This window comes from Methylobacterium platani (genome assembly GCF_001653715.1).
In the GTDB taxonomy this organism is placed as follows: Bacteria; Pseudomonadota; Alphaproteobacteria; order Rhizobiales; family Beijerinckiaceae; genus Methylobacterium; species Methylobacterium platani.
On record NZ_LWHQ01000020.1, the window covers coordinates 1 to 55,782 of the forward strand.

General features: G+C 70.2%; 56 protein-coding genes, 1 tRNA gene and 1 rRNA gene. 39 read left to right on the forward strand and 19 right to left on the reverse strand.

Features of this window, described 5'->3' with window-relative positions:
* The first annotated feature begins 23 nt into the window (after nt 1–23).
* Nucleotides 24–139 (forward strand): 5S ribosomal RNA (gene rrf, locus A5481_RS11525).
* 50 nt (nt 140–189) lie between these two features.
* Nucleotides 190–266: transfer RNA gene (locus A5481_RS11530), tRNA-Met, on the forward strand.
* 46 nt (nt 267–312) lie between these two features.
* On the opposite strand, the gene A5481_RS11535 is transcribed toward A5481_RS11530, so the two are convergent.
* Nucleotides 313–1,023 (reverse strand): alanyl-tRNA editing protein, encoded by a 711-nt coding sequence (locus tag A5481_RS11535; protein ID WP_048432125.1) that lies wholly within the window; start codon nt 1,021–1,023, stop codon nt 313–315.
* Nucleotides 1,024–1,168: 145 nt separating this feature from the next.
* Between A5481_RS11535 and A5481_RS11540 the strand changes: the two genes are divergently transcribed.
* From A5481_RS11540 to A5481_RS11570, 7 genes are all read left to right on the forward strand, one after another.
* A complete protein-coding gene (locus tag A5481_RS11540; protein ID WP_048432124.1) occupies nt 1,169–1,648 on the forward strand; it encodes a response regulator in 480 nt (159 codons plus the stop codon).
* 159 nt (nt 1,649–1,807) lie between these two features.
* Nucleotides 1,808–2,800: an ABC transporter substrate-binding protein gene (locus A5481_RS11545; protein WP_048432123.1), complete on the forward strand. Its 993-nt coding sequence runs from the start codon at nt 1,808–1,810 to the stop codon at nt 2,798–2,800.
* A 49-nt stretch (nt 2,801–2,849) separates the two neighbouring features.
* The gene (locus tag A5481_RS11550) at nt 2,850–3,632 is read left to right on the forward strand and encodes an ABC transporter permease (protein WP_425339720.1); all 783 of its coding nucleotides are present in this window, start codon (nt 2,850–2,852) and stop codon (nt 3,630–3,632) included.
* 3 nt (nt 3,633–3,635) lie between these two features.
* On the forward strand, nt 3,636–4,484 hold the full coding sequence (locus tag A5481_RS11555; protein WP_048432121.1) for an ABC transporter ATP-binding protein: 849 nt from the start codon (nt 3,636–3,638) through the stop codon (nt 4,482–4,484).
* Between the two features lie 186 nt (nt 4,485–4,670).
* Nucleotides 4,671–5,780, forward strand: coding sequence for a Ppx/GppA phosphatase family protein (locus A5481_RS11560; protein ID WP_048432120.1), 1,110 nt, complete (start codon nt 4,671–4,673; stop codon nt 5,778–5,780).
* A gap of 83 nt (nt 5,781–5,863) precedes the next feature.
* Complete coding sequence (locus A5481_RS11565; RefSeq protein ID WP_048432119.1) at nt 5,864–6,649, forward strand: RlmE family RNA methyltransferase; 786 nt, start codon at nt 5,864–5,866, stop codon at nt 6,647–6,649.
* The gene (locus tag A5481_RS11570; protein WP_245238612.1) at nt 6,646–6,927 is read left to right on the forward strand and encodes a hypothetical protein; all 282 of its coding nucleotides are present in this window, start codon (nt 6,646–6,648) and stop codon (nt 6,925–6,927) included. The genes A5481_RS11565 and A5481_RS11570 overlap by 4 nt, the downstream gene beginning before the upstream one ends.
* Nucleotides 6,928–7,210: 283 nt before the next feature.
* Here the strand turns inward: A5481_RS11570 and A5481_RS32355 are convergent, their stop codons facing one another.
* Both A5481_RS32355 and recQ read right to left on the reverse strand, forming a co-directional pair.
* Entirely contained in the window at nt 7,211–7,975 is a 765-nt protein-coding gene (locus A5481_RS32355) for an RDD family protein (RefSeq protein WP_082172929.1), read from the reverse strand.
* Nucleotides 7,976–8,357: 382 nt separating this feature from the next.
* Nucleotides 8,358–10,199: a DNA helicase RecQ gene (gene recQ, locus A5481_RS11575; protein WP_048432117.1), complete on the reverse strand. Its 1,842-nt coding sequence runs from the start codon at nt 10,197–10,199 to the stop codon at nt 8,358–8,360.
* Nucleotides 10,200–10,295: 96 nt separating this feature from the next.
* Between recQ and A5481_RS11580 the strand changes: the two genes are divergently transcribed.
* A complete protein-coding gene (locus tag A5481_RS11580) occupies nt 10,296–10,538 on the forward strand; it encodes a type II toxin-antitoxin system VapB family antitoxin (RefSeq protein ID WP_048432116.1) in 243 nt (80 codons plus the stop codon).
* On the forward strand, nt 10,538–10,942 hold the full coding sequence (locus tag A5481_RS11585; RefSeq protein ID WP_048432115.1) for a type II toxin-antitoxin system VapC family toxin: 405 nt from the start codon (nt 10,538–10,540) through the stop codon (nt 10,940–10,942). The genes A5481_RS11580 and A5481_RS11585 overlap by 1 nt, the downstream gene beginning before the upstream one ends.
* On the opposite strand, the gene recF is transcribed toward A5481_RS11585, so the two are convergent.
* The 6 genes from recF to queE all read right to left on the reverse strand — a co-directional run bounded on the left by recF (nt 10,943) and on the right by queE (nt 17,950).
* Nucleotides 10,943–12,097, reverse strand: a complete 1,155-nt coding sequence (gene recF / locus A5481_RS11590; RefSeq protein ID WP_048432114.1) for a DNA replication/repair protein RecF — start codon at nt 12,095–12,097, stop codon at nt 10,943–10,945.
* Nucleotides 12,098–12,907: 810 nt separating this feature from the next.
* Complete coding sequence (dnaN, locus tag A5481_RS11595; RefSeq protein ID WP_048432113.1) at nt 12,908–14,029, reverse strand: DNA polymerase III subunit beta; 1,122 nt, start codon at nt 14,027–14,029, stop codon at nt 12,908–12,910.
* A 163-nt stretch (nt 14,030–14,192) separates the two neighbouring features.
* On the reverse strand, nt 14,193–15,695 hold the full coding sequence (gene dnaA, locus A5481_RS11600) for a chromosomal replication initiator protein DnaA (protein WP_048432112.1): 1,503 nt from the start codon (nt 15,693–15,695) through the stop codon (nt 14,193–14,195).
* Between the two features lie 501 nt (nt 15,696–16,196).
* Entirely contained in the window at nt 16,197–16,874 is a 678-nt protein-coding gene (locus tag A5481_RS11605) for a nucleotidyltransferase family protein (RefSeq protein ID WP_064503958.1), read from the reverse strand.
* A gap of 12 nt (nt 16,875–16,886) precedes the next feature.
* On the reverse strand, nt 16,887–17,243 hold the full coding sequence (queD, locus tag A5481_RS11610; RefSeq protein WP_048432111.1) for a 6-carboxytetrahydropterin synthase QueD: 357 nt from the start codon (nt 17,241–17,243) through the stop codon (nt 16,887–16,889).
* Nucleotides 17,244–17,317: 74 nt separating this feature from the next.
* Nucleotides 17,318–17,950 carry a 7-carboxy-7-deazaguanine synthase gene (gene queE / locus A5481_RS11615; RefSeq protein WP_048432110.1) on the reverse strand — a complete coding sequence of 211 codons (633 nt, stop codon included), beginning with the start codon at nt 17,948–17,950 and terminating at the stop codon, nt 17,318–17,320.
* Nucleotides 17,951–18,298: 348 nt separating this feature from the next.
* Between queE and A5481_RS11620 the strand changes: the two genes are divergently transcribed.
* The 4 genes from A5481_RS11620 (at nt 18,299) to A5481_RS11635 (ending at nt 22,846) form a co-directional block, all read left to right on the forward strand.
* A complete protein-coding gene (locus A5481_RS11620) occupies nt 18,299–19,852 on the forward strand; it encodes a serine hydrolase (protein WP_197514173.1) in 1,554 nt (517 codons plus the stop codon).
* Nucleotides 19,853–19,856: 4 nt separating this feature from the next.
* Nucleotides 19,857–20,627, forward strand: a complete 771-nt coding sequence (locus tag A5481_RS11625) for a hypothetical protein (protein ID WP_048432109.1) — start codon at nt 19,857–19,859, stop codon at nt 20,625–20,627.
* A gap of 51 nt (nt 20,628–20,678) precedes the next feature.
* On the forward strand, nt 20,679–21,788 hold the full coding sequence (locus tag A5481_RS11630) for a CobW family GTP-binding protein (RefSeq protein ID WP_048432108.1): 1,110 nt from the start codon (nt 20,679–20,681) through the stop codon (nt 21,786–21,788).
* A 98-nt stretch (nt 21,789–21,886) separates the two neighbouring features.
* The gene (locus tag A5481_RS11635; protein WP_048432129.1) at nt 21,887–22,846 is read left to right on the forward strand and encodes a GNAT family N-acetyltransferase; all 960 of its coding nucleotides are present in this window, start codon (nt 21,887–21,889) and stop codon (nt 22,844–22,846) included.
* Between the two features lie 9 nt (nt 22,847–22,855).
* On the opposite strand, the gene A5481_RS11640 is transcribed toward A5481_RS11635, so the two are convergent.
* The 5 genes from A5481_RS11640 to A5481_RS11660 form a co-directional block, all read right to left on the reverse strand.
* Nucleotides 22,856–23,185: an HPr family phosphocarrier protein gene (locus A5481_RS11640; protein WP_048432107.1), complete on the reverse strand. Its 330-nt coding sequence runs from the start codon at nt 23,183–23,185 to the stop codon at nt 22,856–22,858.
* A 176-nt stretch (nt 23,186–23,361) separates the two neighbouring features.
* Nucleotides 23,362–23,763, reverse strand: a complete 402-nt coding sequence (locus tag A5481_RS11645) for a PTS sugar transporter subunit IIA (protein WP_048432106.1) — start codon at nt 23,761–23,763, stop codon at nt 23,362–23,364.
* An 88-nt stretch (nt 23,764–23,851) separates the two neighbouring features.
* A complete protein-coding gene (locus A5481_RS11650; RefSeq protein WP_053082223.1) occupies nt 23,852–24,301 on the reverse strand; it encodes an HPr kinase/phosphorylase in 450 nt (149 codons plus the stop codon).
* A gap of 5 nt (nt 24,302–24,306) precedes the next feature.
* Nucleotides 24,307–26,016, reverse strand: coding sequence for a sensor histidine kinase (locus A5481_RS11655; RefSeq protein ID WP_245238613.1), 1,710 nt, complete (start codon nt 26,014–26,016; stop codon nt 24,307–24,309).
* 159 nt (nt 26,017–26,175) lie between these two features.
* Complete coding sequence (locus tag A5481_RS11660) at nt 26,176–26,892, reverse strand: response regulator transcription factor (protein WP_048432104.1); 717 nt, start codon at nt 26,890–26,892, stop codon at nt 26,176–26,178.
* A gap of 325 nt (nt 26,893–27,217) precedes the next feature.
* Between A5481_RS11660 and A5481_RS11665 the strand changes: the two genes are divergently transcribed.
* The 4 genes from A5481_RS11665 (at nt 27,218) to A5481_RS11680 (ending at nt 31,390) form a co-directional block, all read left to right on the forward strand.
* The gene (locus A5481_RS11665) at nt 27,218–27,985 is read left to right on the forward strand and encodes a HugZ family pyridoxamine 5'-phosphate oxidase (RefSeq protein ID WP_048432103.1); all 768 of its coding nucleotides are present in this window, start codon (nt 27,218–27,220) and stop codon (nt 27,983–27,985) included.
* 229 nt (nt 27,986–28,214) lie between these two features.
* Entirely contained in the window at nt 28,215–29,825 is a 1,611-nt protein-coding gene (locus A5481_RS11670; RefSeq protein ID WP_048432102.1) for a phosphoenolpyruvate carboxykinase, read from the forward strand.
* Between the two features lie 98 nt (nt 29,826–29,923).
* Nucleotides 29,924–31,012: an NAD(P)/FAD-dependent oxidoreductase gene (locus A5481_RS11675; protein WP_048432101.1), complete on the forward strand. Its 1,089-nt coding sequence runs from the start codon at nt 29,924–29,926 to the stop codon at nt 31,010–31,012.
* 126 nt (nt 31,013–31,138) lie between these two features.
* Entirely contained in the window at nt 31,139–31,390 is a 252-nt protein-coding gene (locus A5481_RS11680) for a hypothetical protein (RefSeq protein WP_048432100.1), read from the forward strand.
* Nucleotides 31,391–31,404: 14 nt separating this feature from the next.
* On the opposite strand, the gene A5481_RS11685 is transcribed toward A5481_RS11680, so the two are convergent.
* A complete protein-coding gene (locus tag A5481_RS11685; RefSeq protein WP_048432099.1) occupies nt 31,405–31,689 on the reverse strand; it encodes a hypothetical protein in 285 nt (94 codons plus the stop codon).
* 251 nt (nt 31,690–31,940) lie between these two features.
* Between A5481_RS11685 and lepA the strand changes: the two genes are divergently transcribed.
* Together lepA and A5481_RS11695 are read left to right on the forward strand one after the other, a co-directional pair.
* Complete coding sequence (gene lepA, locus A5481_RS11690) at nt 31,941–33,746, forward strand: translation elongation factor 4 (RefSeq protein ID WP_048432098.1); 1,806 nt, start codon at nt 31,941–31,943, stop codon at nt 33,744–33,746.
* Nucleotides 33,747–33,977: 231 nt separating this feature from the next.
* Nucleotides 33,978–35,456 (forward strand): TadE/TadG family type IV pilus assembly protein, encoded by a 1,479-nt coding sequence (locus A5481_RS11695; RefSeq protein ID WP_082172928.1) that lies wholly within the window; start codon nt 33,978–33,980, stop codon nt 35,454–35,456.
* A 212-nt stretch (nt 35,457–35,668) separates the two neighbouring features.
* Here A5481_RS11695 and A5481_RS11700 read toward each other — a convergent pair whose 3' ends face one another.
* Nucleotides 35,669–36,094 carry a hypothetical protein gene (locus tag A5481_RS11700; protein WP_053082224.1) on the reverse strand — a complete coding sequence of 142 codons (426 nt, stop codon included), beginning with the start codon at nt 36,092–36,094 and terminating at the stop codon, nt 35,669–35,671.
* A 359-nt stretch (nt 36,095–36,453) separates the two neighbouring features.
* Here A5481_RS11700 and A5481_RS11705 point away from each other — a divergent pair, with 359 nt between their 5' ends.
* The 11 genes from A5481_RS11705 to A5481_RS11755 all read left to right on the forward strand — a co-directional run bounded on the left by A5481_RS11705 (nt 36,454) and on the right by A5481_RS11755 (nt 45,852).
* The gene (locus A5481_RS11705) at nt 36,454–37,743 is read left to right on the forward strand and encodes a glutamate-5-semialdehyde dehydrogenase (protein ID WP_048432095.1); all 1,290 of its coding nucleotides are present in this window, start codon (nt 36,454–36,456) and stop codon (nt 37,741–37,743) included.
* Nucleotides 37,744–37,805: 62 nt separating this feature from the next.
* A complete protein-coding gene (locus tag A5481_RS11710) occupies nt 37,806–38,429 on the forward strand; it encodes a nicotinate-nucleotide adenylyltransferase (protein WP_048432094.1) in 624 nt (207 codons plus the stop codon).
* Nucleotides 38,430–38,722: 293 nt separating this feature from the next.
* Nucleotides 38,723–39,034, forward strand: a complete 312-nt coding sequence (rsfS, locus tag A5481_RS11715; protein WP_048432127.1) for a ribosome silencing factor — start codon at nt 38,723–38,725, stop codon at nt 39,032–39,034.
* A gap of 34 nt (nt 39,035–39,068) precedes the next feature.
* The gene (rlmH, locus tag A5481_RS11720; RefSeq protein ID WP_048432093.1) at nt 39,069–39,557 is read left to right on the forward strand and encodes a 23S rRNA (pseudouridine(1915)-N(3))-methyltransferase RlmH; all 489 of its coding nucleotides are present in this window, start codon (nt 39,069–39,071) and stop codon (nt 39,555–39,557) included.
* Nucleotides 39,554–40,885, forward strand: coding sequence for a murein hydrolase activator EnvC family protein (locus A5481_RS11725; protein WP_048432092.1), 1,332 nt, complete (start codon nt 39,554–39,556; stop codon nt 40,883–40,885). Before rlmH ends, A5481_RS11725 begins: the two co-directional genes overlap by 4 nt.
* Complete coding sequence (locus A5481_RS11730; protein ID WP_048432091.1) at nt 40,885–42,213, forward strand: S41 family peptidase; 1,329 nt, start codon at nt 40,885–40,887, stop codon at nt 42,211–42,213. The genes A5481_RS11725 and A5481_RS11730 overlap by 1 nt, the downstream gene beginning before the upstream one ends.
* Before the next feature lie 146 nt (nt 42,214–42,359).
* On the forward strand, nt 42,360–43,553 hold the full coding sequence (locus tag A5481_RS11735) for a divergent polysaccharide deacetylase family protein (RefSeq protein WP_048432090.1): 1,194 nt from the start codon (nt 42,360–42,362) through the stop codon (nt 43,551–43,553).
* Nucleotides 43,554–43,634: 81 nt separating this feature from the next.
* Nucleotides 43,635–44,168 (forward strand): RNA pyrophosphohydrolase, encoded by a 534-nt coding sequence (locus A5481_RS11740; RefSeq protein ID WP_048432089.1) that lies wholly within the window; start codon nt 43,635–43,637, stop codon nt 44,166–44,168.
* A gap of 34 nt (nt 44,169–44,202) precedes the next feature.
* On the forward strand, nt 44,203–44,901 hold the full coding sequence (locus A5481_RS11745; RefSeq protein WP_048432088.1) for a DUF2939 domain-containing protein: 699 nt from the start codon (nt 44,203–44,205) through the stop codon (nt 44,899–44,901).
* Between the two features lie 158 nt (nt 44,902–45,059).
* Nucleotides 45,060–45,494 carry an Hsp20 family protein gene (locus A5481_RS11750; RefSeq protein ID WP_048432087.1) on the forward strand — a complete coding sequence of 145 codons (435 nt, stop codon included), beginning with the start codon at nt 45,060–45,062 and terminating at the stop codon, nt 45,492–45,494.
* 91 nt (nt 45,495–45,585) lie between these two features.
* Nucleotides 45,586–45,852: a BQ00720 family protein gene (locus tag A5481_RS11755; RefSeq protein ID WP_048432086.1), complete on the forward strand. Its 267-nt coding sequence runs from the start codon at nt 45,586–45,588 to the stop codon at nt 45,850–45,852.
* A gap of 14 nt (nt 45,853–45,866) precedes the next feature.
* Here the strand turns inward: A5481_RS11755 and A5481_RS11760 are convergent, their stop codons facing one another.
* On the reverse strand, nt 45,867–46,628 hold the full coding sequence (locus A5481_RS11760) for an alpha/beta hydrolase (RefSeq protein ID WP_048432085.1): 762 nt from the start codon (nt 46,626–46,628) through the stop codon (nt 45,867–45,869).
* A gap of 226 nt (nt 46,629–46,854) precedes the next feature.
* Here A5481_RS11760 and A5481_RS11765 point away from each other — a divergent pair, with 226 nt between their 5' ends.
* The gene (locus A5481_RS11765; protein WP_082172927.1) at nt 46,855–48,087 is read left to right on the forward strand and encodes a glycosyltransferase family 4 protein; all 1,233 of its coding nucleotides are present in this window, start codon (nt 46,855–46,857) and stop codon (nt 48,085–48,087) included.
* Nucleotides 48,088–48,314: 227 nt separating this feature from the next.
* Nucleotides 48,315–48,836, forward strand: a complete 522-nt coding sequence (gene infC, locus A5481_RS11770) for a translation initiation factor IF-3 (RefSeq protein ID WP_063928361.1) — start codon at nt 48,315–48,317, stop codon at nt 48,834–48,836.
* A 127-nt stretch (nt 48,837–48,963) separates the two neighbouring features.
* On the opposite strand, the gene A5481_RS11775 is transcribed toward infC, so the two are convergent.
* Together A5481_RS11775 and A5481_RS11780 are read right to left on the reverse strand one after the other, a co-directional pair.
* Nucleotides 48,964–51,228 (reverse strand): amylo-alpha-1,6-glucosidase, encoded by a 2,265-nt coding sequence (locus tag A5481_RS11775; protein ID WP_082172926.1) that lies wholly within the window; start codon nt 51,226–51,228, stop codon nt 48,964–48,966.
* A gap of 329 nt (nt 51,229–51,557) precedes the next feature.
* On the reverse strand, nt 51,558–52,688 hold the full coding sequence (locus A5481_RS11780) for a glycosyltransferase family 4 protein (RefSeq protein WP_048432081.1): 1,131 nt from the start codon (nt 52,686–52,688) through the stop codon (nt 51,558–51,560).
* Nucleotides 52,689–53,037: 349 nt separating this feature from the next.
* Between A5481_RS11780 and rpmI the strand changes: the two genes are divergently transcribed.
* From rpmI to A5481_RS11805, 5 genes are all read left to right on the forward strand, one after another.
* A complete protein-coding gene (gene rpmI, locus A5481_RS11785; RefSeq protein ID WP_007561407.1) occupies nt 53,038–53,241 on the forward strand; it encodes a 50S ribosomal protein L35 in 204 nt (67 codons plus the stop codon).
* A 66-nt stretch (nt 53,242–53,307) separates the two neighbouring features.
* The gene (rplT, locus tag A5481_RS11790; protein WP_048428158.1) at nt 53,308–53,685 is read left to right on the forward strand and encodes a 50S ribosomal protein L20; all 378 of its coding nucleotides are present in this window, start codon (nt 53,308–53,310) and stop codon (nt 53,683–53,685) included.
* A 172-nt stretch (nt 53,686–53,857) separates the two neighbouring features.
* Nucleotides 53,858–54,940 carry a phenylalanine--tRNA ligase subunit alpha gene (gene pheS, locus A5481_RS11795; protein WP_048432080.1) on the forward strand — a complete coding sequence of 361 codons (1,083 nt, stop codon included), beginning with the start codon at nt 53,858–53,860 and terminating at the stop codon, nt 54,938–54,940.
* Between the two features lie 25 nt (nt 54,941–54,965).
* Complete coding sequence (locus A5481_RS11800) at nt 54,966–55,280, forward strand: hypothetical protein (RefSeq protein ID WP_048432079.1); 315 nt, start codon at nt 54,966–54,968, stop codon at nt 55,278–55,280.
* Nucleotides 55,281–55,288: 8 nt separating this feature from the next.
* Nucleotides 55,289–55,765 (forward strand): hypothetical protein, encoded by a 477-nt coding sequence (locus tag A5481_RS11805; RefSeq protein WP_048432078.1) that lies wholly within the window; start codon nt 55,289–55,291, stop codon nt 55,763–55,765.
* Nucleotides 55,766–55,782: the final 17 nt, after the last annotated feature.

Genomic DNA, 55,782 nt, shown 5'->3' on the forward strand with positions numbered 1-55,782 from the left:
CCGAACGCGACGGGCTGGGCCGGTCTGGTGGTCTGAGCGGGGTGATCAGAACCCGATCCCATCTCGAACTCGGCCGTTAACCGCCCCAGCGCCCATGGTACTGTGTCTCAAGACACGGGAGAGTCGGTCACCGCCAGACCTGCCAAGCACGTCACACATTCCCTCGACACGAAGCAGATCACACCCTGGCGCGGGGTGGAGCAGCCCGGTAGCTCGTCAGGCTCATAACCTGAAGGTCACAGGTTCAAATCCTGTCCCCGCAACCACATCCCGAAACGCCCCGCCGGCTTCCGCCGGCGGGGCGTTTCGCGTTCAGGCCAGCGACAACCGCACGCGCCGGTTCTGCTTGCCCTTCTTCTCGATCGCGGTGATCGTCGCGGCGCCGATCTCGCCCGTCCGGCGCACATGGGTGCCGCCGCAGGGCTGGAGGTCGAGACCGTCGATCGCCACCAGCCGCACCCGCCCGCTGCCCATCGGTGGCTTCACCGACATCGTCTTGACCAGGCCCGGATTGGCCTCGAGCTCCTCGTCGCTGATCCAGCGCTCCGAAACGGCGGCGTCCCGCTCGATCATCTCGCGCAGCTGCGCCGTGACGGTTTCCTTGTCGAGACCGGCATCCGGGATGTCGAAGTCGAGCCGGCCCTCGCCGTCGCCGATCGATCCGCCGGTCACCGGGTAGGGGAGGGCCACCGAGAGCAGGTGAAGGGCGGTGTGCACCCGCATCCGGGCATGGCGCAGCGGCCAATCGAGCACGAGGCGCACGCGCTCGCCCGGGGCCGGCCGCGCCGTGTCCGGTCCGATCCGGTGCAGCACGGTGCACTTGTCGGCGCCGTAGACGGTGTCGAGCACCGCGATCTCGGTTCCATCCTCCCGCACCAGGCGGCCGCGATCGCCGGGCTGGCCGCCGCCCTGCGCGTAGAACACGGTCCGGTCGAGGACGAGGCCGGTCTCGTCCGCCGCGACGATGCGGGCTTCGGTCTCGCGTAGGTAGGCGTCGCCGCGGAAGAGGAGTTCGGTGGGCATAGGGGGCTGGATTCCGGTTGCGGAGCGGCGAGAGTGGTCCGGCGCAAGGACGGCGTCGAGCGTCTTCGCCGTTAACCATGTCGGTTAGGAAAGCCGCAGGCTTGATCCGCCTAGCATCGCACGGCGTCCCGAGACCCAGCCCGCGATGATCGCCACCCCGACCTTCCCGGACCTCTCCGCCCTCGTGGTCGACGAGAGCCTCTATATCCGCCGCATCGTGCGCGACATGCTGATGCGCGTCGGCATCAAGCGCCTGCTCGAGGCGCCGGACGGTGCCGAGGCGCTGGGCGTGCTGGCCGAGAGCAAGCCCGATCTCGTCGTGCTCGACTGGGACCTGGCGATCCTGTCGGGCGAGGAGTTCATCCGCCTTGCCCGCACGCCGGCGACCTCGCCGGCCCCGACCGTGCCGATCATCCTGATGCTGGCCCAGCCGCGCCGGAACGTGGTCGACCGGGCGATCAATCTCGGCGTCAACGAGATCATCGCCAAGCCGTTCTCGCCCAAGACCCTGTGGTCGCGCCTCGACGAGGTCATCAACCGGCCGCGGCCGTTCTCGCAGGTCAAGAGCCTGCTCCGGCCGCAGCCGCGCCTCGCCGCGGCGGCTGCGGTCAAGGGCCTGCTCTGACGAGGAGCGAGGCCGGCACCGGATCCCGGATAGCATCCGCGAGTCTAAAGTCTCATCCCGTCGAGCGTATTCCGGCTTCCAGCAGGCTCGACCATTGTCCACACTCCCACGCCAAACCGAACCGGCGTCACGACCGGCCGGGTGGATAGGGAGTGAATCATGCTCAAGCGCCTCGCCGCCGTCGCCGCCACCCTGGCGGCCATCTCCGGCCCGGCCGCAGCCCAGGATGTCGTGCGTCTCGGCAACCTGAAATTCGCTCACTACGGCGCGATTTCCTACATGAAGGAGATCGCCGCGAAATATAATCTCAAGATCGACGAGAAGCAGTTCGCGAAGGGCGCCGACATCTACCCGGCGATGGCCGTCGACCAGATCGACATCGCGGCCTCCGGCGCCGACGGCGCGGTGGCGGCCCGCGGCAACGGCGTCAAGCTGCTGGTGGTGGCGGGCTTCGCCAATGGCGGCGTGCGCATCCTCGGCCGGCCCGACCTCGGCGCCAAGACGCTCGCCGACGTGAAGGGCAAGAAGGTCGCGGTGGTGCGCGGCGGCACCCAGGACCTGATGCTGCTGGCCGAGCTGGAGAAGAACGGCCTGACCTGGTCGGAGCGGCCGGGCAAGGACGTGCAGCTCGTCTACTTCAACAACTACGCCGACCTGAACCAGGCCCTGGCGCAGAAATACGTCGACGTGATCTGCCAGAGCGAGCCGCAATCGACGCAAGCGATCTCGAACGGCTGGGGCTACGAGATCGTCAAGCCCTACGACACCCCGGTCGGCGTGCCCTACCGCCCGCTCGTCATGACCGAGAAGATGTACACCGAGAAGCCCGAGGTCGCCGCCCGCGTCCTGAAGCTGTTCGTCGAGGCGACCAAGACCTTCATCGAGAAGCCGGATCTCGCCGAGAAGTACGTCCGCGAGCAGGTCTTCAAGGGTCAGCTCAGCAGCAAGGATTTCCGCGATTCGATGGAGAACGCGGACTATACCTACGACATGCCGGCCGGCCACATGCAGGTCACGGCCGACCTGATGCACAAGTACGGGCTCGGCAAGATGGTCAACCCGCCGAAGGGCGACGCCGAGTGGGTCAAGCTCGACCTGCTCGAGAAGGCGAAGGCCGAGCTCGGCGCCAAGACCACGTCGAAGACCAACTGAGCCGGTTCGGAGACGATCGGTGATCCGCCTCTCCGCCTTCCGCGGCGCGTTGCTGCCGGTCGGGCTGCTGATCCTCTGGGAGATCGCCAGCCGGGCCGGCCTGTTCTCCGCCGTGGTGCTGCCGCCCCCGAGCGCGGTAGCGTCGCGCTGGGTGTCCAGCCTCGTCCCGGCGCTCCCCTACGATCCCGACACGCAGAGCTACACCGCCTGGCTGTTCTCCGGCGAGCTGCCGCACGACGCGGTGGCGAGCCTGACCCGGGTGATCGCCGGCTTCGCGATCGGCGTCGGCCTCGCGCTGCCGGTCGGCCTGCTGATGGGCACGAGCGACCGGCTCTACGGCCTCGTCAATCCCCTGCTGCAGATCCTGCGGCCGATCCCGCCGATCGCCTATATCCCGCTCGCCATCGTGTGGTTCGGCCTCGGCGACCCGCCGGCCCTGTTCCTGATCGCGCTCGGCACCTTCTTCCCGGTCCTCGTCAACACGGTGGCGGGGGTGCGCCAGGTCGATTCGATCTATATCCGCGCCGCGCGCAACCTCGGAGCCAATTCCTGGACGATGTTCCGGCGGGTGATCCTGCCGGCGGCGAGCCCCTTCGTGCTCGCCGGCATGCGCATCGGCATCGGCACCGCCTTCATCGTGGTGATCGTCGCCGAGATGATCGCGGTCTCCGACGGGCTCGGCTACCGCATCCTTGAGGCGCGGGAATACATGTGGTCGGACAAGATCATCGGCGGCATGCTGACGATCGGCATCCTCGGCCTCGTCATCGACGGCGCGATGTCGCGCCTGAACGACCACCTGCTGCGCTGGCATCGCGGCCTGGAGCGCTGACCCATGACCGCGAGTGCAACGCTCCGCCGGACCGAGCCCGCCGGCACGGCCGCGCCGGGCGCCGCCGAGATCGTGATCGACGCCGCCTCGAAGGTGTTCGGCACCGGCGAGGGCGCCGTCGTCGCGCTCGACGGCGTGACCGCGACGATCCCGAGCGGGCAGTTCGTCTGCCTGCTCGGCCCCTCCGGCTGCGGCAAGTCCACCCTGCTCAACGCCATCGCGGGCTTCTCGCCCCTGACCTCCGGGACGATCCGGATGGCCGGGCGCCCGGTGGTCGATCCCGGGCCTGATCGGGGCATGGTGTTCCAGGAATACGCCCTGTTCCCGTGGATGACGGTCGAACAGAACATCCGCTTCGGGCTCGACATCAAGGGCACCGCCCGGGCCGAGGCCGACGCGATCGTCGCCCGCATCGCCGACAAGCTCGGCCTGTCGGACTTCCTCGGCCGCTTCCCGAAGGACTTGTCCGGCGGCATGCGCCAGCGGGTCGCCATCGCCCGCATCCTGGCCCTCGACCCGCCGGTGATGTTGATGGACGAGCCGTTCGGCGCCCTCGACGCACTGACCCGGCGCACCCTGCAGGACGAGCTGCTGCGGATCTGGGCCGAGTACCGCAAGACCATCGTGTTCGTGACCCACTCGATCGAGGAGGCGATCTACCTCGCCGACCGCATCGTCGTGCTTACCTACCGCCCCGGCCGGATGAAGCGGGACCTGATCGTGCCGCTTCCACGCCCGCGCGACACCGCCTCGGCCGAGTTCAACGCGCTGAAGCGCGAGCTCGCCGGGATGGTGATGGAGGAGCAGCAGCGCTTCACCCGGGCGGAGCTGACCGGTTCGTCGGTCGACTGACCGGCATCCCGTCGGAGATCGATCGACCGCAACCCGTTCGCCCGCTTCCCGATCTTCCGGTGAGAGCGAGCCCGGCGCGGCACGATCGCTGCTTTGCGTTCCGCCCGGACCCACGTAAGCTTCCCATCATGTGATGGACTTGTCGCCCCGCGAGGGTTGCGAACGGGAAGGATATCGGCATCGCCGATGAGGGATGAGACGGCCGTCTCCGTGCCGGCGCGCGCCGCGGAGTATGCCGAGACAGCGCGCGCGACAGCGCCTCCGCCGCACCCGGCGGGGGATGACGCTCCACGTCGCCCGGAGCGACGCGCCTACGCGGCGCTCGATCTCGGCACCAACAATTGCCGGCTCCTGATCGCCGAGCCGGCGCCCTACGGGTTCCGGGTGATCGATGCGTTCTCGCGCATCGTGCGCCTCGGCGAAGGCCTCGGGAGCACCGATCGCCTGAGCGACGACGCCATCGACCGCACGGTCGACGCGCTGGCGGTCTGCCTGGGGAAGATGCGGTCCCGCGGCGTGGTGCGGGCGAAGTCGATCGCCACCGCCGCCTGCCGGCTCGCGGTGAACGGCCCGGCCTTCGTCGAGCGCGTGCACCGCGAGGTCGGCCTCGATCTCGAGGTGGTGGACCGCCGCACCGAGGCCTATCTCGCCGTCACCGGCTGCGCGGCGCTGGCCGACCGGCACGCCGAATCGGTGGTGATCTTCGATATCGGCGGCGGCTCGACCGAGATCGTCTGGCTCGACGGCTCGGCCGCGCTCGCCCGCAGCGCCGATCCCACCTTGCGCATCCGCGCCTGGGATTCGCTCCCCGTCGGCGTCGTCACCCTGGCCGAGCGCTACGGCGGGGCCGACGTCACCCGCCCGGTCTTCGAGGGCATGGTCGAGGAGGTCGCCGACCGCCTGACCAAGTTCGCGCTGATCGCCGGGGCGGCGGCCCACGCGCCGAACTTCCACCTGCTCGGCACCTCCGGCACGGTGACGACGCTCGCCGCCACCCACTTGCGCTTGCCGCGCTACGACCGGCGACGGATCGACGGCTTGTGGATGCGCGACCGCGAGGTCACCGAGGCCATCGACGGCCTGCTCTCGACCCGCCTGTCGGACCGGGCGCAGAATCCGTGCATCGGCCGCGACCGGGCCGACCTGGTGCTCGCGGGGTGCGCCATCCTGGAGGCGATCCGCCGCGCCTTCCCGTCCGAGCGCCTGCGCATCGCCGATCGCGGCCTGCGCGAGGGTCTCCTGATGAACATGATGCGCGAGGACGGCGTCTGGCGCCGCGGCGTGCGGCCGGGCTGAGGCGGCGTTCCGGGCTTGCGCGCGCAAGCCCGGGGCGTCATTGACCTCGAACGGTTTTTTTCGATCATCGAAGGTCACGGCATATGAGCGATCGTCGCGGCGGCGGCCTCCGGGGCGACCTGAAGCAGCGGGTCAAGACCGGGCGCGGGCGCACGGTCTCCTCCAAGCTCTGGCTCGAGCGCCAGCTTAACGACCCCTACGTCGCCCGCGCCCGGCGCGAGGGCTACCGGTCGCGGGCGGCCTTCAAGCTCATGGAGATCGACGACCGCTTTCGGCTGCTGCGGCCGGGCCAGCGGGTGGTCGATCTCGGCGCCGCGCCCGGCGGCTGGTCGCAGGTGGCCGCCGCCAAGGTCGGCAGCCATCCCGGCGCCCCGGCGCCGCGGGGCCGGGTGGTCGGCATCGACCTTCTCGAGATCGAGCCGATGCCGGGCGTCGATTTCGTCACCCTCGACTTCCTCGATCCGACCGCCCCCGGGCTGCTGACCGAGATGCTGGGGGGCCCCGCCGATGTCGTGATGTCCGACATGGCCGCCAACGCGACGGGCCACAAGAAGACCGATCACCTGCGCATCATGGGGCTCGCCGAGACGGCTTTGGCCTTCGCCCGCGAGATCCTGGCACCGGGCGGCACCTACCTCGCCAAGGTGCTGCAGGGCGGCACCGAGGGCGGCCTGCTCACCGACCTGAAGCGCGATTTCGCGAGCGTGCGCCACGTCAAGCCGGCGGCGAGCCGGGCGGATTCGAGCGAGCTCTACGTGCTGGCGACCGGGTATCGCGGCGCCGAGGCGACCGACGGGCCGTATCGCGAGAGCGATGACGGCCGGGAGGACGGCGATCAGGCAGACGAGGCGACCGGCTGGCGGCCGTGACCCCGGCGGCGGCGATTGATCGTGCCCGGGCGCTCCTCCTGGCGGAGGGTTTTTCGGAGATCGGGCGGGGGATGCGGGGTGAGAGTTTTTATTTCGGCCTGCCCGGTGCCGAGGGGCAGTTGCGGGTGGCGAACCACGCCCGCACGCCGAAGCAGCGGCTGAAACATCCGGAGGTGGTAGCGAGCCTCGTCGTCACCGGGCCTTTGTCGGAGGCGGCGTTGCGGGAGCGCTTGAGCGCGACCTTGAGTGATTTTCGAGCGCGGCGGGGCAGCCGATGATGACAATCAGGCTACCTTGACGTCTATGAGGCGAATGGCTTGCTCTCTCCCGTCAAGGAGGAGACCTGTGATTTTACTCCGATCATCTCGGTTCCGTGAGCGGTAGCTTTTCCTGGTATCCTCATCTCGCGTTTCACGCCCGGAGGTGCGGAAAACAGGTGTTTGTAGACATCCAAGGTGGCTGGCTGTGCAAGCGGGCTGGATCCTGACGGGTGCTTCATGGGAAGGTTTTCCACCCGGTGCGGACCGCTCAGAAAACGAGAGCTTCGCACACCACCGTAACCTATCGAGTGTCGCTTCGGATCGGACGCTGTTGTGCTGCTCGCCGTACTACCGTCCCTGCGGCAATATCGTAAAAAGCATCTCTCCGTCGGATGATAGCAAGGGACGCCCAAATTGCAGCCATCCAAGCGAATGTGATGCTGCCGATCATGATCGGGATGAATGGCCCGCCGAAGAGAGCAAAGCTCGGATAGAGTCCAGCGTAAAAATCCAGCAACCAGATCGGTATACCCGGCAGGACGAACACCAGGTAGCGCAGAGATAGAACTGCGCGAGGCGGCGAAATATCTTCACCATCGACAGCCACCAAGAGGCGCATTCCACACAAGCGTCGCCCTGGACTGCCCCGTTGCCCGTCCGACCAACACCGAAATAGAACGAATAGCGGACCAAGTAACAGATTGAGAGATAGACCACGAATTGGTACACCCTGATCGTTCGCAAGAACAGTAATAGATACTGTTTTGGTCGTATTACCGTCGCGTGTAAATCGCCCTACCGTGATCGTATGGGCGGTATCGAAGCCCAGAATACTCCAGCGGCAATCCGTTGCAAAGTTGGCTTCGAAGTCGATGGGCATTGCAATGCCGGGCGGTGGCGCTGTCAGCTTTCGACAGAACACGCGCTCGATGCCCGATGAGGCTTGAACGCGCGCGTTCGAAAGCGGAAAAGCTATGATCGCAACGCACTGCAGAGCGAGGCAGACGATCAAACCGTCGATGACGAAGGCGACTGCACGTCGCCAAAAGCCCGTACGTTCCGGCATGGTTCTCGTTTGATAGGCACATCGTTACGTCAATCTAGCATAACTCTCGAACTGCGTCGCTTTCAATTACTCTGGTTTTGAACCCCGGCTACGCGAACATGCGCGTGTCTGGCGGCCTGTCGAGGCTCGGGGAAGGGTGTGGTTCGACGGGAGTGGCAGCTGACGCAGTTCGTCGTCATGCGATCTCAACCGTCTGCTTTCCACCCCGTGCGGTCATTCCGCCCATCACGCGCGATGGACGGAAAACATGTATTTGCAGACGAGAGACGCCGCCGATCACGAAGCGTATCGACCTCCCCCGCAGAGGAAATGTGACGAACCCTGTCGGATCGACAGGGTGTGAGGAAACGCGGGGTGAGGGGTCTTCCGTGGGAAGCCCCGCTCACCCCGCCCGCTTCGCATCCGCCAGGAACTCCGCCACCGCCTCCACGAAGGGCTGCCCGTAGGCATCGCGCTTGCGCTCGCCGACGCCGTGGATCGAGCGCAGGGCCCAGAGGTCGACGGGCTTCGAGCGGGCCATCTCGATCAGGGTGCGGTCGGGGAAGATCATGTAGGCGGCTACGCCCTCCTGGCGGGCGAGCGTGGCGCGCAGGCCCCGCAGGTGCTGGAACAGCGCCTCGTCGGTCTCGGAGAGGCCGAGCGTGTCGTCGTCCTGGGTCGCCCGGCGGCGCTCCTTCGGGGCCTTCGGTTCGGGGTCGGGGCGGAGTTGCACCGGCTCGCGGCCGAACAGGATCGCCTCGCCCTTGTCGGTCAGCGAGAGGCCGCCGTAGCCGTCGCCGTTCTCCGCTACCGCGCCTGCGGCGAAGAGCTGGCGCAGGATCGCCCGCCACGCCGCCACCGGCTTGTCGGAGCCGACGCCGAAGGTCTTGATCTGGGAATGGCCGTTGCGGCGGATCTGCTCGCTCTCCTTGCCGTGGACGAGGTCGCAGATATAGGCCGCCCCGAAGCGCTGGCCGGTGCGCACCACCGCCGAGAGCACCTTCTGGGCCGGCACCGTGCCGTCGATGAGCGAGACGCCGCCGCGGCACAGGTCGCAGCGGCCGCACGGCTGGCTCTGCTCGCCGAAATAGCCGAGCAGCGACTGGCGCCGGCAGGTCGCGCCCTCGCAGAGCCCGATCATCGCCTCGAGCTTGCGGCGCTCGACCCGGCGGCGGTCGTCCGGCACCTCCTTCTCGTCGATCTGGCGCCGGCGGAGCGCCATGTCGTCGAGGCCGTAGAGGGTGAGGGTGTCGGCCGGCAGCCCGTCGCGGCCGGCGCGGCCGATCTCCTGGTAGTAGCTCTCGATCGTCGAGGGCATGTCGGCGTGGCAGACGTAGCGCACGTCCGGCTTGTTGATGCCCATGCCGAAGGCGATGGTCGCCACGACCACGACGCCGTCCTCCTGCAGGAAGGTGTCCTGGTTGCGCATCCGCACGGTCTGCTCCAGGCCGGCATGGTAGGCGAGCGCGTTGAAGCCGTCCTGCTGCAGGATCTCGGCGATCTGCTCGGTGCGCTTGCGCGACGAGCAGTAGATGATGCCGCTCTCGGCCTTGCGCGGGCGCAGGAAGCGGGAGAGCTGGCGCGTCGGGTGCTCCTTCGGCGCGAAGGTCAGGCGGATGTTCGGCCGGTCGAAGGAGTGGACGAACAGCTCGGGCTTGCGGCCGCGGGGAAACAGCCGCTCGGAGATGTCGGCGCGGGTCGCGGCATCCGCCGTGGCGGTGAGCGCCACGGTCTGCACGTCGCCGAGCGCCTCGCGGGCGCGGGCGAGGTCGCGGTATTCCGGCCGGAAGTCGTGGCCCCATTGCGAGACGCAATGCGCCTCGTCGACCGCGAGCCGGCGCACTCCGGCGCCCTGGAGCGCCTCGATCAGCCCGTCCATCAGGAGCCGCTCGGGCGAGACGAACAGCAGGCGCAGAGTGCCCTGGCGGATGCCGCGCCAGGTCTCGCGGGAGCTCGATTCCGACACGGTCGAGTTGAGGGTGCCGGCGGCGATGCCGAACGCCTCCATCTGCTTCACCTGGTCGTGCATCAGCGCGATCAGGGGCGAGACGACGACCGTCAACGATTGCTCCACCAGGGCGGGGAGCTGGTAGGTCATCGACTTGCCCGAGCCCGTCGGCATCACCGCGAAGACGTCGCGCCCGTCGAGCACGGCGCCGATCACCTCGGCCTGGCCGGGACGGAAATCCTCGTAGCCGAAGGTCTTGCGAAGGGCGGCGCGGGCCTCGTCGAGGCGGTCTGTCATCGGGGTTCTGCGGGCTGGTTGCGGGCGGCAAGTGGGACGGCTTGCGGGTGCTTCGGATCGACGGTAGCACTTCCTCCGCCGACGCGGGACGCCACCATGATGCTCGACATTCGCGATGAGGACGTGGACCGCCTCGCCGAGACGCTGGCATCGATGGCGGGACTCAGCAAGACCGAAGCGGTTCGTATGGCGTTGGCCAACGAACTGCAACGGCGCGAACAGTCGCTGGCCGAGTTCTGGGCCCGCATCAAGCCGATCCAGGACGCCATCGCGGCCACTCCGTCCACCGGGCTGAAGGCCGACAAGGCCTTCTACGACGAGCTGAACGGCCAGCCCTGATGTTCGTCGATGCCTCGGCGCTCGTCGCCATCCTGGCGCAGGAGCCGGGCTACACCCAGATCGGGGAGCGCCTGCATGCCGTTCCCAGCCGGTCGACGAGCGGCCTCGCCGTCTTCGAAGCGGTGATGGCGATCGCGCGCTTGAAGAGGCTGACGATCGAGGCGGCGGAAGCCCATGTGCGGGACTTCCTACACGCGGCGGCCATCACGGTCGTGCCGATCACCGATGCGGAGGCACGGGAGGCGCTTGCGGCTTTCGCGCGCTTCGGCAAAGGCCAGGGACACCCGGCCCAACTCAACATGGGCGATTGCTTCGCTTATGCCTGCGCTCGGACGCGCAAGGCGGATCTGCTCTTCGTCGGCAACGACTTCAGCAGGACCGACATCGTCTCAGCGAATCCCTGATCACGTCGCCGCGACGCTGATCGCGCCCTCCGCCACCTGCACCACGTCCGCCCGCCCGCCCAGCTCCCCGAACAGCACCGGATCGGCCCCGGTCATCCAGACCTGGCCGGGCAGGGCTTCGAGCGCGTCGAACAGGCCGGCGCGGCGGCGGGGATCGAGATGGGCGGCGACCTCGTCGAGGAGCACCAGGGGAGCAAGGCCGCTCATCCCGGTGACGAGGCGGGCATGGGCCAGCACGAGGCCGATCAGCAGGGCCTTCTGCTCGCCGGTCGAGGCGGTGGCGGCGGGCACGTCCTTGGGGCCGTGGCGCACCACGAGGTCGGAGGCCTGCGGCCCGGCGAGCGTCCGGCCGGCGGCGCGGTCGCGAAACCGGTTCTGGCGCAAGGTCGCGCGGTAGCGGTCCTCGGCATCGACCGCCGGCCAGACCGCCACGAGGTCGTCGATGTCGCCCTCGAGCCGTACCCCGGCCCAGGGAAAGGGGGAGGCCTCGTCGCGGGTCGAGAGGATCAGGCTGTCGAGGCGCTCCACCGTCTCGCGCCGCGCCAAAGCCACCGCGACGGCGAGCTCCGCCACCTCGCGCTCGACGGCATCGAGCCACGGTCCGTCGTCGGGCCGCTCCTCCAGGAGGCGGTTGCGCGAGCGCAGGGCCCGCTCCATGGCGTTGACCCGGGCGCCGTGGCCGGCATCGACGGCGAGCACCAGCCGGTCCAGGAAGCGGCGCCGGTCGCCGGCGGGCCCGCGGAACAGCGCGTCGAGATCGGGGGTGAGCCAGACCACCCGCAGCTGCTCGGCGAAGGCGGTGGGCGAGGGGGCCGTCGCCCCGTCGATGCGGCAGAGCCGGCCGCCGCGCTCGTCGCGGCCCCGCGGCGGCTCCCAGGCGGTGCCGATGCGGTGGTCGCCGTTCGGCCCCTCCAGGGTCAGGGAGACGGCGAAGCCGCCGGCCCCGCCCTCGCGCGCCATCCCGGAAAAGTCCGCCCGGCGCAGGCCCCGTCCGGGGGCGAACAGCGACAGGGCCTCCAGGATGTTGGTCTTGCCGGCCCCGTTCTCCCCCACCAGCGCGACGAAATGGCGCCCGACCGCGAGGTCGAGATCGGCGTGGTTGCGGAAGTCGCGGGCGATCAGACGGGTGACGCGCAAGGGATCGGGCTCGGTCATCCCCGGGCCATATCACAGGTCGTCGGGAGGGCCGGCGATGTCGCGGGTGTTACGCACCGCGATGCGGCGTCTCGTAGCGGGCGCTGAGGTGGGCGAAGCCGGCTAAATACAGATGCATTAGGGCCGCCCTCGATATATTATAACTACTGCTTCTTTGATTGGAGGTATCATCGCCGATGCGTGCTTGGTAATAAATTATAAAATAAATAAATTTAATTAGATTGGAAGATATTCAGTAATAAAAATAACTATTTTCCAGCGCCCGTAAATCCGTCTACAATCCAGCCAAGGGATCTGAATAGAAAATATGCACACACAGAAGTGATGAGAGATATTATACAAATGGTGAGGTCGCGAGCGGGAGCGAAAGGGTCATAATCGACTGGCGTGAGGCGTACCTTTTTATCGCCTAATGTGCGTCGACTTGGATCGCTCTCGACTGAAATTTCTTTACTATCAAGATTTGTTTTTGGGTTATAGCTAATATTTGATACTAAAAATCCAAATAATCGATAGATCTCGCCTTCGCCGTTGCTGCACCTCGCTGCATTCGGAGGAACATTATCAAAGATATTTTCGCACTTCGGAATTGGGCGCAACTCCCATAGGCCCGACGCCATACCCACACATAGCAGGGGCGCACCTACTACGATCCCGATTCGATGCAGTCCTGTAGCGGCACGGCTATGAGGATCAAACCTTAGGCCTCAATACTTGCCAGAATCTATTTAACCAGAATTTGCAACTAAAATTTTTCCTAATATAAAATGGATTGCGCGCGACTCTCGCCGCGCGCAATCCCGCCCTCACTCACACCCGCATCGGCATCAGCACGTAGAGCGCGGGCGCCCCCTCGCGGTCCTGGATCACCGTCGGCGAGCCCGGATCGGCGAGGCGGAAGAGCGCGGTGTCGCCGTCGAGCTGCGCCGTGATGTCGAGGAGGTAGCGGGCGTTGAAGCCGATATCGAGCGGGCCGGATTCGTAATCGACGTCCAGCTCCTCGGTCGCCGAGCCCGAATCCGGGTTGTTGACCGAGAGCGACAGGCGCCCGTCGGTCATCGCGAGCTTCACCGCGCGGCCGCGCTCGGACGAGATGGTCGAGACGCGGTCGACCGCCTTGGCGAACTGGTCGCGCTCGACCGTCAGGCGCTTGTCGTTGCCGGTCGGGATAACGCGGGCATAGTCCGGGAAGGTCCCGTCGATCAGCTTCGAGATCAGGGTGACGCCGGACGAGAAGCTGAACCGCACCTTGGCGGACGAGATCTCGACCCCGACGGTCTCGCCGCCGTCCTCGACGAGCTTCTGGATCTCGGCCACGGCCTTGCGCGGCACGATGATGCCCGGCATGCCGCCACTGCCCTCCGGCGCCTCCATCTGGACGCGGGCGAGGCGGTGGCCGTCGGTGGCGACCGCCCGCAGCTTGAGCGAGCCCTCCGCGTCGATGGTGTGGAAGAAGATGCCGTTGAGGTAGTAGCGCGTCTCCTCGGTCGAGATCGCGAACTGGGTCTTGTCGATCAGGCGCTTGAGGTCGGCGGCCGGCAGCTCGAAGCGGTGCGGCAGCTCGCCGGCGGCGAGATCGGGGAAGTCCGCTTCCGGGAGGGCCCCGAGGGTGAAGCGCGAGCGGCCCGAGCGGATCAGCATCTGGCCGGTCTCGCCGCTGGTCTCGAGCGAGACCTGGGCGCCGTCGGGCAATTTCCGGACGATGTCGTAGATGACGTGGGCCGGCACCGTGATGGCGCCGCCGTCGACGACGTCGGCGGGAATCGTCTCGGTCACCTCGATGTCGAGGTCGGTGGCCTTCAGCTGGAGGCCGTCCGGCCCGGAGCGCAGCAGCACGTTCGACAGGATCGGGATCGTGTTGCGCCGCTCCACGACGCGGTGCACGTGGCCGAGCGACCGAAGAAGGGCCGCGCGCTCGACGGTGACTTTCATCAGGGTGATCCGTGTCTCGAACGACCGACCGTTCAAGGCCGGCAACCGCAATCGTTGCCCCGTGCACGCACGGGAGCGGAACTTTGGCGAAGGCGCTGCCCGAACGCAAGCCGGCTGGGGAGGCTCGTCCACGAGCCTCCCCGGCGGCGGCGGGTCAGGCGTCTCAATCCTGGAGCATGCGCTTCAGGAGCTCGACCTCGTCGCAGAGCGCCGTGTCTTCGCCGATCGCCTTCTCGATCTTGCGCACCGCGTGCAGGACCGTGGTGTGGTCGCGCCCGCCGAAGCGCCGGCCGATCTCCGGCAGGGAGCGCAGCGTGAGGACCTTCGAGAGGTACATGGCGATCTGGCGCGGCTTGACCACCGCGGCGGTGCGGCGCTCGGAGAGGATGTCGGAGCGCGAGACGTTGTAGCGGCTCGCGACCAGCTTCTGGATGTCCTCGATCTTGACCCGCTTCGGCTCGCGGTTCTTCACGAGGTCGCGGATCGCCGTCTCGGCGGTGTCGAGGGTGACGGGCGCGCCGGTGAGCGTCGCGTGGGCGAGGAGCCGGTTGACTGCGCCTTCGAGGTCGCGGCCGTTGGCGGTGATCGCCTTGGCCACGTACTCGGCGACCGCCGGTCCGACCTCGAAGGCCGGGTGCGAGGCCCGCACCGCCTCCAGGCGCGTCTGCAGGATCGAGGCGCGCAGGGCCTCGTCGAGCGTGCCGATCTCGACCACCAGGCCGCCGGCGAGGCGCGAGCGGACGCGCTCGTCGAGGGCTTCGAGCTCCGTCGGCGGCCGGTCGGCGGCCACCACCACCTGGCGCCCGGCGTCGATGAGGGCGTTCAGGGTGTGGCCGAACTCGGCCTGGATCGAGCGGCCCTGGATGAACTGCACGTCGTCGAGGATCAGGACGTCGATCGCCCGCAGCTTCTCCTTGAAGGCCAGCGCGCTCTGGGTCTTCAGGGCGTTGACGAAGCCGTACATGAAGCGGTCGGCAGTGAGGTAGATCACCCGCTTTCCGGCATTCTTCACGGAGTGGCCGATGCCGTGGAGGAGGTGGGTCTTGCCGAGGCCCACGCCGGCATGGAAATAGAGCGGGTTGTAGAGCGCGGGGCCGCCGTCGTGCCGGGCGACCCGCTCGGCGGCGGCGTGCGCCAGCGCGTTCGAGCGGCCGACCACGAAGCTCTCGAAGGTCAGGCGCGCATCGAGGGGCGCGCCGCCGAGGTCGCCCTCGGGGGCCTGGCCGCGGGCGGCGCGCTCGGGCTCGGGAAGCTCGGCCGCCGGGCCGGGAGACGCGGCCGGCCGCGGGCTCGCGGCGGGCTTGGCCAGCGCCGGAGCGCCGGGCCGGGCCGGCGCCATCGCGCCGCGCACCCCGACCTCGAGGCTCTCGATGCCGTCGGCCTCGCTGCGGAAGGTGGCGAGCACCCGGTCGAGATAGTGCGACTCGATCCAGCTCTTGAGGAACCGGGTCGGAACGGTGAGGCGGGCGACGCCGCCGGAGACGTCCTGGAGTTCGAGGCGGGCGAACCAGCTCGCGAACACGTCCTCGCCGAGTTCCGCCCGCAGGCGGCGCTTCACCCGCTGCCAGGCTCCCGCGATCTCGGCTCCCGCGGTCTCGCGGCCGTCATCGCCGTTGCCGCCACGGCTGGAGCCGACCCCTGCCGCCAAGCTGCCGTCCACACGCATGACTGGTCCCTTCTCGGCCCGGTGGCGGCTGCCCGCTCCCGGTCCGTACGCAAGATACGCTTGCCGCCTTCGCCTCGGACGGAGGTCGGCGGCCGGGTCGAAGGCCTGGGGAAGTCAACCGACTTCGGCCTTTTTCCCGTGGTTCACCCCGGTCTATCAACAACTGGTCTCGTTTCTCTTAAGGCCCGCCGGCCCTCGAAAACCGCGAGGCGGGTCCGAGGGTTGGCGGTCGCCTCGTGGACCCGTCCACGGCGCATCGCGCCGCAGGGCGAATCCGGTCGAGCGAGAGCGGGACGAGACCCGCGCGAAGGGCGGGCATACGTGGAAAACTAGGCCGTGCGGGGGATGCTTCGCAACAGGAACGATTGGGCCTAAGGTAAAGCGATCCTTACGCAAGACGTCCGCCCACGCCCGATCCACAGCCTGTCCGGCGGCAAGGTCCTGGAATCGTGACCGTTTCGTTGAAGCACTGCCGCAGCCTTCGGAAAGACCCGTGCAGGCTCAACGGCTTGTCGAGAACGGGGAGGGCCCGGGGGACAGGCCGGTGGACAGCGCGGGCGTGTCCTTCGCGCACTTGACGGCGGGATCGCCCGCCCCATCCCACGCCAGCACCGTCAGCTCGGGCCACAGCGCCCGCATCCGCTCCGCCTTCGCGGTGTAGGTCCGGGCGTTGGCGAGCGCCGGGTTGGGACGCAGCACCAGCCCGAACAGGTCGTCGAGGCCGAAGGGCGCGGCGATCGACAGGGTGTCGTCGGGCTCCAGCCGCACCCCGACGGCGTGGACGATCGCGGCGTAGCGCGCGAGCGCCGCGTCGGCATCGGGCAGGGGCGGGTAGGGGGTGCCGAAGCGGGCCTCGAACCAGAGATGGACCCGGGCCTGGTTGCGGATCTCGACCGGGCCGGGACAGGGCGTCAGCACGGGTGCGGCGCGCCGCAGGATCGCGTCCTCGGCCTCCCAGGACGTGTCGGGGTCGAAGTAGATCAAGTCGTAGTCGCGGATGCCGTGCCCGCGGGGCCGGCCGGTCAGGGCGTTCCAGACCGTCTGGTAGAGGCAGCCGGCGACGAGGCGCCATTGCGGCAGGGCGAGGGAGCGGGCCGCCGCCAGGAGCGTCATCAGGCCGGGGTCGGCCCGGACGATCGCGGCGAGGCGGCGCCGGTGATCCGCCTCCTCAAGTGTCATGCGCCGACAGGCTCACGCGCCGGCATACTCCGCCCACGACATCGGCGTCTCGAACACCTTGACCGAGGCGAGCAGCGGCAGGGCGGGCTTCGTCTCGTTCCAGATCCAGGCCGCGATGTGCTCGGCGGTCGGGTTCTCGAGGCCCGGCACCTCGTTGAGGCAGTAATGGTCGAGCCGCGCGAGCACCGGCGCGAAGGCCGCCTCGACGTCGAAGAAATCGACCACCCAGCCGGTCGCCGGGTCGACCGGCCCGTCGAGGGTCAGCTCGACCCGGTAGGAATGGCCGTGCATGCGGTGGCAGCGATGGGTCGGGGGCACGTTCGGCAGCCGGTGGGCCGCCTCGAACGTGAAGGCCTGGGTGATCTTCATCTGTGGTCGCGTCTGGGAATGAATGTGGACAGCGCCTTAGCACCGATGTCCGGGCGGGCGAACCCGCGGCCGGCTCACGGGATGCCGATCAGCTTGTGGGTCTGGAGGCTCAGGCGCCAGCGTCCGTCGCGCAGGCAGTGGGCCACCGCCGCCTCGGTATTGGCGATCCTGTCGGGTCCGTCCATCGGCTGGAGCCAGAGATGGCGGAAATCGAGCTCGGCCAGCGCGTCCGGGTCGAGGCCGGCCTGCGGGTAGACGAGCTTCAGCTCGTGGCCGCGGGTGAGGCGCAAGGGGGCGCCGGCCTTCGGGCTGACGCAGACCCAGTCGATCCCCTCGGGCGGCACCTGCGTGCCGTTGGTCTCGACCGCCGCCTCGAAGCCCCGGGCATGCACGGCCGCGAGCAGCGCCTCGTCGAGCTGCAGCAGCGGCTCGCCGCCGGTGAACACCACGTAGCGCGGGCCCCGTGCCTCGCCCCAGCAGGCCGCGATCGCCGCCGCCAGGGCCTCGGCGTCGGGAAAGCGCCCGCCGCCGATCCCGTCGGTGCCGACGAAGTCGGTGTCGCAGAACCGGCAGACCGCGTCCGCCCGGTCGGCCTCGCGCCCGCTCCACAGGTTGCAGCCGGCGAAGCGGCAGAACACCGAGGCGCGCCCGGCCTGGGCGCCCTCGCCCTGGAGGGTGTGGAAGATCTCCTTGACGGCGTAGCTCATGATGTCGGTCGTCGGGCGCCGCCGGTCGGCGTCGCGCGCGTTGCTCCAGATGACAGGGACGGTCGTCCTGCCGTGTCAGATGGGGATCGCGTCGGCAAGCGCACCGGGCGCGGGTCCGGTCCGCGCCTGTGGACGGGCCGGGGATGGCAGCGCCGCCACGCTCCCGCCACGGATCGCGCGTTCATGGGGGCGTCGCGCGGCGCTGTCAAAAGCTTCGCCGCTGCCCTACAATCACGGTCGGTCCGCCGTGCGGTGCCCGGGGCGGCGCGACCGGACGGCCTCAACCGGGTGCCGGACGGTCGCGGGATGCGCCGCGGAGCGGCACCGGCACGACGGGAACTCATCGGAATGCTGACACGTGCGCTGCTGCCGCGCCTCGCCGGACGCCTCTTCGGCCTCGGCGCCTTGCTGGCCGCCGGAACGGCGGGGGCCGTCACCGCGCCGATGCTGGTCGTCGACGTCGATTCCGGCAAGGTGATCTACAGCCAGGGCGCCACCGACCCGTGGTACCCGGCCTCGATCACCAAGCTGATGACGACCTACGTCGCCCTCGACATGGTGCGCCAGGGCCGCGCCTCGATGGACCAGCTGCTCACCATCTCGGAGGCGGCCGCCGCCGAGCCGCCCTCGAAGATGGGCTTCAAGCCCGGCACCCAGCTCACCCTCGACAACGCCCTCAAGATCATCATGGTGAAGTCGGCCAACGACGTCGCCTGGGCGATCGGCGAGAATCTCGGCGGCTCGATCGACGGCTTCGCCGCGCAGATGAACGACACCGCGCAGCGCCTCGGCATGCGCGACAGCCACTGGTACAACCCCAACGGCCTGCCCGACGCGCGGCAATGGACCTCGGCCCGCGACATGGCGGTCCTCGCCCGGGCGCTCCTGCGCGACTTCCCCGAGAACCGCGAGCTGTTCTCGATCTCGGCGATCCAGTTCGGCCGCGCCGTGATGCCGAACCACAACGGCCTGCTCGGCCGCTATGCCGGCGTCGACGGGATGAAGACCGGCTTCATCTGTGCCGGCGGCTTCAACGTGGTGGCGACCGCCAACCGCAACGGCCGGCGCATCATCACCGTGGTGATGGGCCAGCCGAGCGCCCGCGAGCGCGACCTGAAGGCCGCCGACCTGTTCGATTACGGCTACGGCCAGTCGGGCTTCAGCTTCGGCGGCCAAACCCTCGCCGACCTGCCGACCTCGAGCATCGCCGCGCCGCCCGACATGCGGCCCTATATCTGCGACAAGCGCCGGCCGATGCCGACCGACGCCGATTCCTCCGCGGTGACCGCGGGCGCGGCGGCCGGCGGCAACGCCGACAACGCCAACGCCCAGCTGATGGCGGCGGGCGCGCCGCCCTCCTCGGCGCTCGCCTTCGCCACCATGAACAGCGCCGCCCTGCGCAACCGCGCCCTGCCGCCGCGGGCGCCGCTGCAGCCGGTGCTGGTCTGGACCGGCCGCGACCCGGCCGAGAGCGCCATCGCGGCGACCGACGAGGCCGCGCCCGCCAAGGCCGCCAAGGCGGCGCCCCGGGTGAAGCTGGCCAAGCCCGCACCGCACAGGCCGGCCCCGAGCCGCAGCATCGCGGCCACCGGCGCGACCGTGCCCCAGCCCAAGCTTCTCGCCCGCCAGAAGGCCTCCGCGCCCGCCGCGGCCTCCGCCTTCGCCTCGACCGGCCCCGCCACCGCGGTGATCGCCGAGCCGAAGGACCAGAAGGGCCACAAGGCGGCGGCCAGGCCAGCCGTGAAGCCGGCCGCCAAGCCGGCGGGAAAGCCCGCCCAGAAGGCCGAGGCCAAGGACGGCGCCAAGGACGGCGCCAAGGATGTAGCCAAGAGCGCGGCCAAGAGCGCCGCCAAGACGCAGAAGACCGCCGCCAAGTCGTCGGCGCACAAGAAGGACGACTGAGCCGGTGGGCGCCGGCGCGGCGCCGTCCCTCTGCCCGGACGAGGTCCTGGCCTATCGCCGCAGCCGGACCCGCTTCGCGCCCGGCGAAGGCCTCGCCCTCGACGAAGCCTACCGCCTCGCGCACCTACCCCTGGTGGCGCCCGGCCATCCGGGCGTGATCCGGTCCCGCGCGGGCCGATCCTACGAGAACGGGCGCCATCCCCGCATCGTGTCGCTGGTCCTGCCGGTGCCGCATGCGCGCCTCGCCGCCCCGGCCCATGCCGCGCTGGAGCGGGACCTGCGCGCGGCTCCCTTCGCGGCGAAGATCGCCTGGGACGTCGCGGCACGGCGCACGGACCGCCTGCACGCCACCCTGTGCGGCTCCCTGGCGGTCGGGCCCAGGGCGGTGCCGACCGTCTCGCCGGAGCAGCGGAGGGCGCTCGCCGCCCTCGGCCCGGTCACGGTCGAATTGCGCGGGCTGTTCTCCGGCACCGTCAATCTCGGCCGGCTCTACCTGCGGGTCTACCCCGAATGCCGCGACGGCGCCGACGTGCTGGGCGCGATCCAGCGGATCATGGGCCGGCCGGAAACCGGGCTCTACCTCGTCGGCCTGCACAATCTCGTCGACGACCTCGACCCGCGGGAGGCCGCGGCCCTCGCCGACCTGATCGCGCGCTGGTGGGACCGGCCGATCCTGCGCCTCGCGGTCGATGCGCTCTGCCTGCTGTGGGCGACCGACGACCTCGTGCTCGACGGGGGCGTGCTGGGGCGGGTTCCGCTCACCGCGCGGGATTGACGTTCGGCGACGGGATGCGCAGTTCGCGGTGACTGCTCGACGAGACCGCACATGACCGACGCCCCCGGCCGCCCCGCGCCGATCCCGCTCACCGTCCTCACCGGCTTTCTCGGGGCCGGCAAGACCACGCTGCTCAACCGGCTCCTGCGGGCGCCGGAGCTCGCCGACACCGTGGTCATCGTCAACGAGTTCGGCGAGATCGGGCTCGATCACCTGCTGATCGAGACGGTGGACGAGGGGATGATCCTGCTCGGGGCCGGCTGCCTGTGCTGCACCGTGCGCGGCGACCTGATCGCGACGCTGGAAGACCTGCTGCGCAAGCGCGACAACGGGCGGATCGAGCCGTTCCGCCGGGTGGTGATCGAGACCACCGGCCTCGCCGATCCGGCGCCGATCCTGCACGCGCTGCTCTACCACCCCTACGTGGCGATGCGGTACGCGCTCCAGGGCGTGGTCACGGTGGTCGACGCGGTCAACGGCGCCGGCACCCTCGACGCGCATCCGGAGGCCCTGCGCCAGGTCGCGGTGGCCGACCGGCTGGTCCTGACCAAGGCCGACCTCGCCGGGGACGGGGGCGCGGCCCTGCGCGCCCGCCTCGGCCAGATCAACCCCGGCGCACCGATCCTGGCACCGGACGCCCCCGCCGACGCCCTGCTGGCCGGCCTGTTCGACCTCGACGGCAAGGTCGCGGACGTGCGGGCCTGGCTGGGTGCGGAGGCGGATCACGGCGACCATCATCACGGTCACGATCACCACCACGGCCATCACCACCACCACGACGTCAACCGCCACGACGCGGCGATCCGCGCCTTCCACCTGGTGAGCGACGCGCCGGTGCCGCGCTCCGCCTTCGAGATGTTCCTCGACCTGCTGCGCTCGGCCCACGGCCCCAAGCTCCTGCGCCTGAAGGGGCTGGTGGCGCTCGCCGACGATCCCGGCCGGCCGGTCGTGGTGCACGGGGTGCAGCACGTCGTGCACACGCCCGCGATCCTGCCGGCCTGGCCCGACGGCGACACCCGCTCGCGGCTGGTCCTGATCGTGCGCGACCTCGATCCCGCCTTCGTGCGCCGGCTGTGGGATGCGTTCCTGGGCCGACCGGTCCTCGACGGGCCGGACGCCGCGGCGCTGAGCGACAACCCGCTGGCGATCCCGGGAGGCTGAGGCCGGGAGGCACGGCTCTTGAAACGCCCCTCCCGGAGCGGCCGCCAGGGCCGCACCTCCGTCCCGTTCCGGGACGGATGACCCGGAACGAGGCGGCGATGAGCACTCCCTTCACGCTGATCGAGGGCGGCAAGCCCGGCGCGGTGAGGCTGCGGGCGGAGCTGCGCCATCCCTCGTCGCTGCGCGAGACCGAGGTCGAGGCCTGGCGCAGCCTGATGGGCCGGGCGCTCGAGCCGAGCGTCTACGCCGATCCCGACTTCACGCTGACGATGGCGCAGCACCTCGCCGACGGTCAGACCCTGGCGCTGCTGCTGGTCTGGCAGGACGGCCTGCGCACGCCGATCCTGCGCGGGCTGCTGCCGCTGCGCCTGCCGGCGCGCCAGGGCCTCGCCGGGCGCGCGCAGCTCTGGCGCCTGCCGCTCGCCGGCACGGCCGAGGCGGCGATCGATGCCGACCAGGCCGGCGCGGTGCTGCGCGCCGCCCTCGACCACCTGCGCCAATCGTCCTTGCGTCTCGTCGACCTGCACTGGCCCGACCTGCGGCCGGATTCCGGCCTCGCCGTCGCCCTCGGCGAGGCCGCCGGCAGCACGGGTCGTCGCCTCGCGGTCACCGAGCAGGCCGCCTTGCCGGCCTCCGCGCCGGCGCCCCTGACCCTGCCGTCGGGCCGCACCTCCCTCGAGCGGGTGCGCGAACCGGCGCGCCTGCGCGACGCCGTCGAGCATTTCCTGGTGCTCGACGCGCGGCGCGGACCCGGAAGCCTGCTCGCCGATCCCGCTGCGGCGACGGCCTTCCGCGTGGTGACGCGGCGCTTCGCCCACCGGCGGCAGGCCTGCGTCGATCTGGTGCGGCGAGACGGGGAGGTGGTGGCCGCGGCGGTGCATCTCGCCACCGGGCGGCACGACACGATCTGGCGCCAGGCCGGCCTCGGCCTCGCCCAAGCCCCCGCGGTCGCGCCGGAGCCCGCCCGGGTCGAGGCCCTGGTCACGGTCGGGCCGGCCGGCGCCGCCCGGCCGGCCCGGGAGCGGACGGTCCTGCAGCGCCTGTGGCGACGGGCGTGAGGGGCGGCGCTACTCGTCCTCGCCGAAGCGATTGGCAAGGAGGGCGCTGATCGCCTCCATGCACGAATCCTGGTCGGGGCCGAGGGCCGTGACCCGGATGCTGGTGCCCTGGGCGGCCCCGAGGGTGAGAAGGCCCATGATCGAGCGGCCGCCGACCGTCTCGCCGCCCCGGCTCACCGTGACCTCGGAGCCGAACTTCTCCACCGTCTGGACGAACTTGGCGGAGGCGCGGGCGTGGAGACCGCGGCGGTTGATGATCGGCAGGTCGCGGGCGCTGGCGCCCTCGGGCACCGGCGGGAGATCGCCATCCTCGTCGTCGGTGTCGGTGAAAGACGTCATCGGTCGGGGCACCTGCTCGGAGCCGGTTCGGACCGGCTGCGGCGGTCGTCCGGCCCTCGCGCGCGTCCTGCGAGCCCGCGCGCAACTTGGGGATCGGCCCGATCCGGTTGCCGGGCCGGGGAGGGAAGCTAGAGCGCGCGACGCCGAAGGCGAGAGGCCGCGCCGCGCCCGCCGGGCTATTTTCCGGCCAGGACCCGCGAGGCGACGTTGATGTACTTGCGCCCCGCCTCCTGGGCGTGGAGCACCGCCTCGCCGAGGGATTCCTCGTCGCGCACGCTGGCGAGCTTGATCAGCATCGGCAGGTTGATGCCGGCGACCACCTCGACCGAGCCACCGTTCATGCAGGAGAGCGCGAGATTCGAGGGCGTGCCGCCGAACATGTCGGTCAGCACGACGACGCCGTCGCCGGAATTCACCCGGCACACCGCCGACATGATGTCCTTGCGCCGGACCTCCATGTCGTCTTCGGGGCCGATGGTGATCGTCTCGAGCTGCTCCTGCGGCCCGACGACGTGCTCCAGCGCGGCCTTGAATTCCGTCGCGAGCAGGCCGTGGGTGACGAGCACCATTCCAATCATCGACACGAGTTCCGACGCCCCGTTGGAGCCGAGCCGCCATTTTGTGCAGCGCAAAGGCGAGCGCAAGAGCAATGCGGCGAAATCCGCATCAATCGGTCATCATCATGACACGGAGGCGGCGCCAACGCCACAACACCGTTCCGGCCCGGCCGGGGCCCGGCGACAGGATCGTCCTGGGCAGCGCCACCCCGTGGAGAAGGACCGTCTCCTGCGCCGTCTCGGGCATCCGCGGTGCCCCCTCGGCGAGGTCGACGACGAGGCGCAGAACCGCCGAAGGCACCGCCGGTTCAACGGCTTGCAGCCCGAGGCCGCGCAGCTCGAGCAGGCCCGGGAGGGCCGGGTGCGGGGCGGCGACGAGGCGCCCGTGCCGCTGCGTCAGAGCCACCCGGTCGTCGGCGACGAGGGCCGCGAAGAGGCCCGAGATAGCGCCGAGCCCGAGAAGATCACGCACCAGGGTCGATTTGCCGCTGCCCGACGCGCCGCGGATCAGGATCCCGTCCTCGCCCACCACAACGCAGCTGGCATGAACCGCGGCCACGTCGGTCAGCGGCTCTGGGCCGGGATCCGGACGATGAAGCGGGCGCCGAGCAGGGCCGGATCGCCGTCCTCGTCCGGGGCCCCGAGGCGGTTCTCGGCCCGGATCGTGCCGCGATGAGCCTGGACGATCTGGCGCGAGATCGACAGGCCGAGACCCGAATTCTGCCCGAAGCCCTGTTCCGGCCGGTCGGTGTAGAAGCGCTCGAAGATCCGCTCCAGCGCATGGGGCGGGATGCCGGGGCCGTCATCCTCCACGGTGAGCTCGACGGCGTTGCGCCGGCGCCGCAGCATCACCCGGACGGTCGCGCCCTTGGGCGAGAACGAGCGGGCATTGTCGAGGAGGTTGTTGACCACCTGGCCGAGCCGGCTGTCGTGGCCGAGGATCGCGAACGGATCCTCGCTGCCGGCGGGAGCGGGCTCCACCGTCAGGTCGATGGAGGCGTCGCCCCGGCGCCGGCGCTCGTTGGCGACCGACACCACCGTGGTGATGAGCTTCCTCAGATCCACCCGCCCGGCCTCGGCCCGGGCGAGCTCGGCATCGAGGCGCGAGGCGTCGGCGATGTCGCTGATCAGCCGGTCGAGGCGCTTCACGTCGTGCTGGATGACCTGCATCAGCCGGCCGCGCGATTCGTCGGTCCTGGCCAGCGGCAGGGTCTCGACGGCGCTGCGGAGCGAGGTGAGGGGATTCTTCAGCTCGTGCGAGACGTCCGCGGCGAAGTTCTCGATCGCGTCGAGGCGGCGGTAGAGCGCCTGGGTCATGTCGCGCAGCGCCCCCGAGAGGTGGCCGATCTCGTCGGTGCGGCGGGTGAAGTCGGGGATCTCCTGGCGCGACTTGATGCCGGTGCGGACCCGCTCGGCGGCCTCCGCCAGACGCCCGACCGGGCCGACGATCTGGCCGGCGACCAGCATCGACAGCACCACCATCACGAGGGCCGCGATGATGAAGACCTGCAGGAGCGAGAACCGCTCGGCCGCGATGATCTTGTCGATGTCGCCTTCCTGGGTCGAGAGCAGCAGGGCGCCCCGGACGGTGCGGCCGCGCTGGATCGGCACCGCCACCGACACGATGGTCTCGCCCGGGCCGTTGCGGCGCACCAGGGTGCCGCGGGCCCCGGCCAGCGCCCGCTGCACCTCCGGCAGGGTGCGCCCGTCCGCGGGACCCGGCTCGTCGGCGGAGGAGGGGCGGCCGAGGCCCGGGACATGCGTGCGCACCGCGTTCCAGGCCTGCTCGATCAGGCTCGGGCGCTCCTTGTGCGCGGCGGGCGGGTCGCGGCTGAGGTCGCCGCGGATGTAGAGGCCGCGCGAATCGATCAGCATCGTGCCGTCGCGGTCGTAAACCCGGGCGCGGGTGCCGGTCGGGGTGATCAGGCGGCGCAGGAGCGGGGCCACCCGCTCCGGGTTGAGGGAGAATTCGAGGCCCGAGGGCGCCTCGTCGCCGAAGGCCCCACCCTCGCCGGCCTGGAGCTGGAGCAGGCGGTCGGGATCGATGGTGATCGCGTCGGTATCGACGGTCGCGGAGGCCGCGATCGCGCCCGCGATGATGTCGCCCTGCGTCAGCAGGCTCTGGACCCGCGCCTCGATCAGGCCCTGGCGGAACTGGTTGAGGTAGAGGAAGCCGATCAGCAGCGCGATCAGCCCGGCGAGGTTCAGGACCACGATCCGCCGGGTCAGGCTCGAGGCGAAGCGCTCCGCGATCCAGCGCCGGATGCTGCGCAGCCCGAACGGCTCGCGCGCCGCCTCGGCGTCCGGATCGATCTCGCTCGACGGCCTCACCGGGGTGACGCCCAGGGAGCGGACCTTGCCGCCCAGCAGGCGGCGAACGGCGCCGAGGCCGGATCCATCGCTCACGCGGTCAAATCTCTCGAGAACAAGCGCCTACATTTCCTTGAAACGGTAGCCGACGCCGTACAGCGTCTCGATCATGTCGAAGCTGTTGTCGGTCACCTTGAACTTCTTGCGCAGGCGCTTGATGTGGCTGTCGATGGTGCGGTCGTCGACGTAGACCTGGTCGTCGTAGGCCGCGTCCATCAGGGCGTTGCGGCTCTTCACGACGCCGGGGCGCTGGGCGAGCGCCTGCAGGATCAGGAACTCGGTCACGGTCAGCGTCACCGGCTCGCCCTTCCAGGTGCAGGTGTGGCGCTCCGGGTCCATCATCAGCTGGCCGCGCTCCAGCGAGCGGGCGGCGGCGGCCTCCGCCTCCCGGGCCGAGGCGCCGGGCCCCGCCTCCTTGGCGGCGAAGCGGCGCAGCACCGCCTTGACGCGCTCGACCAGGAGACGCTGCGAGAACGGCTTCCGGATGAAGTCGTCGGCGCCCATCTTGAGGCCGAACAGCTCGTCGATCTCCTCGTCCTTCGAGGTCAGGAAGATGACCGGGATGTCGGATTTCTGGCGTAGGCGGCGCAGCAGCTCCATCCCGTCCATGCGCGGCATCTTGATGTCGAAGATCGCGAGGTCGGGCGGCGAATGCTTCAGGCCGTCGAGGGCGGAAGCGCCGTCGGTGTAGGTCTGGATCCTGTACCCCTCGGTCTCCAGGGCGATCGACACGGAGGTCAGGATGTTGCGGTCGTCATCGACGAGGGCGATGGTCGGCATGGGCATTCCCTGGGGGCGCGGGCGTCGCCCGCAGGACATACCGGCCCTGCTGAACGTCACCCGACTGGAACCGGTTCCGGACCCGGCAGATCTCGGGCATGGCGGCTCTGCCCAAAAAGGCTGGACAGTGGCCGCGACGCCACGATTTCGACTCCCTTAAGGCCATCTCGCCGAAAAAGCGAGCACCCGTGGCGAGGCCGCCACAGGTTGCCACGACCGGGCTCGCGACGAGCGTCCCGGGCCCGCGGCGTCGCGCGGCCTGGACGGGCCCTCGCGCCGACGCCAAGGTAAGGCGCGAGAGACGCGCGACGAGGGGGGAGACCGCATGGCCGAGGCAGAGAGGAAGCAGGCCGCGCCGCTGCCGGCGGCCGAGGCGCCGTTCGACGCGATCGGCCTCGCCAAGTCGCTGCTGCGCCGGATCCGCGCGGGGGCGCTGGCGACCCTGGAACGCGACGGGGGCGCGCCGTTCGCCTCCCTGGTCACCGTGGCGACCGATCTCGACGGGACGCCGCTCCTGCTGCTGTCGCGCCTCTCCGCCCACACCCTCAACCTGGAGGCCGACCCGCGCTGCTCGATCCTCCTCGGCGCGGGCGGCAAGGGCGATCCCCTGGCCCATCCGCGCCTGACCGTGACGGGCACGGCCACGCGCAGCGCCGAGCCCCGGGTGCGGGCGCGCTTCCTCGCCCGCCACCCCAAGGCCGCGCTCTACGCCGACTTTCCGGACTTCGCCTTCTTCCGGGTCGAGGTCCGGGCCGGCCACCTCAACGGCGGGTTCGCGAAGGCCGCGACGCTGACGGGGCCGGAACTCCTCGCCGACCTCGCCGGCCTCGACGCGCTGGCCGACTCCGAGCCCGGCGCCGTCGCCCACATGAACGAGGACCATGCCGACGCCGTCGCGCTCTACGCCACGCGGCTCGCCGGCGAGGAGCCGGGACCGTGGCGGCTGACCGGGCTCGACCCGGACGGCCTCGACCTGATGGCCGGCGAGCGCACCGCCCGGGTCGTCTTCCCGACCCCCCTGGCCGATCCGGCCGCCCTGCGCCCGACCCTGGTGGCGTTGGCGGCACAGGCCCGCGCCATCCCCAGCTCATGACACAAAGTCGAGCTTGTCACGGCCCGTTCGAGCGAATCCGATTGAACCGTGAAGTTTCGCCACCTACTAAAGCAGCCCACCGGGACGCCTTGATCGGCCTCGGCGCGACGGCGCGCGACCTGCTACGACGGGCATGGTCACCGCACCCGCCGCATGGGTTAAGTCAATCGGCCCGATCCGGACCGGCTGCCGGCCGGGGTCCCAACGGTCGGCGCCAGGAGGAACAGGCGTGAACGACATCGGCGTATTCAACGAGGCGTTCGGCGCCGACAAGATCGGCCTGCGCAACCTCAAGCGCGTCAACTGGAACCTGGAGGCGCCGAGCCTCTACGAGCACGCGCTGCAGCGCGGCGAGGCCCAGCTCGCCGCCGGCGGCGCCCTGGTCGCTGAGACCGGCATCCATACCGGCCGCTCGCCCAAGGACAAGTTCGTCGTCCGCGACGCCGACACCGAGAACGAGGTGTGGTGGGAGAACAACGGCGCCATCACCCGGCCCCAGTTCGACACCCTCTTCGAGGACTTCATGGCCCATGCCGAGGGGCGTGAGCTGTTCGCCCAGGATCTCGTCGGCGGTGCCGAGGTCGGTCACCGGGTCCGCACCCGGGTCTTCACCGAGTATGCCTGGCACTCGCTGTTCATCCGCAACCTGCTGATCCGCCCGGAGCGCGAGACCCTCGCCGACTTCGCGCCGGAGCTGACCATCATCGACCTGCCGAGCTTCCGCGCCGACCCGGCCCGGCACGGCTGCCGCACCGAGACCGTCATCGCGGTCGACTTCTCGCGCAAGATCGTGCTGATCGGCGGCACGTCCTATGCCGGCGAGATGAAGAAGTCGGTCTTCACCTACCTGAACTACGTGCTGCCCAAGGCCGGCGTCATGCCGATGCACTGCTCGGCCAACGTCGGCCATGAGGGCGACTCGGCCCTGTTCTTCGGCCTGTCGGGCACCGGCAAGACCACCCTGTCCTCCGATCCGAATCGCGTGCTGCTGGGCGACGACGAGCACGGCTGGAGCCCGAAGGGCATCTTCAACTTCGAGGGCGGCTGCTACGCCAAGACCATCCGCCTGTCGAAGGAGGCCGAGCCCGAGATCTACTCCACCACCGAGCGCTTCGGCACCGTGATGGAGAACGTCGTCATCGATCCGGTCACCCGCCTGCCGGACTTCGACGACGCCTCGCGCACCGAGAACACCCGCTGCGCCTACCCGCTGCCCTTCATCAGCAATTCGAGCGCCACCGGCCAGGCCGGGCACCCGAAGAACATCGTCATGCTGACCTGCGACGCCTTCGGGGTGCTGCCCCCGATCGCCAAGCTGACCGGCGCCGAGGCGATGTACCACTTCCTCTCGGGCTACACCGCCAAGGTGGCCGGCACCGAGAAGGGGCTGAAGGGCCCGGAGGCGACCTTCTCGACCTGCTTCGGCGCGCCGTTCATGCCGCGTCACCCCTCCGTCTACGGCAACCTGCTGCGCGACCTGATCGCCCGTCACCACGTCGATTGCTGGCTGGTCAACACCGGCTGGACCGGCGGCGGCGTCGGCGTCGGCCGCCGCATGCCGATCCGGGTCACCCGCCGTCTCCTGACCGCGGCCCTGGACGGCTCGCTCGCCAAGGCGGATTTCCGCCGCGACCCGTATTTCGGCTTCGCGGTGCCGACCTCGGTGCCGGGCGTCGAGCCGCACATCCTGTACCCGGTCAAGACCTGGCAGGATAAGGCCGCCTTCGCCGAGACGGCGAAGAGCCTCGTCGAGATGTTCCAGAACAACTTCAAGCGCTTCGAGGCCCATGTCGATGCCGACGTGCGCGCCGCCGAGCCGACCATGTCGATCGCGGCCTGATTTTTTCACGTTCCGATCATGAGAGGGCCCTTCTCCCCGGAGAGGGGCCCTTTCTCGTTGTATAAGCTCCAACGAAGAAACAGAGGGAGGAGCGGCCGATGATGGTGCTCGTCGTCGGTGCCGGCGTGGTCGGCCTCGCGATCGGTCGGGAACTGGCCCTGCGCGGCCACGAGGTGATCGTGGCGGAAGCGGAGGGCGGCATCGGGACCGGCGTGTCGTCGCGCAATTCCGAGGTCATCCATGCCGGGATGTACTATCCCACCGGCTCGAGCAGGGCGCGCCACTGCGTCGAGGGGCGGCGCCGGCTCTACGCCTTCTGCGCGAGCCACGGCGTGCCCCACGCCAAGATCGGCAAGCTGATCGTCGCGGCAACCGAGCCGGAGGGAGCGAAGATCGCGGCGATCCACGCGCAAGGGGTCGAGAACGGGGTCGAGGGCCTGTCGCTCCTCGACGGCCGCCAGGCGCGCGCGCTCGAACCGAACCTGACCTGCCACGCCGCGCTCCTCTCGACCGAGACCGGCATCGTCGACAGCCACGCCCTGATGCTGGCGCTGCAGGGCGACATCGAGGCGGCGGGCGGCGCGCTCGCCTTCAACACGCCGATCGCGCGCCTCACCCGCTCGCCCGAGGGCTGGGTGGCGCGCTTCGGCGACACGGACGAGATCACGGTCGATGCCGTCGTCAACGCCGCGAGCTTCGGCGCGCAAGCGCTCGCCCGGGCGACCGAGGGCTATCCCGAGGCCCGGGTGCCGCGGCTGGTTCTGGCCAAGGGCAACTATTTCGGCTGCACCGGCCGCCCGGCCTTCTCGCGGCTGATCTACCCCGCGCCCGTCGAGGGGGGCTTAGGGATCCACCTCACCCTCGATCTCGCCGGCCGGATGCGCTTCGGCCCCGACGTCGAGTGGATCGACGCCCCCGATTACGAGGTCGATCCCGGCCGCGGCGGCCTGTTCACCGCCGCGATCCGCCGCTACTGGCCGGGGCTCCCCGACGGCGCGCTGGTGCCCGACTACGCCGGCATCCGTCCGAAGCTGTCGGGTCCGGGGGAGGGGGCGGCCGACTTCCTCATCGACGGACCGGCCGAGCACGGGTTGCCGGGGCTGGTGCACCTCTTCGGCATCGAGAGCCCGGGGCTGACCTCGAGCCTGTCGCTGGCGGAGGACGTGGCGGATCGGTTGGGGGCGTGAGGTTCGCTGCCACGGCCGGCCATGGATGACGTGTCGCCACTGGCACTTGACGCTGACGCTTATCGCGCCGCCAATAGGCGTCAATGCGTTGACGTTTCGACGTCTGAACGGCGTCGCGGAGGCCCCATGGCCGCACAGTTCACCGATTCCGGTGCGCCGGAGCAGGACAAGAATGCCGACAAGCTCACGCTGAGACTGTCGGCTGACAACAGGCAGGTCCTCGAATGGATCGCGAGCCGGTACGGCAATATCACTCTCTCGGAGGCCGTCCGTCGCGCACTCGGGACCGAAAAATTTCTCCTGGAGCAAAAAGAGAAGGGTGCATCGATCCTGATTCAGGAAAGCGATGGGCGCATAAAAGAGGTCGTGTTCCGCTGATCTCGGTCGGCGGATCACTTCCTCTGGCTGAAATAGAAACCCATCGCAGTCCCGTAGACGCCGAACAATCCGGGTAGGATGATCGACAAGATGTCTTTCAAGGCCGCGGTCCTGTCCGGGAATGCTACCACCAGGCCGATCGCCGAGATCGAAAGCAGAACGATGGCGTAGGTCAGATGGATCGTGACGCGCTGGCGAAAGTCCTCGTGTCGGCGCTCCAGAACGTCGGGCGCGATGGCCATCTTGTCGACCTCGACCAGAGTCGGTCTCCGCCCCGCATCGCTGTCGTCCCTGTCCATGGTCCGATCCCTGCGTCATCTCCCAATCCAGGTTATGCCGAAACCTGAGCGGTAGTCACTTCGTTCTAGCGCGACCGTGGGAACGGGGCTGCTGCCGGGCGCCGCCCGTGAGGCGCGTCGTGGAACGTGTCGCGTGCGTCCGGCCGCCGTCTTGGCGCGGCGGGGTGCCGCTGCTATCTCCCGTCGACTCTTATCCTCACCGCCGTGCGCCCCGCGCATCGCCGCGCCTGCGCGCCGGAGACAGCCCCACAATGACCGCGTCCCCCATCGACAACATCCGCAACTTCTCGATCGTCGCCCATATCGACCACGGCAAGTCGACGCTGGCCGACCGGCTGATCCAGATCACCGGCGCGGTCGCGGCGCGCGACATGAGCGAGCAGATGCTCGACTCGATGGACATCGAGAAGGAGCGCGGCATCACCATCAAGGCGCAGACCGTGCGCCTGGAATACAAGGCGCAGGACGGGCGCGACTACGTCCTCAACCTGATGGACACGCCCGGCCACGTCGATTTCGCGTACGAGGTGTCGCGCTCGCTCGCCGCCTGCGAGGGCTCGCTGCTGGTCGTCGATGCCTCCCAGGGCGTCGAGGCGCAGACGCTCGCCAACGTCTATCAGGCGCTGGACGCCAACCACGAGATCGTCCCGGTCCTCAACAAGATCGACCTGCCGGCGGCCGAGCCCGACCGGGTCAAGGAGCAGATCGAGGAGGTGATCGGCATCGACGCCAAGGACGCGGTGCCGATCTCGGCCAAGACCGGCATCAACATCGAGGCGGTGCTGGAGGCGATCGTCACCCGCCTGCCGCCGCCGAAGGGCGACCGTGCCGCGCCCCTCAAGGCCCTGCTGGTCGATTCCTGGTACGACGTCTATCTCGGCGTCGTCGTGCTGGTGCGCATCGTCGACGGCGTGCTCAAGAAGGGCATGACGATCCGCATGATGGGCGCGGACGCCGCCTACGGCGTCGAGCGCCTCGGCGTGTTCCGGCCCAAGATGCAGGACATGGCCGAGCTCGGCCCGGGCGAGGTCGGCTTCTTCACCGGCTCGATCAAGGAAGTGGCCGATACCCGCGTCGGCGACACCATCACCGAGGACAAGCGCAAGACCAAGGAGGCGATGCCGGGCTTCAAGCCGGTGCAGCCGGTGGTGTTCTGCGGCCTGTTCCCGGTCGACGCCGCCGACTTCGAATCCCTGCGCGGCGCGATGGGCAAGCTCCGGCTCAACGACGCCTCGTTCTCCTACGAGATGGAGACCTCCGCCGCCCTCGGCTTCGGCTTCCGCTGCGGTTTCCTCGGCCTCCTCCACCTCGAGATCATCCAGGAGCGGCTGGAGCGCGAGTTCAACCTCGACCTGATCTCGACCGCGCCGAGCGTGGTCTATCACCTCAACATGTCCGACGGGGAGAAGCGCGAGCTGCACAACCCGGCCGACATGCCCGACGTGATGAAGATCGACACGATCGAGGAGCCGTGGATCCGCGCCACCATCATGACGCCCGACGAGTATCTCGGCGGCGTGCTCAAGCTGTGCCAGGACCGGCGCGGCACGCAGATCGACCTCAACTACGTCGGCAAGCGCGCCATGGTGGTGTACGATCTGCCGCTCAACGAGGTGGTGTTCGATTTCTACGACCGGCTGAAATCGATCTCGAAAGGCTACGCCTCGTTCGACTACCACATCTCGGATTACCGCGAGGGTGATCTGGTGAAGATGTCGATCCTGGTGAATGCCGAGCCGGTCGATGCGCTCTCCATGCTGGTCCACCGCACCCGCGCCGAGAGCCGCGGCCGGGCGATGTGCGAGAAGCTGAAGGATCTGATCCCGCGCCACCTGTTCCAGATCCCGGTCCAGGCGGCGATCGGCGGCAAGATCATCGCCCGCGAGACCATCCGGGCCCTGTCGAAGGATGTCACCGCCAAGTGCTACGGCGGCGACATCTCCCGCAAGCGCAAGCTCCTCGACAAGCAGAAGGAGGGCAAGAAGCGCATGCGCCAGTTCGGCAAGGTCGAGATCCCGCAGGAGGCGTTCATCGCCGCCCTCAAGATGGACAGCTGATCCGGGGATCCGGACCGGATCAGCCACATCCGACAAAGCCGCCGGTGACGCCGGCGGCTTTGTCGTGCGGCGGCCACGAGCGACCGAACGCATCAATTCAGCGCGCGACATGCAGCCGCTGCAAACATGTAAAACAACCGAAACCGCGTATATCATACTTATATTATACTATATAAATTCCTGTTGAGCATCGATTTCACTGCGGTACGTGCCGCAACGGCATGTTAACGCATGGTGCGCATGGTCTCTCCGGTGCAGGGAGAGGAGCCGCTGGAAACGATGCCTGGACGCGGTGCCGCTCGCTGGAAACGCTTCTCTGCCGATCGATCCGGCAGCGTCGTGATCGTCTTCGCCCTGCTCGCTCCGGTCCTGCTCGGCATGGTCGGTCTCGCCGTCGATTACGCGACCTGGACGATGCAGCGCGCGACGCTGCAACAGGCGGCGGATGCGGCGTCCCTGGCGGTCGTCTCCGACATGCAGGTCTCGGGAGCGAACACGCAGCGGATGCAGTCCCTGGCGGATGCCTACGTGAAGAGCAACGTGAAGCTCCAGCGCGGCGATGGAGCCGTCAGCGTCAGTCTCACGCCGGTGGTCCGGGAGCGCCCGGGCGGATCGTTCGTGCCCGCCGGCCAGACCGGGGGGCGCGCACCGACCGGGGTCACGGTCACGCTGAGCCAGCGTAAATACGCGATCATGAGCCGGCTGGTCACGCCGCAGCTCACGGACAATCGGGTGTCGGCCACCGCCGAGGCGGTCGGCACCACCCGGCTCTGCGTCGTCGCCCTCGAACCGTCCACCGATCGCTCCGTCCGGCTCGCCGGCGAGTCCCAGATCGACGCCCGCGGCTGCGCGGTCTACGCCTTGTCGACGAGCGCGAGGGCGATCGTGAGCAGTTCGGCCACCCTGCTCGCGTCAGGAACCACATGCGCGGTCGGCGGCTATACCGGGAATTCCCGGAGCTTCGCGCCGCTGCCCGTGACCGGCTGCCCGGTGATCAAGGATCCGCTCGCGGACCGCCCCAAGCCGGATGTCGGGCCCTGCACCAACAACAGGCTCTGGCTTCGCAGAGGAAACCACACGCTCTATCCCGGAACCTATTGCGGCGGGCTCGTGATCGATACCGGTGCCGTCGTGACGATGACGCCCGGCATCTACATCATCAAGGATGGCCCGCTCATCGTCGGGCCGCCGGAGGAGATCGCGGTGACGTTCGAGGTCTGCGACCAACCGGTGAGCGCAGAAATGCTTCCCACCTGCAAGGTCGCGGTCCGCGTCGAGAGGATCGGCTCGCTGAAGGGCGACGGCGTCGGGATCTACTTCACCGGCGATCCTCGCAGAGGGGTCGTCTCCTCCTCGCGGCCGCTGTTACTCCTCCCGTCCTCGGTCGTCGAACTGACCGCGCCGCGGACCGGGCCGATGGCCGGGCTGCTGCTGTTCGAGGACCGTGACTCGCCGTCGGGCCGGGTCTTCGACATCCTGAGCGACAGCGCCCGTCGCCTCGTCGGCACGATCTACCTGCCGCGCGGAACCTTCTCGGTGCGGGCGAACCAGGTCGTGGCCGATCAATCAGAATATACGGCAATCGTCGCCAACAAGATCTATCTCAGCCATCGGCCGCGCCTGACGCTCAACACGCGCTATACAGATACCGACGTGCCGGTGCCCAACGGCCTCGGCCCGACGACCACGCAGATCGGCCTTGCGAACTGAGCGGCGTGCGGCGCCGGCATATCGGAACCGCCTCCGAGGCGGGCGGCCCGTCGAGATGCCCCCGCCGTCGCGGTCGGGTCGCACGATTCCCGACCGGTCGCTCCCGCGACGCGGAAATCGGCTTCGCTCAGGCGTGCGGAGCCCTGCGGCTCCACCGAGCGGGCTGGCGACACGCGATCCGGAGGAACTCCTCCGGATCGCGTGTCGGCCGGTCATATGCCCGGCTGGTTCGGCGCCGGACCGCGGCGGCGGGGGCCCGCGCTGCCGGCCGGCCGCATGGTGACGATCACCGGGTTCGGCTCGTGGTCCAGGGCGGCGCCCGTATAGGCGTCGACGCCGACGCCGATGATGCCGCCGGCCAGCACGTTGCCGGCGACGCTCGCCGCGCCGCGGCCGGCGACCTTCGTCCGCACCGGGATCGATTCCGGGATGTAGCCGGGCTTGGTGAAGGTCGCGACGAACTCGTCCGAGCGATCGACTTCGAGCGTGCACGGCGTGATCGGACAGCCGTACTTCTTGTCCGTGGTCATCGCCGCCCCCGACGGGACCGAGACGAACGAGACCTGCTCCGTCGTACCCCGCACGATGCTGCCGCACGCGCCGAGACCGACCGCCACGAGAGCGGCCGCACTGATCATCTTGATTGACATTGTTGCCCCCAGACCGTCTCTCCGGACGATGCCTCACGAGTGATAGAACGGAGACGGAGGCAATCAAGCGGACATCCCGCTTCCTCACAGGAATGTCGTTCGAGTTGCGAATATGAGACAGTGATGAGCGAGTCCTTCGACAGGATCGTCTTTGAACTAACAAGAGACATCCTTCCTTTCACTGCGACGCGGCAGCGGGGGACGCCCGTCCTGTGTCGGGCGGCGGCCGCGTCCCGTCCCCGCGAGTCCAGCCGCCTGGGACACCCCTTTCGCCCACCCGCCCGGCATGGCATGACGGTGCCCCCTCGAGACCATGGGCCGCTCGCCGCGGCCGGGATGAGACGACCGTGTCCGTACTGAGCCTGAAGCCCCGCCAGGAAGACGTCGACGCGCTGATGCGCGAGATCGGCCGGCGCGCCCGCGCAGCCGCCCGGCGGATGGCTCTGGTCCCAGGCCCGGTGAAGGACGCGGCCCTGCGCGAGGCGGCGTCCTCGCTGCGGGCGGCGAGCGCGACGGTCCTGGCGGCGAATGCCGCCGACCTCGACGAGGCCCGGGCCAAGGGCCTGCCCGCCGCCAGCCTCGACCGCCTGGCCCTGAACCCGGCCCGGATCGAGGCGATCGCCGAGGCGCTCGAGAGCGTCGCCGGCCTGCCCGATCCGGTCGGGCGGGTGCTCGCCACCTACGAGCGGCCGAACGGCCTCGTGATCGAGCGGGTGGCGACGCCGCTCGGCGTCGTCGGGGTGATCTTCGAGAGCCGCCCCAACGTGACGGCGGATGCCGGCGCGCTGTGCCTCAAGGCCGGCAACGCCGCGATCCTGCGCGCCGGCTCCGAGAGCCACCGCAGCGCCACCGCCATCGCGGGGGCGATGGCCGAGGGCCTGACCCGCCACGGCCTGCCGGCGGACGCGATCCAGCTCGTGCCGACGAAGGACCGCGCCGCCGTCGGCGCCATGCTCACCGGCCTCGACGGCGCGGTCGACGTGATCGTGCCCCGCGGCGGCAAGAGCCTGGTGGCCCGGGTGCAGGACGAGGCCCGAGTGCCGGTCTTCGCCCACCTGGAGGGAATCTGCCACGTCTTCGTGCACGAAGCCGCCGACCTCGCCATGGCGCGTTCGATCGTGCGCAACAGCAAGATGCGCCGCACCGGCATCTGCGGCGCCGCCGAGACCCTGCTGGTCGACCGCGCCTGCGCGGCCACCCACCTCGCGCCGCTGGTGACCGACCTCCTCGAAGCCGGCTGTGCCGTGCGCGGCGACGAGGCGGCGCAGGCGGTCGATCCGCGGGTGAGCCCGGCGACCGAGGAGGATTGGCGCACCGAGTATCTCGACGCGATCATCGCGGTGCGGGTCGTCGACGGGCTGGACGCCGCGATCGACCACATCGAGGGGTACGGCTCGCACCACACCGACTCGATCCTGACCGGGGACGGGGCGGCGGCCGAGCGGTTCCTGGCCGAGGTCGATTCGGCGATCGTGATCCACAACGCCTCGACCCAGTTCGCCGATGGCGGCGAGTTCGGCTTCGGCGCCGAGATCGGCATCGCCACCGGCCGCATGCATGCCCGCGGGCCGGTCGGCGTCGAGCAGCTCGCGACCTTCAAGTACCGCGTCCGCGGCAGCGGGCAGATCCGGCCGTGACGGCGTGAGACGTCCGATCGGATGCAGCGGCGACCCGAGGGACCGGTGACCCGGGGCGGCACGTGATCCTGCGCCTGCCGCCCGTCGCGCCGGGCCTGCGGGTCGGCCTCTACGGCGGCTCGTTCAACCCGGCCCATGCCGGGCACCGGCACGTCAGCCGGCTGGCCTTGCGCCGCCTCGCCCTCGACCGGGTATGGTGGCTGGTGAGCCCGGGCAATCCGCTCAAGGACCGCAGCCGCCTGCCCGAGGCGGCGGCCCGGGCCGCGGCGGCGCGCATCGTCGCGGCCGATCCGAGGATCGCCGTCACCGACTTCGAGGCCGGCCTCGACGCCGGGCGGCCGGGCATCCGCTATACCGTCGATACCCTGCGCTGGTTGACGGAGCGGCACGGGGAGGTCCGCTTCGTCTGGATCATGGGCGCCGACAGCTTGGCGAGCTTCCACCGCTGGAAGGGCTTTCGCGAGATCGCCGCCCGGATGCCCTTCGCGGTGATCGACCGGCCGGGCTACACCCTGACGGCGATGGCCTCGCCGGCCGCGCGCCTGCTCGCGGCCTCGCGCATCGACGAGGCCGCCGCCGCCACCCTGGCCGACCGGGCGCCGCCGGCCTGGGTCTTCCTGCACGGACCGCGCTCCACCCTGTCCTCGACGGCGTTGCGCGCCGCCGCCTCCCGGCCCCCGCCCTGATTCCGGGCGATCACCGGGGATTTGCGCGGGTTCTGCTTGAAAATCCGCCATCGGTTCGCCACTGTCTGCGTTCACAGGCATCGGCACCGCGCATGCCGCGGGCAACACCGTCTCGTGGCGCCACCGGGTGCCTTCATCGACAGGGGCCGGCACTGAACGACGCCATCTCTCACGAAGCTCGGGACAACGAGCTTCCCGCCGAAGCCCAGGTGCAGGATTCCCGGCAAGCCTCCGGGACCGTCGCGCCCGAGGCCGCGGACATGAGGTCGGTTGCCCTCGCCTGCCTCGAGGACATGAAGGCCGAGGACACCGTCGAGATCGACCTCCTCGGCAAGACCTCCCTCGCCGATGCCATGATCATCACCTCCGGCCGCTCGCAGCGCCATGTCGGCTCGATCGCCGACAAGGTGATCCAGGAGTTCAAGGGCCGCGGCTTCGGCAACCCCCGGGTCGAGGGCATGCCGGCCTGCGACTGGGTGCTGATCGACGCCGGCGACATCCTGATCCACATCTTCCGGCCCGAAGTGCGCCACTTCTACAACCTCGAGAAGATCTGGGGCGCCGATCGTCCCGCCGACCGGTCCGCCGATCGCCTCGCCGGCTGATCGCCTCTAGACCTCGGCAGACGGAGACGCCGCCATGCGGCTCGCCCTCGTCGTGGTGGGCCGCCTCAAGCGCGGTCCCGAGCGCGACCTCGCCGAGGAGTATCGCGGCCGTGCCGACGCGCTCGGCCGGAGCCTCGGCTTCTCGGCCGTGCAGCTGACCGAGATCCCGGAGAGCCGAGCCCGGCGCGCGCCGGACCGCTGCGCCGAGGAGGCCGGCGCGATCCTGGCGGCGATCCCGCCCGGCGCCGCGACGGTCGTGCTCGACGAGGGCGGGCGGGCGGTGACCAGCACGGATTTCGCCGCGCAGGTCGGCACCTGGCGCGACGGCGGCCGGCCCGGTCTCGCCATCGTGATTGGCGGCGCCGACGGGCTCGACCCTAGTGTCCGGACCCGGGCCGACCTCGTCTTCGCCTTCGGCGCCGCCACCCTGCCGCACGGGCTCGTCCGTGTCCTGGCCCTCGAGCAGCTCTACCGGGCCATGACGATCCTCTCCGGCCACCCCTATCACCGCGGCGCCCCATGACCCGAGCGCTCCTCCCCGCATTGCTGACGGCGGCGCTCGCCTGCGCCGTGCCGGCCGGAATCCGGCAGGCCCGGGCCCAGGCGGCGCCGGATCCGGATCCCGTGGCGAAGGCGCAGGCCGAGAAGGACCGGAAGGCCGAGAGCCTGCGGGCGATCGAGAGCGCGCTGCAAGCCAGCACCGAGACCCGCGCCAAGCTCGAACGCGAGGTGGCCGAGATCAAGGGCGACGGCGCCCGCCTCAACCAGGCGCTGATCGACGCCGCCCGCAAGGCGCAGGAGGCGGAGGACCGCATCTCCGCCCTCGAGGCCCGGCTCCAGACCATGGCGGGCAGCGAGACGGCCCTCCGCCGCTCGCTCGATTCCCGCCGCGGCGTCATCGCCGAGGTGCTGGCCGCCCTCCAGCGCATGGGCCGGCGCCCGCCGCCGGCGGTGCTGGTGCGGCCCGAGGACGTGCTGGCGGCGATCCGCACCTCGATGCTGCTCGGCGCCGTGGTGCCCGAGCTGCAGGGCGAGGCCGAGACCCTCGCCGGCGACCTCGCCGAACTCGTGCGCCTGCGCGGCCTGATCGCCGCGGACCAGGAGACCCTGCGCGGCGACATCAAGGGCTGGGCCGCCGAGCGCCAGCGCCTCACCGCCCTGATCGCCGCCCGCCAGTCCCGCCTCGGCGAGGCCGAGACCGGGCTCACCGCCGAGCGCGAGCGCGCCAACGGCCTCGCCGGGCAGGCACGCAGCCTCAAGGACCTGGTCGACCGCCTCGACGGCGACCTCGCCAATGCCCGACGCGCCGCGGGCGCGGCCAAAGAGGCGGCGGAAGCCGAGAGCCGCGAGACCCGCGAGCGCTTCGCGGCGGCCGCGCTGCGCGATCCGGCCAAGCTCGCCCCCAAGGTGCCGTTCCCCCAGGTGCGCGGCCTGGTGCCGCGACCGGTGAGCGGCGAGGTGGTGCGGACCTTCGGCAGCCCCGACGGGGCGGGGGGCACGAGCCGCGGCATATCGCTCATGACGCGCCCCAGGGGCGTCGTTTCCTCTCCGGCCGACGGCTGGGTGGCTTACGCGGGGGCGTTCCGCTCCTACGGTCGTCTCTTGATCATCAACGCGGGCGACGGCTACTATCTCCTCCTGGCGGGCATGGACCAGATCAACGTCGAGGTCGGTCAGTTCGTGCTCGCGGGGGAGCCGGTCGCCGTGATGGGAGACACGGGCTCCGCACCTTCGGCAGGAGCCGGTGGGCGGAACGATCCCGTCCTGTACGTCGAGTTCAAGAAAGACGGTGGCTCCATCGACCCGGATCCTTGGTGGGCCAAAGGGTCAAGCGAGAAGGTTCGCGGATAATGCGCAAAGTTTCCCTCGTCCTGTTCGGAGCCATCCTGGGCGCCGGGACGGCCACGGTGGCGACCCAGACCCACCTGCTCTCGAGCACGAGCGCCGTCGCCGCCTCGGCCGAGACCTATCGCCAGCTCAGCCTGTTCGGCGACGTCTTCGAGAAGATCCGCACCGACTACGTCGAGAAGCCCGACGAGGCCAAGCTGATCGAGGCGGCCGTCAACGGCATGCTGACCTCGCTCGACCCGCATTCGAGCTACATGGACGCCAAGAGCTTCCGTGACATGCAGGTCCAGACCAAGGGCGAGTTCGGCGGCCTCGGCATCGAGGTCACGATGGAGGACGGCCTGATCAAGGTCGTCACCCCGATCGACGACACCCCGGCCGCCCGCGCCGGCCTGCTCGCCAACGACATCATCACCCAGATCGACGGCGACCAAGTCCAGGGCCTGAGCCTCAACCAGGCCGTCGACAAGATGCGCGGCCCGGTCAACTCGCCGGTGAAGCTGAAGATCAGCCGCAAGGAGTCGAAGGATCCGATCGAGGTCACGCTCAACCGCGACCTGATCCGGATCAAGCCGGTGCGCTCGCGCACCGAGGGCGGCGACATCGGCTACATCCGCCTGACCCAGTTCAACGAGCAGACCTACGACGGCCTGAAGGCCGCCATCGACAAGCTCTCGAGCGAGATGCCGGGCGACAAGCTCAAGGGCTTCATCATCGACCTGCGCAACAACCCGGGCGGCCTGCTCGACCAGGCGGTGATGGTCTCCGACGCCTTCCTCGACCGCGGCGAGATCGTCTCGACCCGCGGCCGCAACCCGGACGAGACCCAGCGCTTCTCGGCCAAGTCCGGCGACCTGACCAAGGGCAAGCCGATCGTGGTGCTGGTCAACGGCGGCTCGGCCTCGGCCTCCGAGATCGTCGCCGGCGCGCTGCAGGACCACAAGCGGGCGACCGTGCTCGGCACCCGCTCCTTCGGCAAGGGGTCGGTGCAGTCGATCATCCCGCTCGGCGGCAACGGGGCGCTCCGCCTCACCACCGCGCGCTACTACACCCCGTCCGGCCGCTCGATCCAGGCCAAGGGCATCGAGCCGGACCAGGAGGTCCTGCAGGACGTGCCCGAGGAGCTGAAGGGCAAGGACGAGACCAAGGGCGAGGCCGGCCTGAAGGGCCACCTCAAGCAGAAGGACACCGAGGAGCGCGGCGGCTCGTCCGCCTACGTCCCGCCGGACCCGGCCAAGGACAAGCAGCTCATCGCGGCGGTCGATTTCCTGCACGGCGTGCAGAAGGGCGCGGCCAACACCGCGAAGACCGCGGACCCGAAGCCGAACTGATCGGACGGTTCCGGGCTCCCGCGGCACGCCGCGGGCGCCTGCCTTAACGTCGCGTTTACCACGAAGGCCCGCAATACCGGTCGAACGACCGGCGCTGCGGGCCTTCCGCTTTGTGGCAGCGACACGGTCGCGGGACCTTAACGCCTGTGCCGCTCGCGTCCGACACCATCCTGACCCGTCCCCTCGGGCTGCGGGACGAGGCGACCGCCCGCGCGGTGCGCTGGCGTGCCGCCCTGCGGCCGCGGGTCCTCGCCGCCGCCGCCCTCGGCGCGAGCGCTATCGCGCTCGCGGCCTTTCTCGCCCTCGGCGACGATCCGCTCGCCGGCGAGCCCTACGTCGTCGCGACGATCGCGATGCGGGCGCCGAGCGCCCCCGTGCCCGAACCGGCGGTGCCGGCGCGCCCCGATCCGGCGAGCCGCAGCGCCGACGAGGTCGAGCGGGCCTCCGGCGTCGCGGTCAGCCGGCCCGACGGCACGGCCGCGCCGGATTCGGTGGTGATCCGGGTGCAGGGCAGCGGCCCGGTCCAGCTCAAGCCCGCCCCCGATCCGCGCCTCACCGAGCGCGGCCGCTACGGGGTGCTGCCGAGGATCGGCCCGGACGGGGCCCGGCCCCTCGACGTCTATGCCCGCCCGGAGGCCGCCGGGCTGGAGCGGGGCGGGGCGGTCGCGGGCCGCATCGCGCTCGTGGTGTCGGGCCTCGGCATCGGCCAGGCGGCGACCCAGGAGGCGGTGCAGCGGCTGCCGCCGGCGGTGACGCTCGCCTTCGCGCCCTACGGCGCCGACGTCACCCGCAGCGCCGCCCGGGCCCGCGAGGCCGGGCACGAGGTGATGGTGCAGGCACCGATGGAGCCGTTCGACTATCCCGACAACGATCCCGGCCCCCAGACCCTGCTGGTCGGCGCGAGGCCGGCCGAGAACCTCGACCGGCTCGCCTTCGTGCTCGCCCGGGTGCCGGGCGCGATCGGGGTGATGAACTTCATGGGCGCGCGCCTCACCGGCGAGGCGGTCGCCCTCGAGCCGGTCCTGCGCGAGATCGGCGGGCGCGGCCTCGGCTTCCTCGACGACGGCACCTCGCCGCGCTCGCTCGCCCGCGAGGTCGGCCGCAAGGCCAAGGTCCCGGTCGCCCGGGCCGAGAGCGTCGTCGACGCGGTGCCGCGGCCGGACGCCATCGACCGCGAGCTCGCCCGCCTGGAGGAGACGGCGCGCAAGTCGGGCTTCGCCCTCGGCTCGGCGACCGCCCTGCCGCTCTCGATCGACCGCATCGCCCGCTGGGCGCGGGACCTCGAGGCCCGCGGCATCCTGCTGGTGCCGGCCAGCCGAGCCATGCGCTCCGCACCCTGACGCGCCGCGTCCGGCCCGCTCGCCCCGCATTTTCCTCAAGGGTACGGTCCACAGGCCGGGAAATTGCTCTAAGGTCGCCCCATGGCATCGCTTCACCGTCCCGAGACCGCGCTCGCCGGCCTTCCGTACCGGCCCTGCGTCGGCATCGCCCTGTTCAACCGCGACGGCCTGGTCTTCGCCGGGCATCGCCGGCACGAGTCGGCCGATCTCGGCGCCCATGCCTGGCAGATGCCGCAGGGCGGCATCGACGAGGGCGAGGCGCCGCGCGACGCCGCGCTGCGCGAGCTCTACGAGGAGACCAACGTGGCCCCCGGCTCCGTGCGCCTGCTGGCCGAGGCGCCGGGCTGGTACTCCTACGACCTCCCGGTCGTCGCGGCGGGCCGGCCCTGGAAGGGGCGCTACCGCGGCCAGACCCAGAAATGGTTCGCCTTCGCGTTCGACGGCGACGAGCGCGAGATCGACATCCTGCGGCCGGGCGGGGGCGCCCACAAGGCGGAGTTCGACGGCTGGCGCTGGGAACCGCTCGCCAATCTCGCCGCGCTGGTCATCCCGTTCAAGCGCCCGGTCTACGAGCAGGTGATCGCCGCCTTCGCCCACCTCGCGCGTCCGGCGTGACGGTGCCCGCGCGCCCTCCCGTCCGCGGGATGTCATGACGCGCTGGTGGCTCTGCGGCCTGGGTGTCGTGCTCCTGTGGGTCGCCTACGGACTCTCGCCCTACATCGCGCTCTACCGCCTGTCGCAGGCGGTGCAGGCCCACGACGCGGCGGCGGTGGCGCAGCGGGTGAACTTCCGCACCCTGCGGCTGTCCCTGACCAAGCAGGCGCTCGCCGCGGCGGTCGATGCCATCGCGGCCCGCCGCGACCTCTCGGCCCGCGACCGCGCCATTCTGACGGAGGCGAGCGGGGCGCTGGCCGAGCCGCTGGTCGAATCCCTCGTCACGCCCGAGACCCTGATCGATCTCCTCGACGACGGCTGGCCGGTGCGCGCCGGCCTCGCCCGCGACGGGGCCGCCCGCGAGCGGGCCGCCGACACGAGCCCGCCCGGCAACGGCACGACCGTGCTCACCAAGGTTCCGCGCCAGCCTCCGACGCCCGAATGGGGAGCCGGCAAGGACGGGCTTGGCCTGCACGCCTCGACCCTCGGCCAGCTCTTCGCCCTGTTCCGCTCGGCCGAGCCGCGGGGGTTCCGCGGGATCGTGGTGAGCTATCCGCCGGACCGGCCGCTCGAGAACCGCTTCCGCCTGCGCCTGCGCCTGCGCGGCTGGACCTGGCGCCTCGTCGATCTCGAATTGCCGGGTGCGCTCCGCGAGCGCATCAGCCAGCGGCTGACCGGGGCGATGCAGCGGTGACGCCGCGCCGGAGCGGCCGCGCTTCCCCTTGATGCGGCGGGGGGCGCCCCTCATATTTCTGGCATGGGCCGGCGGAGTTGCGGTCGGCCCCGGCGGGCGCTGCGGTTGCGGGCCTGCGACCCATCGAAGTGCCTCCGCAACAGGGCTTCGCCGACACCATGACTCGTCCATCGCCGTTCGGGCATCCGTTCCTGCTGGGCTTCGACGAGATCGAGCAAGCGCTCGACCGCGTCGCCAAGGCGGCCAATGACGGCTACCCGCCCTACAACATCGAACGCTTGCCCCGCACCGAGCGGGAGCCGGAGCGGCTGCGGATCACGCTCGCGGTGGCCGGCTTCACCCGCGACCAGCTCGACGTGACCCTGGAGGAGAGCCAGCTCATCGTCCGCGGCCGCCAGGCCGACGACAAGAGCCGGACCTTCCTGCACCGGGGCATCGCGGCCCGGCAGTTCCAGCGCGCCTTCCTGCTCGCCGACGGCATGGAGGTGCTCGGCGCCGATTTGTCGAACGGCCTGCTCTCGATCGACCTCGCCCGGCCCGAGCCGGAGCGCATCGTGCGACGGATCGACATCGGGTCGCGCGACGCCGAGTGATCGTCCCCATATCGGGATTACGCCGGTCGGCCGGGCCGCTTCGGGGCCCGGCCGATCCACCGTCCTGCTGCCTTTCAGAGGAGGGCGCACCATGTCCGACACCACCCTGACCCTGGATCCCGACACGATGGATCCGAACGCGCTCGCCTCCCTCGGCGAGGGCCACGTGGCCTATATCCGCGCGATGCGCTCGGAGGAGGTCAAGCGCCTCTTCCCGCAGGCCCCGGACCTCACCCCCGGCCTCGACCTGTTCGCCGTGCTCTCGGCGAGCGGCGCCCCGATCCTGCTCACCGACAGCCGCGACGCGGCCTTCGCCAACGCCTGGGCGCACGACCTTCAGGCGCTCAGCGTGCACTGAGCGCCCGCGAGGGCTCAGCCTTCGCGCGGGGCGATCCCCTCGACCGCCGCGACCAGGCGGTCGAGGTCGGCCGGGCCTGAGAGGCGGTGATCGCCCTCTTTCACCAGGGTGAGGACCACGCCCGCCTCCGGCAGCCGCTCGACGAGCCGCAGGGCGTGGCGCCACGGCACGTCCGGGTCGGCCATGCCCTGCAGGATGTGGACCGGGCAGCCGGGATCGATCGGGGCGCCGAGGATCAGGTGCCGGCGCCCGTCCTCGATCAGCGCGCGGGTCACCGGCGTCGGCTCGGGCGCGTATTGCGATCCGCGCTGCCACACCCCGTCGCGCAGGACCTGCGCCCGGATCTCCTCCGGGAACTGCTCCCACATCAGCGCCTCGGTGAAGTCCGTCGCCGGCGCGATCAGCACCAGCCCGGCGGGGCGGACCGCCGCGGCGGCCAGGAGCGCGATCCAGCCGCCCATCGAGGAGCCGACCAGCACCGGGCGTTGCGGCGCCAGGGCGTCGATCACCGCGGTGGCATCGGCGAGCCAGTCCGAGATCGTGCAATCGGCGAAGACGCCCTCCGATTCGCCGTGCCCGGTATAGTCGAAGCGCACGAAGGCGCGGCCGGCTCGCGCCGCCCAGGCGTCCAGCGCCTCGGCCTTGGTGGCGCGCATGTCCGAGCGGAAGCCGCCGAGCCAGACCACCGGCGGGCCGGCGCCCGGGCGCACCAGGGTGGCGAGGCGCCGCCCCCCGGCCGTCAGCATCGTGGCGGGTGGGCGATGGGTGTCGTCCATGCGTTATCCCCGTTATTCCAGCGGCGGCCCTGGTCGCGGGCCGTCCGCGACCAAGGTTTACCGATCCGCAACGGCGCCGGGCGACCTTGATGCATCGTCCCGGTGCGGATCGTGACAGGCGGCTTCTACACCGGGAGCCGCCGGCGCACCCCCAATTCCTGCGCGGAGCGGGCACCGACACGCCGCGAGTGCTGCAATCAGACCCCTGACCCTCACCCGGAGCCCCATGCCGTCGAGCCAGGCCACGCCGTTCCCGGCCGCGAGCCACCCGCTGGCGGGCCGGACCATCCTGCAGATCATCCCGGAGCTCGACGCCGGCGGCGCCGAGCGCACCGCGGTCGACGTGGCGGCGGCGCTCGCCGCCGCGGGCGCCCGGGCGCTCGTCGCCACCGAGGGCGGGCGCCTCGTCGGCGAGCTGCAGGCCAAGGGCGGCGCCTGGGTGCCGTTCCCGGCCCGGACCAAGAACCCGTTCGCGATGGCGCTCAATGTCGGGCGGCTGGCGCGGATCTGCCGGGCCGAGCGGGTCGAGCTGATCCATGCCCGCTCCCGCGCCCCGGCCTGGGTCGCCCTGGGGACGGCCCGGCGGCTGCGCATCCCGTTCGTGACCACCTATCACGGCAGCTATGCCGGCCGCTCGCCGACGAAGCTCCTGTACAATTCGGTGATGGCCCGCGGCGACGCGGTGATCGCCAACTCGCACTTCACCGCCGACGCGATCCGCCGCCTCTTCCCGCAGGTCGCCGGCGAACGGGTGCGGGTGATCCACCGCGGTACCGACCTCGCGGCCTTCGCGGCCGGCCAGGTGGCGCCGCAGCGGGTCGAGGCCCTGCGCCGGGCCTGGGGCGTCGCCCCGCACGAGCGGGTGGTGCTGCTCGCCGCCCGGCTCACCCCGTGGAAGGGCCACCGGGTGATGATCGAGGCGGCCGCCGCCCTGCGCGCCCGCGGGCTGGCCGATTTCACCGTGGTGCTCGCCGGCGATCCGCAGGGCCGCACCGCCTACCTGCGCGAGCTCGACGCGATGATCGCCGCCCACGGTCTCGCGGGCCAGGTCAAGCGGGTCGGCCACTGCGCCGACATGCCGGCGGCCTACCGGGCGGCCTCGGTGGTGGTCGTGCCCTCGACCGAGCCCGAGGCCTTCGGCCGCTCGGCGGTCGAGGCCCAGGCGCTGGGCACGCCGGTGGTGGTCTCGGATCTCGGCGCCGTGCCCGAGACGGTGCTCGCCCCGCCGGAGGTGCCGGTGCACGAGCGCACCGGGTGGCGCGTGCCGGCCGGGGATGCCCAGGCCCTCGCCGGCGCCGTCGCGGAGGCGCTGCAGCTCGGCGCCAGCGCCCGCGACGCCCTGGTGCGCCGCGCCCGGCGCCACGTCGAGACGCACTTCTCCCTGGAGCTGATGCTCGCCGACACCCTGGCGGTCTATGCCGAGCTGCTCGGCACGGCGCCGGTGGGGGAGGGCGCCTGAGGCGCGCGGTCAGGGGCCGTCAAGACCTCACGGATGCTTGACCGGGCCGCAACCAACCCGGCGCCCGGCGAGTTGACAAATCGGGCGATCTCGCCAAGGTGCTAGCGTAACACCCGAGTATGCCCGCGCGGTGGTTCGGGACCGGCCTCGAGGGGCTTTCGGTCCGCGGGCCGCCGCCGGACGACGTGACTGAGGAGATTGAAGCCATTCGCAGACCTATGAGAGCCATGCCGGCCCCGCAGAAGGACGGGCCGCGCGCCAACCGGGACATCCGCGGCGTCCGCGAGGTGCAGCTCATCGACGATACCGGCCAGAACCGCGGCGTCATGGGCTTCTTCGAGGCGCTGCAGGTCGCCGAGGAAGCGGGCCTCGACCTCGTCGAGATCGCGCCGAACTCCGTGCCTCCGGTCTGCAAGCTTCTCGACTATGGCCGCTTCCGCTTCAACGAGCAGAAGAAGCAGGCCGAGGCGCGCAAGCGGCAGAAGACCGTCGAGGTCAAGGAGATCAAGCTCCGGCCCGGCATCGACAAGCACGACTACGAAGTCAAGATGAAGGCCGTGCAGCGGTTCTTCGAGGAAGGCGACAAGGTCAAGGTCACGCTCCGGTTCCGCGGCCGCGAGATGGCGCACCAGGATCTGGGCCTGCGTCTGCTCGAGCGCGTCAAGGCCGAGACCCAGGAAGTCGCCAAGGTGGAGAGCGAGCCGCAGCTCGAAGGCCGCCAGATGATCATGATCCTGGCGCCGCGATAAGGCGGGCGTCTCCGCGCTCTCACCGCGCGGATCGGATCACGGAGCGCTCCAGGCGCGGGCTTCGTCGAGAACCCGCGCGAGGAGCATCGAAGGGCCGGGCATGTCCCGGCCCATCGCATGTCCGGGCCTATTTCAGCAGCACCACCTGCGCGTCGCCGGTCCGGCGCAGCACGTTGACGGTGACGTCGGCGCCGTGGCGGTGCAGCAGCAGGTCGACGTGGCTGTCGCCGAGCTTCAGGTTGCGGATCAGCACGTCGTCGAGGAAGGCCGGCAGGATCGGGTCGCGGAAGCGGATCCGGTTGCGGTCGTGGCGCAGTTCGAGCCCGAGGCAGGCGGCGAGGAACGCGAAGGGCGCGGCCGCCGCCCAGGCCTGCGGACTGCAGGCGACCGGATAGTTCGTCGGCCCGCGCTGCTTGCGCTGGATGAAGCCGCAGAACAGCTCCGGCAGGCGCCGCCCCTCCTGGTAGAGCGAGGCGCCGTGCTGGCCCTCGAACACCCGCGCGGCCTCGGCCTTCAGGCCGTAGCGGGCGAGCCCCAGCGCGATCAGCGCGTTGTCGTGCGGCCAGATCGAGCCGTTGTGGTACGACATCGGGTTGTAGCGCGCCTCGCCGACCGCGATGGTGCGCACGCCCCAGCCGTTGAACCCGTCCTTCGACATCAGCACCGCGGCGACGCTCTCGGCCCGCTCCGGATAGGCGATGCCGGTGAACAGCGCGTGGCCGGCATTCGACGAGCGCACCGCGCAGGGGCGCTTCTCGCCGTCGAGCGCGATGGCGTAGGTGCCGAGTTCGGGCAGGAAGAACTTCTCGTCGAAGGCCTTGCGCAGCCGCTCGGCCTCACCCTTCAGGCGCTCCGCGAGGACGTCGTCGCCCATCAGCGCGGCGAGCTTCGCGGCGCCCTTCTTGGCGGCGTAGACGTAGCCCTGGACCTCGCACAAGGCGATCGGACCCTGCGCCATGCGGCCGTCGGCGTGGAATATCGAATCGTGGCTGTCCTTCCAGCCCTGGTTGGCGAGACCCTTCTCGGTCTCGCGGGCGTACTCGACGAAGCCGTCCTTGTCCCGGTCGCCGTACTCGTCGATCCAGTTCAGCGCCGCCAGGATGTTGGGCCAGATCGCCCGGATGGTCGCCAGGTCGCCGGTCTGCTCGTAATACTGCCCGGCCAGCATCACGAAGAGCGGCGTCGCGTCGATGGTGCCGTAATAGAGGCGGAACGGCACCTCGCCGAGGATGGCCATCTCGCCGTTGCGGGTCTCGTGCAGGACCTTGCCGGGCTGGGCGTCCGCGGCGGGATCGATCGTCGTCGCCTGCGTCGCCGCGAGGTGGCGCAGCACGCCCTTGGCGATCTCGGGATCGATCCACAGCGTCATCATCGCGGTGATAATGCCGTCGCGGCCGAACACCGTGCTGTACCAGGGGATGCCGGCATAGGGGTAGACCCCGTTCGGCGTGCGGCTGAGCAGCATGTAGAGGTCGGCCGTCGCGCGGCAGGCGGCCTCGTTGAACTGGTCGTTCGAGCTCTCGATCGTGGTGATGTTGGCCGTGGCCTTTCGCAGGTCGCGGCGCGCGTCGCGGTAGGCGAGCGCGAAGGTCATGCCCTCGCCCTTCGGATGGCCGTCCTCGCGGCGCGGGCTCGGATAGGCGGCATGGGTGAAGGGCAGGGCGCTGCCGACCACCGCCTCGCCGTCGCGGCTGTGGTCGACCGTGTCGCAGATCGCCCGCACGAAGATCGAGGCGCGCCCGCCGGGGGAGAGCCTGACCTCGAACTCGGCCTTGTGCGCCTCGAGCCGCGCGGGCTTGGGGCCGAAGCGCAGGCGGGTGGTGCGCAGGCGCTTGTCGAGCCCGTCGTAGCGGTACGTCACCTCGTTCTCGGCCGTCACCGCGACGGTGCGGGTGCCGCGATGCGCGCGGTCGCTGCCGCGCACCTCGAACAGGTCGCGGAAATCCGCGTCGAAGGTCAGGGTGACGCGCAGGTGGCGGGGCTTGGTGTCGTAGTTGCGCAGGCCGATGCGGTCGTAGCAGGTGCCGCGAAACAGGAATTTCGTCCGCTCCAGCGCGATGATCTCGCGCGGGATGCTGGTCTCGTCGCCGGCGTCGAGGCGGATGTCGGGGGTGGTCAGGTCGACCGAGAGCGCGCCGTTGTCGTCCTGCACCACCGAGCCGAGCAGCATCGGCCGCTGGCCCTCGACGGTCAGCTCCAGGCGCGACAGGAAGCGCGTGTCCTGGAAGTACAGCCCCTCGGGACCCGGGAACACGCCGATATCGCCGTAGCTGTCGAGCACCGCGAAGGCGTCGCCGTGCTTGAGCGAGCGCAGCTGGCGCTCCACCAGCGAGGTCTGGGCCTCGATGTGGTACTGCGGCAGCGTCTCGTCGTCGGGGGCGGTCGCGACCATCGGCACAGTGTCACTCCTTGGGGCTTCGCTCCGCGAGGCGTCGCGGGGAATCGGGGGCGAGATCGTTCGGGCTCCGGACGGGAAATCCGGGCGGCAGCGGGGAGGCGGCACCCGCGGCGATTCGCGGGTTGGACCCCACGCTAGGGCGAATGTGGGCCATCGTGCGGCGACCGCCAGGGGGGATGTGGCCCGGAGCCGGCCCGTCTTTCAGGCAGGGCCGTCCGGGAGACGGATCTTCGTCGATCGGTCGGGAAGGCTTCGCGCAAGCGAAAGGCCCGGCCCCCTCGCGGGGACCGGGCCTCGTCGTCGTCACGCAGTTGCGAGGCGGATCAGACCGCGCGGAGCACCGGATGCGCCACACCGTTGGCAGCCCCGTTGAGGGCGGCCGGGGCGCCGAGGGTCAGGCCCGGGATCTTGATCGCGTCGAGGTCGCCGGCGAGCAGCGACTCGTAGGCGGCGACGTAGGAGCGGGCCATGACGCTCGCGGTGAAGCGGGTCTCGAAGTAGCGGCGCACGCCCTCGCGGCTCATCGCCTTGCAGGTCTCGACCGCCGCGATGGCCTCGTCCATCGACTCGACCACGACGCCCGAGACGCCGTCCTTGATGACCTCCGGCACGGAGCCGTTGCGCCACGCGATCACCGGCGTCCCCGCCGACATCGCCTCGATCATCACCAGGCCGAAGGGCTCCGGCCAGTCGATCGGGAAGGCGAGCGCCAGGGCGTTGCCGAGGAATTCGTGCTTCTGGTCCTCGTTGATCTCGCCGATATACTCGACGAGCGGGTGATGGGTCATCGGCTCGATGACCTCGTCCCAGTATTCCTGGTCGGCCTTGTCGACCTTGGCGGCGATCTTCAGCTTCACGCCCGAGGCCTTGGCGATCTCGATCGCCCGGTCGGGGCGCTTCTCGGGCGAGATGCGGCCGAGGAAGGCGAGGTAGCCGCCGTCCTTCGGGTTGGCCGAGAAGCGGCAGTTCTCCGCCGGCAGGCCGTGATGGATGGTCTGCAGCCAGTTGGCGTTCTCAGGCATCGGCCCGCGCTGATGGTCGGAGATCGACACGAGCGGCATGCCCGTGAACGTCCGGTAGACCGGCATGAAGTCCGGAACGTCGAGCCGCCCGTGCAGGGTGGTGACGCACTTGTGGTTGAACTCCTCGAACAGCGGGTACTGCAGGAGGTCGATGTGGAAGTGGATGACGTCGAACTCGTCGGCGCGACGGCGCAGGTGGTAGAGCATCGCGAGGTGGCTGGCGACGTGGTCGCGGATGCCGGCGAGGCGCAGGCCCTCCGGGCAGCAGGCGACCAGCTTGGCGCTCGTCTCCGAGTCGCCGCTCGCGAACAGCGTGACGTCGTGGCCCTGCCGGACCAGCTCCTCGGTGAGCCACGAGACGACACGCTCGGTGCCGCCGTAGAACTTCGGCGGAACGGCCTCCGCGAGAGGGGCTACCTGGGCAATGCGCACGACGGATTCTCCTGAGACGCCCAACGATGGCGGGTCACGTTGGGGGGAGTTAAGCAGGATGGGGCCTGAGCGGGACATGAACGAAACCGCGCACCCGAGCTTATGGTTCCGGTGCGGCGCACAACGCTACCGCGAGGGCCGGATCGTTCCCGTGTCACACAGGGCCGCGGCGCCCGACGATGCGACGATTGCGCGATGGCCCGGGCCCTGCTATAGCGCGCGCCTCGCCGAACCGCCCGGCCGTGAGGGCTGCCGTGGCGGTTTGTGTCGCTCCACACCATCGATCGTGCGCGATCGTCGGGACCCGCCCGTGGCGGAATCCCGGTGGAGTTCGCGTCAGGAGAGCAAAATGCCCAAGCTGAAGACCAAGTCGGGCGCCAAGAAGCGCTTCAAGATCACCGGGACCGGCAAGGTCATGTACGCCCAGGCCGGCAAGCGCCACGGCATGATCAAGCGGACCACGAAGCAGATCCGCAACCTGCGCGGCACGACCACCCTGTTCGAGGGCGACGCCGCCAACGTGAAGAAGTACTTCCTGCCGAACGCCCGGTAAGAACCGGCTTCGCTCGAGAAGACGCTTCGTCCCGCATCTGTTTCGTAGAACCCCCAGGAGATCACCATGGCCCGCGTCAAGCGCGGCGTGACCAGCCACGCCAAGCACAAGAAGGTTTTCAAGGCCGCCAAGGGCTATTACGGCCGGCGCAAGAACACGATCCGGATCGCCAAGCAGGCGGTCGAGAAGGGCATGCAATATGCCTACCGCGATCGTAAGAACAAGAAGCGCAACTTCCGCGCCCTGTGGATCCAGCGCATCAACGCCGCGGTCCGTCCGCACGGCCTGACCTACTCGCGCTTCATCGACGGCCTGGCCAAGGCCGGCGTCCAGGTCGACCGCAAGGCGCTCTCCGAGCTCGCCATCCACGAGCCGGCGGCCTTCGTCGCCGTGGTCGAGAAGGCGAAGTCCGCCCTGCCGGCCGAGCTCGTCAAGGCCGCGTAAGCCGTCCTTCGGCCCGCGCCCTCGCGCGGGCCCTTCGGTTCCCTCGACGACCGGACATCACGGCCCGCCCATGCGGGCCGTTTTGCGTTGCGGGGGGCGTATCCCCCGGCCCGGGTTGACGGCGCGGTGCGGCGCGTTGCAGGGCATCGCCTGAGCCCCGATTGAGCAGACCATGACCGATCTCACCAGCCTCGAAACCGATCTCCTCGCCCAGGTCGCCGGCGCCGCCGACGAGCCGGCGCTCGAGGGCGTGCGCGTCGCCGCCCTCGGCAAGAAGGGCGCCGTCTCCGAGCTGCTGAAGAGCTTGGGCGGCATGAGCCCGGAGGCGCGCAAGGAGCAGGGCCCGCTGATCAACGGCCTGCGCGACCGGGTCCAGGGCGCGATCCAGGCGCGGCGCGACACCCTGGCCGAGGCGGCGCTGACGGCGCGGCTCTCCGCCGAGCGGATCGACGTGACGCTCCCGGTGCGCGAGGGCCCGGAGACCCGCGGCCGCATCCACCCGATCACCCAGGTGATGGACGAGATCACGGCGATCTTCGGCGACATGGGCTTCTCGATCGCGGAAGGCCCGGACGTCGAGACCGACGACCTGAACTTCACCGCGCTCAACTTCCCCGAGGGCCATCCGGCCCGGGAGATGCACGACACCTTCTTCCTGCGGCCCGACCGAGACGGGAAGCGCAAGCTCCTGCGCACCCACACCTCGCCGGTGCAGGTCCGCACGATGCGCAATGTCCAGCCGCCGATCCGGGTGATCTGCCCGGGGCGCACCTACCGGCACGATTCCGACCAGACCCACACCCCGATGTTCCACCAGGTCGAGGGCCTGGTGATCGACAAGCAGGCGAACATCTCCCACCTGAAGTGGGTTCTCGAGGAGTTCTGCAAGGCGTTCTTCGAGGTCGACAGCGTGAAGATGCGCTTCCGGCCCTCCTTCTTCCCCTTCACCGAGCCCTCGGCCGAGGTCGACATCCAGTGCTCGCGAAAAGGCGGCGAGATCCGCTTCGGCGAGGGCGACGACTGGCTCGAGATCCTCGGTTGCGGCATGGTCCACCCGAACGTGCTGCGCAATTGCGGCCTCGACCCGGACAGCGTCCAGGGCTTCGCCTGGGGCATGGGCATCGACCGGATCGCGATGCTCAAATACGGCATGCCGGACCTGCGCCCGTTCTTCGAGGCGGATGTCCGCTGGCTCGAGCATTACGGCTTCCGGCCCCTCGACATCCCGAGCCTGGTCGGCGGCCTGACCGGCTGATCCTCCTGCCCTCAAGAGGCGCCCGATGACCGAGACCGAGATCCTGGCGATCACCGACGAGGTCCTGTCTCAGTACCTCGCCGCCTCCGGCTACGAGCGAGCCGAACTGCGCGCCGGCTACAACCACGCCGACGAGCCGTCGTTGTTCGTCACCGCCCATTTCAAGCCCGAATCGGGCTTGCCCGGGGGGAGTGAAGTCAACGCCGCACACGCGGCGCTGCGGATGGCTTTGTGGGGCAAGGGGGAGGAGCGCTTTCCCTATCTCGATTTCCGGTTCCCCGGCGACGAAATCTTGGGCGACCAGGAAGAGGATTACCAAGACGAGGAAGAGAACGCCTGATGCCACGCTTGGGCAATCCCCTCGTCTACGATCTTCTCGAAGTCGCTGAAGCGCTGTCCGAGCAGCGCGGGCGCCGCAACCTGGAGAAGGCGGCAATGCGGCGCTCTGTCAGCACCGCCTATTACGCCGTTTTTCACGGCCTCTGCTTCGTCTCCACCCGTGCGCTCGGAATGTGGCGGCGCGACGCCGCGGTGACGGAGCCGATCTATCGGCTGCTCGATCACGGCCAGGTCAGGCGGCGCCTGTCCGGGCGCGAGGCGGCTGAACTCGGCCCGGTGATCGTCGGCATCGGTACCATCTTGGCCGATCTGCAGGAGCGCCGGCATTTGGCGGATTACAGCCCGCCGAGCCTTGAGATCAGCCGCGACGTGACTCGCATCGTGGTCGCCCGCGCCCGCAAGACCATCGCCGACCTCGAATCCCTCGACGACGACCAGTGCCGCCGCCTGGCCGTCCTCCTCATCACCAAGGCCCGGCTCGCCTGAGCCGAGAGGTTTAGCCC

Coding starts and splice junctions, on each gene's coding strand:
- A5481_RS11560 (WP_048432120.1), top strand. CDS start 4,671: ATGAGGGATGAGACGGCCGTCTCCGTGCCGGCGCGCGCCGCGGAGTAT.
- A5481_RS11750 (WP_048432087.1), top strand. CDS start 45,060: ATGACTCGTCCATCGCCGTTCGGGCATCCGTTCCTGCTGGGCTTCGAC.
- recQ (WP_048432117.1), bottom strand. CDS start 10,199: ATGACAGACCGCCTCGACGAGGCCCGCGCCGCCCTTCGCAAGACCTTC.
- pheS (WP_048432080.1), top strand. CDS start 53,858: ATGACCGATCTCACCAGCCTCGAAACCGATCTCCTCGCCCAGGTCGCC.
- dnaN (WP_048432113.1), bottom strand. CDS start 14,029: ATGAAAGTCACCGTCGAGCGCGCGGCCCTTCTTCGGTCGCTCGGCCAC.
- queE (WP_048432110.1), bottom strand. CDS start 17,950: ATGAGCTACGCCGTCAAGGAGATCTTCCACACCCTCCAGGGCGAGGGC.
- A5481_RS11565 (WP_048432119.1), top strand. CDS start 5,864: ATGAGCGATCGTCGCGGCGGCGGCCTCCGGGGCGACCTGAAGCAGCGG.
- A5481_RS11540 (WP_048432124.1), top strand. CDS start 1,169: ATGATCGCCACCCCGACCTTCCCGGACCTCTCCGCCCTCGTGGTCGAC.
- A5481_RS11740 (WP_048432089.1), top strand. CDS start 43,635: ATGGCATCGCTTCACCGTCCCGAGACCGCGCTCGCCGGCCTTCCGTAC.
- A5481_RS11620 (WP_197514173.1), top strand. CDS start 18,299: ATGCTGACACGTGCGCTGCTGCCGCGCCTCGCCGGACGCCTCTTCGGC.
- A5481_RS32355 (WP_082172929.1), bottom strand. CDS start 7,975: ATGCCGGAACGTACGGGCTTTTGGCGACGTGCAGTCGCCTTCGTCATC.
- A5481_RS11775 (WP_082172926.1), bottom strand. CDS start 51,228: ATGGTCGCGACCGCCCCCGACGACGAGACGCTGCCGCAGTACCACATC.
- A5481_RS11665 (WP_048432103.1), top strand. CDS start 27,218: ATGGCCGAGGCAGAGAGGAAGCAGGCCGCGCCGCTGCCGGCGGCCGAG.
- rsfS (WP_048432127.1), top strand. CDS start 38,723: ATGAAGGCCGAGGACACCGTCGAGATCGACCTCCTCGGCAAGACCTCC.
- A5481_RS11630 (WP_048432108.1), top strand. CDS start 20,679: ATGACCGACGCCCCCGGCCGCCCCGCGCCGATCCCGCTCACCGTCCTC.
- A5481_RS11730 (WP_048432091.1), top strand. CDS start 40,885: ATGCGCAAAGTTTCCCTCGTCCTGTTCGGAGCCATCCTGGGCGCCGGG.
- A5481_RS11760 (WP_048432085.1), bottom strand. CDS start 46,628: ATGGACGACACCCATCGCCCACCCGCCACGATGCTGACGGCCGGGGGG.
- dnaA (WP_048432112.1), bottom strand. CDS start 15,695: ATGCGTGTGGACGGCAGCTTGGCGGCAGGGGTCGGCTCCAGCCGTGGC.
- A5481_RS11700 (WP_053082224.1), bottom strand. CDS start 36,094: ATGATCAGTGCGGCCGCTCTCGTGGCGGTCGGTCTCGGCGCGTGCGGC.
- A5481_RS11545 (WP_048432123.1), top strand. CDS start 1,808: ATGCTCAAGCGCCTCGCCGCCGTCGCCGCCACCCTGGCGGCCATCTCC.
- infC (WP_063928361.1), top strand. CDS start 48,315: ATGCCGGCCCCGCAGAAGGACGGGCCGCGCGCCAACCGGGACATCCGC.
- A5481_RS11725 (WP_048432092.1), top strand. CDS start 39,554: ATGACCCGAGCGCTCCTCCCCGCATTGCTGACGGCGGCGCTCGCCTGC.
- A5481_RS11535 (WP_048432125.1), bottom strand. CDS start 1,023: ATGCCCACCGAACTCCTCTTCCGCGGCGACGCCTACCTACGCGAGACC.
- A5481_RS11640 (WP_048432107.1), bottom strand. CDS start 23,185: ATGACGTCTTTCACCGACACCGACGACGAGGATGGCGATCTCCCGCCG.
- A5481_RS11605 (WP_064503958.1), bottom strand. CDS start 16,874: ATGACACTTGAGGAGGCGGATCACCGGCGCCGCCTCGCCGCGATCGTC.
- rplT (WP_048428158.1), top strand. CDS start 53,308: ATGGCCCGCGTCAAGCGCGGCGTGACCAGCCACGCCAAGCACAAGAAG.
- A5481_RS11645 (WP_048432106.1), bottom strand. CDS start 23,763: ATGATTGGAATGGTGCTCGTCACCCACGGCCTGCTCGCGACGGAATTC.
- A5481_RS11585 (WP_048432115.1), top strand. CDS start 10,538: ATGTTCGTCGATGCCTCGGCGCTCGTCGCCATCCTGGCGCAGGAGCCG.
- A5481_RS11745 (WP_048432088.1), top strand. CDS start 44,203: ATGACGCGCTGGTGGCTCTGCGGCCTGGGTGTCGTGCTCCTGTGGGTC.
- A5481_RS11755 (WP_048432086.1), top strand. CDS start 45,586: ATGTCCGACACCACCCTGACCCTGGATCCCGACACGATGGATCCGAAC.
- A5481_RS11685 (WP_048432099.1), bottom strand. CDS start 31,689: ATGGACAGGGACGACAGCGATGCGGGGCGGAGACCGACTCTGGTCGAG.
- recF (WP_048432114.1), bottom strand. CDS start 12,097: ATGACCGAGCCCGATCCCTTGCGCGTCACCCGTCTGATCGCCCGCGAC.
- A5481_RS11675 (WP_048432101.1), top strand. CDS start 29,924: ATGATGGTGCTCGTCGTCGGTGCCGGCGTGGTCGGCCTCGCGATCGGT.
- queD (WP_048432111.1), bottom strand. CDS start 17,243: ATGAAGATCACCCAGGCCTTCACGTTCGAGGCGGCCCACCGGCTGCCG.
- A5481_RS11695 (WP_082172928.1), top strand. CDS start 33,978: ATGGTGCGCATGGTCTCTCCGGTGCAGGGAGAGGAGCCGCTGGAAACG.
- A5481_RS11765 (WP_082172927.1), top strand. CDS start 46,855: ATGCCGTCGAGCCAGGCCACGCCGTTCCCGGCCGCGAGCCACCCGCTG.
- rlmH (WP_048432093.1), top strand. CDS start 39,069: ATGCGGCTCGCCCTCGTCGTGGTGGGCCGCCTCAAGCGCGGTCCCGAG.
- A5481_RS11555 (WP_048432121.1), top strand. CDS start 3,636: ATGACCGCGAGTGCAACGCTCCGCCGGACCGAGCCCGCCGGCACGGCC.
- rpmI (WP_007561407.1), top strand. CDS start 53,038: ATGCCCAAGCTGAAGACCAAGTCGGGCGCCAAGAAGCGCTTCAAGATC.
- A5481_RS11660 (WP_048432104.1), bottom strand. CDS start 26,892: ATGCCGACCATCGCCCTCGTCGATGACGACCGCAACATCCTGACCTCC.
- A5481_RS11580 (WP_048432116.1), top strand. CDS start 10,296: ATGATGCTCGACATTCGCGATGAGGACGTGGACCGCCTCGCCGAGACG.
- A5481_RS11800 (WP_048432079.1), top strand. CDS start 54,966: ATGACCGAGACCGAGATCCTGGCGATCACCGACGAGGTCCTGTCTCAG.
- A5481_RS11680 (WP_048432100.1), top strand. CDS start 31,139: ATGGCCGCACAGTTCACCGATTCCGGTGCGCCGGAGCAGGACAAGAAT.
- lepA (WP_048432098.1), top strand. CDS start 31,941: ATGACCGCGTCCCCCATCGACAACATCCGCAACTTCTCGATCGTCGCC.
- A5481_RS11635 (WP_048432129.1), top strand. CDS start 21,887: ATGAGCACTCCCTTCACGCTGATCGAGGGCGGCAAGCCCGGCGCGGTG.